Origin of the sequence: Alteromonas confluentis, from assembly GCF_001757105.1 — a bacterium.
In the GTDB taxonomy this organism is placed as follows: domain Bacteria; phylum Pseudomonadota; class Gammaproteobacteria; order Enterobacterales; family Alteromonadaceae; genus Alteromonas; species Alteromonas confluentis.
On sequence record NZ_MDHN01000025.1, the window covers coordinates 1 to 57,671 of the forward strand.

Annotated in this window: 51 protein-coding genes (1 of these 51 running past the window's edge); 26 read left to right on the forward strand and 25 right to left on the reverse strand. The window is 48.4% G+C overall.

All coding sequences use genetic code 11. The features are described 5' to 3' along the window. Positions 1-110 precede the first annotated feature (110 nt). From parE to nudF, 5 genes are all read right to left on the reverse strand, one after another. Positions 111-2,006, reverse strand: a complete 1,896-nt coding sequence (parE, locus tag BFC18_RS10475; protein ID WP_070125511.1) for a DNA topoisomerase IV subunit B — start codon at positions 2,004-2,006, stop codon at positions 111-113. Between the two features lie 112 nt (positions 2,007-2,118). After that, entirely contained in the window at positions 2,119-2,703 is a 585-nt protein-coding gene (locus tag BFC18_RS10480; protein ID WP_083273018.1) for a YqiA/YcfP family alpha/beta fold hydrolase, read from the reverse strand. Further along, positions 2,700-3,437 (reverse strand): metallophosphoesterase, encoded by a 738-nt coding sequence (locus tag BFC18_RS10485; RefSeq protein ID WP_070125513.1) that lies wholly within the window; start codon positions 3,435-3,437, stop codon positions 2,700-2,702. The genes BFC18_RS10480 and BFC18_RS10485 overlap by 4 nt, the downstream gene beginning before the upstream one ends. Next, a complete protein-coding gene (locus BFC18_RS10490; protein WP_070125514.1) occupies positions 3,437-3,832 on the reverse strand; it encodes a DUF1249 domain-containing protein in 396 nt (131 codons plus the stop codon). Before BFC18_RS10490 ends, BFC18_RS10485 begins: the two co-directional genes overlap by 1 nt. 38 nt (positions 3,833-3,870) lie before the next feature. After that, the gene (gene nudF / locus BFC18_RS10495) at positions 3,871-4,497 is read right to left on the reverse strand and encodes an ADP-ribose diphosphatase (RefSeq protein WP_070125515.1); all 627 of its coding nucleotides are present in this window, start codon (positions 4,495-4,497) and stop codon (positions 3,871-3,873) included. A 246-nt stretch (positions 4,498-4,743) separates the two neighbouring features. Between nudF and tolC the strand changes: the two genes are divergently transcribed. Continuing rightward, entirely contained in the window at positions 4,744-6,120 is a 1,377-nt protein-coding gene (tolC, locus tag BFC18_RS10500) for an outer membrane channel protein TolC (protein WP_070125516.1), read from the forward strand. Between the two features lie 80 nt (positions 6,121-6,200). Here the strand turns inward: tolC and BFC18_RS21710 are convergent, their stop codons facing one another. Continuing rightward, positions 6,201-6,365: a hypothetical protein gene (locus BFC18_RS21710; RefSeq protein WP_170826591.1), complete on the reverse strand. Its 165-nt coding sequence runs from the start codon at positions 6,363-6,365 to the stop codon at positions 6,201-6,203. Between the two features lie 113 nt (positions 6,366-6,478). On the opposite strand from BFC18_RS21710, the gene BFC18_RS10505 reads away from it, so the two are divergent. Continuing rightward, entirely contained in the window at positions 6,479-7,285 is an 807-nt protein-coding gene (locus BFC18_RS10505; RefSeq protein ID WP_070125517.1) for an ion transporter, read from the forward strand. Positions 7,286-7,395: 110 nt separating this feature from the next. Here BFC18_RS10505 and prsT read toward each other — a convergent pair whose 3' ends face one another. Beyond that, positions 7,396-10,176, reverse strand: a complete 2,781-nt coding sequence (gene prsT, locus BFC18_RS10510) for an XrtA/PEP-CTERM system TPR-repeat protein PrsT (protein ID WP_070125518.1) — start codon at positions 10,174-10,176, stop codon at positions 7,396-7,398. A gap of 184 nt (positions 10,177-10,360) precedes the next feature. Between prsT and BFC18_RS10515 the strand changes: the two genes are divergently transcribed. From BFC18_RS10515 to BFC18_RS10525, 3 genes are all read left to right on the forward strand, one after another. Beyond that, a complete protein-coding gene (locus BFC18_RS10515; RefSeq protein WP_070125519.1) occupies positions 10,361-12,097 on the forward strand; it encodes a DEAD/DEAH box helicase in 1,737 nt (578 codons plus the stop codon). A 152-nt stretch (positions 12,098-12,249) separates the two neighbouring features. Continuing rightward, positions 12,250-13,638, forward strand: coding sequence for a siroheme synthase CysG (gene cysG / locus BFC18_RS10520; RefSeq protein WP_070125520.1), 1,389 nt, complete (start codon positions 12,250-12,252; stop codon positions 13,636-13,638). A 58-nt stretch (positions 13,639-13,696) separates the two neighbouring features. Next, a complete protein-coding gene (locus tag BFC18_RS10525; protein WP_070125521.1) occupies positions 13,697-14,644 on the forward strand; it encodes a hypothetical protein in 948 nt (315 codons plus the stop codon). A 43-nt stretch (positions 14,645-14,687) separates the two neighbouring features. Here the strand turns inward: BFC18_RS10525 and BFC18_RS10530 are convergent, their stop codons facing one another. The 3 genes from BFC18_RS10530 to BFC18_RS10540 all read right to left on the reverse strand — a co-directional run bounded on the left by BFC18_RS10530 (position 14,688) and on the right by BFC18_RS10540 (position 17,337). After that, entirely contained in the window at positions 14,688-16,085 is a 1,398-nt protein-coding gene (locus BFC18_RS10530; protein WP_070125522.1) for a PhoH family protein, read from the reverse strand. A gap of 227 nt (positions 16,086-16,312) precedes the next feature. Next, positions 16,313-16,894: an ATPase gene (locus BFC18_RS10535; protein WP_245680372.1), complete on the reverse strand. Its 582-nt coding sequence runs from the start codon at positions 16,892-16,894 to the stop codon at positions 16,313-16,315. Next, positions 16,891-17,337 (reverse strand): TA system antitoxin ParD family protein, encoded by a 447-nt coding sequence (locus BFC18_RS10540; RefSeq protein ID WP_070125524.1) that lies wholly within the window; start codon positions 17,335-17,337, stop codon positions 16,891-16,893. Before BFC18_RS10540 ends, BFC18_RS10535 begins: the two co-directional genes overlap by 4 nt. Positions 17,338-17,562: 225 nt before the next feature. On the opposite strand from BFC18_RS10540, the gene rapA reads away from it, so the two are divergent. The 6 genes from rapA to BFC18_RS10570 all read left to right on the forward strand — a co-directional run bounded on the left by rapA (position 17,563) and on the right by BFC18_RS10570 (position 26,200). Further along, positions 17,563-20,388 (forward strand): RNA polymerase-associated protein RapA, encoded by a 2,826-nt coding sequence (gene rapA / locus BFC18_RS10545; RefSeq protein ID WP_070125525.1) that lies wholly within the window; start codon positions 17,563-17,565, stop codon positions 20,386-20,388. Continuing rightward, positions 20,385-21,095: a pseudouridine synthase gene (locus BFC18_RS10550; protein ID WP_070125526.1), complete on the forward strand. Its 711-nt coding sequence runs from the start codon at positions 20,385-20,387 to the stop codon at positions 21,093-21,095. Before rapA ends, BFC18_RS10550 begins: the two co-directional genes overlap by 4 nt. Before the next feature lie 100 nt (positions 21,096-21,195). Continuing rightward, the gene (locus tag BFC18_RS10555; RefSeq protein WP_139138994.1) at positions 21,196-22,080 is read left to right on the forward strand and encodes a DUF3530 family protein; all 885 of its coding nucleotides are present in this window, start codon (positions 21,196-21,198) and stop codon (positions 22,078-22,080) included. 81 nt (positions 22,081-22,161) lie between these two features. Then, the gene (locus BFC18_RS10560) at positions 22,162-22,524 is read left to right on the forward strand and encodes a hypothetical protein (RefSeq protein WP_342670040.1); all 363 of its coding nucleotides are present in this window, start codon (positions 22,162-22,164) and stop codon (positions 22,522-22,524) included. 85 nt (positions 22,525-22,609) lie between these two features. Beyond that, on the forward strand, positions 22,610-23,950 hold the full coding sequence (locus BFC18_RS10565; protein WP_070125528.1) for an AmpG family muropeptide MFS transporter: 1,341 nt from the start codon (positions 22,610-22,612) through the stop codon (positions 23,948-23,950). Positions 23,951-24,016: 66 nt separating this feature from the next. Beyond that, positions 24,017-26,200 carry a response regulator gene (locus tag BFC18_RS10570; protein ID WP_083273020.1) on the forward strand — a complete coding sequence of 728 codons (2,184 nt, stop codon included), beginning with the start codon at positions 24,017-24,019 and terminating at the stop codon, positions 26,198-26,200. Here BFC18_RS10570 and BFC18_RS10575 read toward each other — a convergent pair. The 7 genes from BFC18_RS10575 to rppH all read right to left on the reverse strand — a co-directional run bounded on the left by BFC18_RS10575 (position 26,175) and on the right by rppH (position 33,619). Then, positions 26,175-27,170 (reverse strand): GGDEF domain-containing protein, encoded by a 996-nt coding sequence (locus BFC18_RS10575; RefSeq protein WP_070125530.1) that lies wholly within the window; start codon positions 27,168-27,170, stop codon positions 26,175-26,177. The two genes, BFC18_RS10570 and BFC18_RS10575, sit on opposite strands and share 26 nt — an antisense overlap. Further along, positions 27,167-28,189: a response regulator gene (locus BFC18_RS10580; RefSeq protein ID WP_070125531.1), complete on the reverse strand. Its 1,023-nt coding sequence runs from the start codon at positions 28,187-28,189 to the stop codon at positions 27,167-27,169. The genes BFC18_RS10575 and BFC18_RS10580 overlap by 4 nt, the downstream gene beginning before the upstream one ends. A 12-nt stretch (positions 28,190-28,201) precedes the next feature. After that, a complete protein-coding gene (locus BFC18_RS10585; RefSeq protein WP_070125532.1) occupies positions 28,202-29,035 on the reverse strand; it encodes a thymidylate synthase in 834 nt (277 codons plus the stop codon). Next, on the reverse strand, positions 29,032-29,859 hold the full coding sequence (gene lgt / locus BFC18_RS10590) for a prolipoprotein diacylglyceryl transferase (protein WP_070125533.1): 828 nt from the start codon (positions 29,857-29,859) through the stop codon (positions 29,032-29,034). Before lgt ends, BFC18_RS10585 begins: the two co-directional genes overlap by 4 nt. 2 nt (positions 29,860-29,861) lie before the next feature. After that, a complete protein-coding gene (locus BFC18_RS10595) occupies positions 29,862-30,668 on the reverse strand; it encodes a sulfite exporter TauE/SafE family protein (protein WP_070125534.1) in 807 nt (268 codons plus the stop codon). A gap of 88 nt (positions 30,669-30,756) precedes the next feature. Beyond that, positions 30,757-33,048 (reverse strand): phosphoenolpyruvate--protein phosphotransferase, encoded by a 2,292-nt coding sequence (ptsP, locus tag BFC18_RS10600; protein ID WP_070125568.1) that lies wholly within the window; start codon positions 33,046-33,048, stop codon positions 30,757-30,759. 34 nt (positions 33,049-33,082) lie between these two features. Beyond that, positions 33,083-33,619: an RNA pyrophosphohydrolase gene (gene rppH, locus BFC18_RS10605; RefSeq protein ID WP_070125535.1), complete on the reverse strand. Its 537-nt coding sequence runs from the start codon at positions 33,617-33,619 to the stop codon at positions 33,083-33,085. A gap of 106 nt (positions 33,620-33,725) precedes the next feature. Between rppH and mutH the strand changes: the two genes are divergently transcribed. Then, the gene (mutH, locus tag BFC18_RS10610; protein ID WP_070125536.1) at positions 33,726-34,400 is read left to right on the forward strand and encodes a DNA mismatch repair endonuclease MutH; all 675 of its coding nucleotides are present in this window, start codon (positions 33,726-33,728) and stop codon (positions 34,398-34,400) included. 50 nt (positions 34,401-34,450) lie between these two features. Here mutH and BFC18_RS10615 read toward each other — a convergent pair whose 3' ends face one another. Further along, positions 34,451-35,515, reverse strand: coding sequence for a hypothetical protein (locus BFC18_RS10615; RefSeq protein ID WP_070125537.1), 1,065 nt, complete (start codon positions 35,513-35,515; stop codon positions 34,451-34,453). Between the two features lie 35 nt (positions 35,516-35,550). Next, positions 35,551-37,056 (reverse strand): CYTH domain-containing protein, encoded by a 1,506-nt coding sequence (locus BFC18_RS10620; protein WP_070125538.1) that lies wholly within the window; start codon positions 37,054-37,056, stop codon positions 35,551-35,553. 221 nt (positions 37,057-37,277) lie between these two features. Between BFC18_RS10620 and BFC18_RS10625 the strand changes: the two genes are divergently transcribed. After that, a complete protein-coding gene (locus BFC18_RS10625; RefSeq protein WP_070125539.1) occupies positions 37,278-37,895 on the forward strand; it encodes a TIGR04211 family SH3 domain-containing protein in 618 nt (205 codons plus the stop codon). Positions 37,896-37,987: 92 nt separating this feature from the next. Here the strand turns inward: BFC18_RS10625 and putA are convergent, their stop codons facing one another. Continuing rightward, the gene (gene putA / locus BFC18_RS10630; protein WP_070125540.1) at positions 37,988-41,785 is read right to left on the reverse strand and encodes a bifunctional proline dehydrogenase/L-glutamate gamma-semialdehyde dehydrogenase PutA; all 3,798 of its coding nucleotides are present in this window, start codon (positions 41,783-41,785) and stop codon (positions 37,988-37,990) included. A 333-nt stretch (positions 41,786-42,118) separates the two neighbouring features. Between putA and BFC18_RS10635 the strand changes: the two genes are divergently transcribed. The 11 genes from BFC18_RS10635 (at position 42,119) to rpoS (ending at position 52,146) form a co-directional block, all read left to right on the forward strand. Next, positions 42,119-43,750: a methyl-accepting chemotaxis protein gene (locus BFC18_RS10635; protein ID WP_070125541.1), complete on the forward strand. Its 1,632-nt coding sequence runs from the start codon at positions 42,119-42,121 to the stop codon at positions 43,748-43,750. A 141-nt stretch (positions 43,751-43,891) separates the two neighbouring features. Continuing rightward, entirely contained in the window at positions 43,892-45,586 is a 1,695-nt protein-coding gene (locus BFC18_RS10640; RefSeq protein ID WP_070125542.1) for a TIGR03545 family protein, read from the forward strand. A 55-nt stretch (positions 45,587-45,641) separates the two neighbouring features. Continuing rightward, on the forward strand, positions 45,642-45,929 hold the full coding sequence (gene ftsB, locus BFC18_RS10645) for a cell division protein FtsB (RefSeq protein WP_070125543.1): 288 nt from the start codon (positions 45,642-45,644) through the stop codon (positions 45,927-45,929). A 6-nt stretch (positions 45,930-45,935) separates the two neighbouring features. Then, positions 45,936-46,640: a 2-C-methyl-D-erythritol 4-phosphate cytidylyltransferase gene (ispD, locus tag BFC18_RS10650; RefSeq protein WP_070125544.1), complete on the forward strand. Its 705-nt coding sequence runs from the start codon at positions 45,936-45,938 to the stop codon at positions 46,638-46,640. A 9-nt stretch (positions 46,641-46,649) separates the two neighbouring features. Continuing rightward, positions 46,650-47,126 (forward strand): 2-C-methyl-D-erythritol 2,4-cyclodiphosphate synthase, encoded by a 477-nt coding sequence (gene ispF / locus BFC18_RS10655; RefSeq protein ID WP_070125545.1) that lies wholly within the window; start codon positions 46,650-46,652, stop codon positions 47,124-47,126. After that, complete coding sequence (gene truD / locus BFC18_RS10660) at positions 47,123-48,190, forward strand: tRNA pseudouridine(13) synthase TruD (RefSeq protein WP_070125546.1); 1,068 nt, start codon at positions 47,123-47,125, stop codon at positions 48,188-48,190. The genes ispF and truD overlap by 4 nt, the downstream gene beginning before the upstream one ends. Positions 48,191-48,215: 25 nt before the next feature. Beyond that, entirely contained in the window at positions 48,216-48,965 is a 750-nt protein-coding gene (surE, locus tag BFC18_RS10665; RefSeq protein ID WP_070125547.1) for a 5'/3'-nucleotidase SurE, read from the forward strand. Between the two features lie 31 nt (positions 48,966-48,996). Next, positions 48,997-49,632, forward strand: coding sequence for a protein-L-isoaspartate(D-aspartate) O-methyltransferase (locus BFC18_RS10670; protein ID WP_070125548.1), 636 nt, complete (start codon positions 48,997-48,999; stop codon positions 49,630-49,632). Beyond that, the gene (locus BFC18_RS10675; RefSeq protein WP_070125549.1) at positions 49,629-50,207 is read left to right on the forward strand and encodes a YqaA family protein; all 579 of its coding nucleotides are present in this window, start codon (positions 49,629-49,631) and stop codon (positions 50,205-50,207) included. Before BFC18_RS10670 ends, BFC18_RS10675 begins: the two co-directional genes overlap by 4 nt. A gap of 8 nt (positions 50,208-50,215) precedes the next feature. Beyond that, on the forward strand, positions 50,216-51,076 hold the full coding sequence (locus BFC18_RS10680; protein ID WP_070125550.1) for a peptidoglycan DD-metalloendopeptidase family protein: 861 nt from the start codon (positions 50,216-50,218) through the stop codon (positions 51,074-51,076). Between the two features lie 71 nt (positions 51,077-51,147). Further along, complete coding sequence (gene rpoS / locus BFC18_RS10685) at positions 51,148-52,146, forward strand: RNA polymerase sigma factor RpoS (RefSeq protein ID WP_083273021.1); 999 nt, start codon at positions 51,148-51,150, stop codon at positions 52,144-52,146. 85 nt (positions 52,147-52,231) lie between these two features. Here the strand turns inward: rpoS and folA are convergent, their stop codons facing one another. The 4 genes from folA to rplU all read right to left on the reverse strand — a co-directional run bounded on the left by folA (position 52,232) and on the right by rplU (position 54,685). Beyond that, positions 52,232-52,738 (reverse strand): type 3 dihydrofolate reductase, encoded by a 507-nt coding sequence (folA, locus tag BFC18_RS10690; protein ID WP_070125551.1) that lies wholly within the window; start codon positions 52,736-52,738, stop codon positions 52,232-52,234. Between the two features lie 20 nt (positions 52,739-52,758). After that, positions 52,759-53,919, reverse strand: a complete 1,161-nt coding sequence (cgtA, locus tag BFC18_RS10695) for an Obg family GTPase CgtA (RefSeq protein ID WP_070125552.1) — start codon at positions 53,917-53,919, stop codon at positions 52,759-52,761. Between the two features lie 181 nt (positions 53,920-54,100). Then, complete coding sequence (gene rpmA, locus BFC18_RS10700) at positions 54,101-54,358, reverse strand: 50S ribosomal protein L27 (protein WP_070125553.1); 258 nt, start codon at positions 54,356-54,358, stop codon at positions 54,101-54,103. Positions 54,359-54,373: 15 nt separating this feature from the next. After that, positions 54,374-54,685: a 50S ribosomal protein L21 gene (gene rplU, locus BFC18_RS10705; protein WP_070125554.1), complete on the reverse strand. Its 312-nt coding sequence runs from the start codon at positions 54,683-54,685 to the stop codon at positions 54,374-54,376. A 465-nt stretch (positions 54,686-55,150) separates the two neighbouring features. Between rplU and ispB the strand changes: the two genes are divergently transcribed. Together ispB and BFC18_RS10715 are read left to right on the forward strand one after the other, a co-directional pair. Then, complete coding sequence (ispB, locus tag BFC18_RS10710; RefSeq protein ID WP_070125570.1) at positions 55,151-56,125, forward strand: octaprenyl diphosphate synthase; 975 nt, start codon at positions 55,151-55,153, stop codon at positions 56,123-56,125. Positions 56,126-56,293: 168 nt separating this feature from the next. Then, on the forward strand, positions 56,294-56,902 hold the full coding sequence (locus tag BFC18_RS10715; RefSeq protein WP_070125555.1) for a PEP-CTERM sorting domain-containing protein: 609 nt from the start codon (positions 56,294-56,296) through the stop codon (positions 56,900-56,902). 105 nt (positions 56,903-57,007) lie between these two features. On the opposite strand, the gene pepQ is transcribed toward BFC18_RS10715, so the two are convergent. Beyond that, positions 57,008-57,671 carry the 3' portion of a Xaa-Pro dipeptidase gene (gene pepQ, locus BFC18_RS10720; protein ID WP_070125556.1) on the reverse strand. It continues 656 nt past the right edge of the window, so the window shows 664 of its 1,320 coding nt (coding positions 657-1,320); the start codon falls outside the window, past its right edge — the gene reads right to left on this strand; it ends in the stop codon at positions 57,008-57,010.

A 57,671-nucleotide genomic window follows, 5' to 3' on the forward strand; every position in this document is an offset into this window, starting at 1 on the left:
AGGGTGATTCAGGTTTCTTTCAACCTGACGGGTTTGCCAGCTTCGCTGGGCAAACAAAAAACCCGGTGATTAAACCGGGTTTTAAAAGATACCTGTAATGAATATTCGTTTTACGACACCACTTCTGCCATGTTGCCTTTGCTTTCCAGCCAGGTTTTACGATCACCGGAGCGCTTCTTAGCAAGTAACATATCCATCATTTCCAGCATGGACGTGTCATCGTCTATGGTAAGTTGCACTAAACGGCGTGTGTTAGGGTCCATCGTAGTTTCACGCAGTTGGAGTGGGTTCATCTCACCCAAACCTTTAAAGCGCTGAACATTCACCTTACCGCGTTTTTTCTCTGCTTCAATGCGGTCCAGAATGCCCTGCTTTTCGCTTTCATCCAACGCGTAATACACCTCTTTACCTATGTCGATACGAAATAACGGCGGCATGGCAACATATACGTGACCTGCATTAACAAGGGCACGGAAATGGCGCACAAACAGCGCACACAGCAGCGTAGCGATGTGTAGTCCGTCTGAGTCGGCATCAGCAAGAATACAAATTTTACCGTAACGTAAACCGGATAAATCGGAAGAGTCGGGATCGATACCCAGAGCAACGGAAATATCGTGGATTTCCTGCGAACCAAGTACTTGTGAGGAATCCACTTCCCAGCTATTCAGGATTTTACCCCGTAGCGGCATAATGGCCTGAAACTCACGGTCGCGGGCTTGCTTGGCAGAACCACCGGCTGAATCCCCTTCCACCAAAAAGAGTTCTGACTGGGAGATATCTTGCGACGAGCAATCGGTAAGTTTGCCTGGCAGCGCGGGCCCCTGTGTTACCTTTTTGCGGGCAACTTTCTTATTCTGGCGCAAACGACGCTGAGCATTACTGATACACATTTCAGCCAGCGCTTCGGCGATATCAGTATGCTGGTTCAGCCACAGACTAAACGCATCTTTTACCACACCGGAAACAAAGGCAGAGGCCTGACGGCTGGAAAGTCGCTCTTTTGTCTGACCGGCAAACTGCGGGTCCTGCATTTTGGTCGACAGTATGTAGGCACAGCGATCCCAAATATCGTCAGGAGACAGCTTAACGCCCCGAGGCATTAGGTTGCGGAATTCACAGAACTCGCGCATAGACTCCAACAAGCCCTGACGTAAACCATTAACGTGGGTCCCGCCTTGCGCGGTAGGAATAAGGTTTACATAGCTTTCCGTAACCAGTTCACCCCCTTCCGGCAGCCAAATTACTGCCCAGTCAGCCGCTTCCGTACTACTGGAAAACGCGCCAACAAACGGCGAATCTGCGGGTAAGGTTTCAAACTCCTGTACCGATTGATACAGGTAATCTTTCAGTCCATCTTCAAAGTGCCATTCGGTACTTTCGCCGCTTATCTTGTTATCGAAGCGAATGCGCAAGCCGGGGCATAATACCGCTTTCGCACGAAGGTTGTGCACCAGACGTGATACCGAGAATTTTGCCGAATCGAAATATTGCGGATCGGGCCAGAATCGCACCCGTGTACCGGTATTGCGGCGACCACAGGTATCGATAACACGCAATTCTTCAACTTTGTCACCATTGGCGAAGTCTATCTGATACACGTTGCTGTCGCGGCGGATAACCACTTCCACACGGGTAGACAAGGCGTTTACCACCGAAATACCTACACCGTGCAAACCACCAGAGAACGCGTAGTTTTTATTGGAAAATTTACCGCCCGCATGCAGTTTGGACATGATCAGTTCCACACCGGAAATTTTCTCTTCCGGGTGAATATCCACCGGCATACCTCGACCGTCGTCAATAACTTCCAGTGACTGGTCTTCATGCAGAATAACTTTAATATTAGTAGCATGCCCGGCCAGTGCTTCATCCACACTGTTATCAATCACTTCCTGACCTAAGTGGTTAGGACGCATGGTGTCGGTATACATGCCGGGACGGCGTTTCACCGGCTCCAGCCCATTAAGGACTTCAATCGCTTCGGAATTATACTGGTTCGACATAAGACTGCTTTTTAAAGAAAGACGCTAATTATTATAGACACTGGCGTGTCACGATTTTTATTCGATGTTAGCAGGCATCAAGGAGCCGGGCAATTCCTCAACGCGCACTGTTTTAGTGGCCGTCGAGAAATTCAAAGATGGCAGGCAGATGTTTGTCGTAGTCCACAAAGCTGTGGTCACCACCGTGTTCAATTACCAGACTACTGCGCGCATATCTTGCTCTTGCCTGACGGTAATCGAGTGTTTCATCACCGGTTTGCAATAACACCAGGTAGTTTTCCGGGTGCGCCAGCTGTTCATGCTCCAGCGCTTTCAGCACTGCCATGTCTTCTTTTACAATTGAAAACGGCTCGCGGGTATACGGATTAACGTGTTCACCAACAAAATCGATTAGCAACTCATAAGGACGCACTGCCGGATTGACCAATACCGCTTTACCGCCAAACTGTTCCACCAGCCAACTGGAAAGATAACCGCCCATGGAGCTACCAATGGCCCGTAAACCACCTTCTAATAACTGTGGATGATTCTTCAAATACGCTTTTAATTGCTCGCCCACTTCCGACGGGTAGTTCGATAGCTGAGGAATGTGCAACGTAATATCCGGGCGGTGTTCAGTACACCAAGCCAGCGTTTGCTGCGCTTTGACGGATTTTGGGGAACTTAAAAAACCATGCAGGTACAACACGTGGCTCACTGATCGACTCTCCTGATTGTTGATGTCCATTTGCCGTCGGGCGACAAGCTAATTTCTCTGAAACCTGGCGCCGCATCGTCAACAGCAAACTCGGGCGCTAAATCCCATTGCCAACAGGTAGACGGTACCGATACCACCGGCACACCCGCAAATGTAGTTTCAGTTTCGGCATGAATGTGGCCATGGATAATACCGGCAATTTGCGGGTAGTTCGACAGCCAGGCTTTCAGGGCATCGGCATTTTCCAGCAAATGCTTGTCCATCCAACTGTGAGTGATTACTGGGTTATGGTGTAGCGCCAGTAAATGACTGGCCTTCTGATGAGCAACAATATCATTACCCACCGCAGCTAACTCCTCGCTTTGCACTTTGCCTCTGGCGTCGACGAAACGGGTATCGAGGCCGTGAATACGCCACTCGCCTAACGCCCAGCTACTTCCCGCCTCTAGCACATTACCACTAAACGATGGCAGGAATTGGGCATTACTGTCGTGATTTCCCGCGATCACACGCCACGGACAAGCAGGTAAATAGCGGGTTATTAATGCAATAAAGTGCCCATAACTTTCGGCACTGTCATCACCACTAATATCGCCGGTTGCAATGAGTGCATTGGGTGGGTTTTCGGCTATCAGCGACAGCACCAGCTCCAGACTGTCATAAGGATTGATGTCGTAAAGCGCTTGGTGTTTGTCGGCCAGTAAATGGCAATCGGATATTTGAACGAGGCGCATTACACCGGCGCTGACACAGTCGGCTTATTTTTCATGCAGAATTGTAGCCACTCAGCGAGAAAGATATTAATCATCAGCTTTTCGTTGCGCTGACGCATTTTGTTGTTCGGGTATTCGTAAGACGGTGCAAAGGCCCCGGTATTTTGACTGGTGATCACTTCCGCCATACGCGCATCGTGATACAAACGCACCGACATCGATGGTTTCATATAATCCGGTGCGCCCGCGTTATTTTGTTCGATGGTGAGTGTAGAGGTGTATCTCGCAGACTCATCAATGCGGATCTGGTAGGTGAAGCGGTCGGCAATAGTAAATTGATAAACAAGCGTTTCGGTATCACAATCCGGCAGCAGCTTCATTAGACGGCTGTAATTCAGCTCGCACAATGCCTGCATGCTTGGTAAATGTGGTACGTATTTTCGCGTTGTCTGACTCAAACCTGACTCCAGTCTTTCAATAGCTTTTGTTTATGCATGAAGAACCATTGTAGCGCAATTATGGTTGCTGCGTTGTCAATGCGGCCATTTTCCAGCCATTCAAGGGCATCTTCTTCCGCAACACGATGTACGCGAATGTCTTCACCTTCATAATCCAGGCCGTGAATTCCGCTGGCTGTTATTGAATCAGCTGTGGCCATAAAAATATGAATACGCTCTGTGGTACCGCCTGGGCTGGCCAGATAACTCATTGCACGGGTCACGTTTTGCAAGGTAATACCAGCTTCTTCCTCGGCTTCACGACAGCAAACGTCGTGGATAGTCTCACCCTCATCGATCACTCCGGCAATTACTTCAATGAGCCAGGGATTATCGCTGGTTGCCAGCGCACCTATGCGAATTTGCTCAATAAGCACAAATTCTTTGGTGACAGGATCGTAGGGTAATACTGCAACCGCATGGCCGCGCTCAAAGATTTCTCGTTTAACGATATCACTCCAGCCTCCGGCAAAAAGTCGGTGCCGGAAGTCGTAACGCACCATCTTAAAGAACCCCTGATAAAGTGGGGTTTTTGCTTCAATCTGTATATCGTTTGAGTTAAATGTCTCGATTTTTTTGTTCATTTACATTCACTCTCGCATGTAAAAGACATATTATACTGTCCGAACTAATTTTAATCAGGCAGGCAATATTGAGGTTGTCTGGCAAATTCCACACTTTAGCTTATTAGCGGAAAGTGGTGGTAACATATTCTGTTACAGTTAAACATGCCCTGTTACCAGAACAGACTACCGGTTTACGAAGTGATTTCATACACTTCATTACATTATGAAAACGTAGGCCGTCAATAATTACAGGAAGGCACATTAATGAAACGAACACTCATCTCGTTGGTGGTTGGATTAGGTATCACCGCGGGTGTACCAGCAACGGCATTTGCAGACGACCTTTTACAAGTTTATCAACAAGCATTGGCAAACGATCCGGTGGTTAACCAAGCGAAAGCACAGCGTGACGCTGCATTTTCCGGCATCACCATCAGCCGTGCAAACCTGCTGCCGCAGATTTCAGGTACCGTTGGTTATACAACGTCATCATCTGAACGTGCACAATTCCTCGGCGAAGGTATCACCATGATCGATTCAGACAGTGACAACACCAGTTTTGGGTTGAATCTGTCTATGTCGCTGTATGATCACGCGAACTGGGTTGGTTTAGACCGCGCTGAAAAAGTGGCAGAGCAAAGCGATGCGCAACTGGCGTCTGCCATGCAGGAATTGATTGTTCGTGTTACTACTGCATACTTCGATGTTTTGCGTGCCAAAGACAATCTGGAATTCGTGAAATCCCAGAAAAGCGCCATTGGCCGTCAGCTGGAACAAACCAAACAGCGTTTCGAAGTGGGCCTGACTGCCATTACTGACGTGCATGAAGCACAAGCCAATTACGATTTAACCGAGGCCGATGAAATTCAGGCCAGCAACGCGGTTGAACTTGCTCTTGAAGCACTGCGCGTAATTTCGGGTAAATATCACGACAAGTTGTTTGAACTGAATACCGAAAAATTCTCTGCCACCATGCCACAGCCGGCCTCTCCAGAAGAGTGGCTTGACACCGCTGAAGAGAAAAACCTGGCAATGCTGGTGAATCGTTTAGCGATGGATATTGCTAAAGAAGACATCGCTTCAGCTCGCGCGGGGCATTTGCCAACGCTGGATCTGAGTGCATCTGCAGGTAAAGACAAAACGCACAGTACTACGTCAGTAGGTACTGAAGTCATCGACAACACCACGCCGTATCTCGACAGCTACAGCGTTGGCGTTCAGTTGAATGTGCCTATCTTCCAGGGTCTGCGTGTATCTGGTCAAACAGAACAAGCGAAGTTTAACTACATCTCTGCGAGTCAGGATTTAGAACTGACCTATCGCCAAACCGTGCAGTCTATCCGCAGTTCGTTTAACGATGTGAAAGCGGCAATGTCGACTATCCGCGCTTTAGAGCAAGCGGTTGTGTCTGCGCAAAGTGCACTGGAAGCAACGGAAGCCGGGTTTGACGTAGGTACACGTACTATTGTTGACGTACTCGACAGCACCCAAAACCTGTTTGATGCCCGTCGTAACCTGTCTGGCGCGCGTTATGACTTTATTCAGGCAGTAGTGAGCTTGAAACAAGCTGCCGGTACGCTAACCGCAATGGACATTGAAACCATTAATAAAGGTTTGCAGCCACAACAGTCCGAAGGCTGATACGAATTGAATTGAAAAAGCCGCTTAACGAACAATTTCGGCAAGCGGCTTTTTTATATGAGTTTCTCAGCGTGCTTAGCCTAAACGGCCTCACGCTGGCGGCCGGGAAGATTTTCCAGCAATTTGAGTAACTCACTCAATTCATTTTTCAGTGTGGCGGCTTGCTCTTTGCTGCGATTATAGTTTTCCAGTTTTTCACTGGTGTCTTTTAATTTTCCTTGCAAGCGTGCCAGAGAGTCATCCATTATACATTCCTCAAACAGTGTACTACTGCGTTCATTGTAGGAAATCACACCGCTTTTTTGAAACACTCTTGATTCTTAATTTTTATACCTTAGTAGTAATTTAGCCAACAAACATGAAAGCTTCTGAATTGCAAAACCGGTTTGAACGCATTCGTTCAAACAAAACTTTTGAAATATTTGTTATCTCCGTCATCGTCGTATCTGCACTACTTGTAGGTGCGAAAACCTACGACATGCCGCGGGGCTTTGCCTCTGTCACCCTGATCCTCGACTGGTTTATCAGTGCTTTTTTCCTCACTGAGATCACTATTCGTTTTCTGGCTGAGCGCCGCAAACTGGATTTCTTCAAAAGCTTCTGGAACTGGTTCGATACCATTATTGTTATTGTAAGCCTCATTCCTGCCGAAAGTACGGATTTGGCGCTGATTGGCCGACTTGTCCGGGTTTTCCGGGTACTGCGGATGATATCGATTATTCCGGAACTGCGAATTCTGCTGGTTTCATTGGTAAAAGCCCTGCCCCAGCTGGGTTACGTTATGTTACTGATGTTTATCATCTTCTACATTTACGGTGCCATTGGCAGCACCTTATTTGCACAAATCAATGAGGATTTGTGGGGCGATATCACCATCTCCATGCTCACCTTATTCCGTATCATGACGTTCGAAGATTGGACCGATGTGATGTACGAGACCATGGAAGTGTATTCACTCAGTTGGATTTACTATCTAACCTTTATCTTCTTATCAGCCTTTGCATTCCTGAATATGGTTATTGGTATTGTGGTAGGCGTAATGGAACAGGAAAATGCGGCGGCCAGACGAGAGGCCGCGGCTGAGAATAACGAACCCACTTTAGAAGACGTGATGGCTGAACTAAAGTCACTTCGCCAAACGGTAGATGAGATAAAGCAAAAGTAGGAATTCGCAACTTTCTAACTATACGCCTTTTTTATCTACACGCTTGAAAAACAAAAGCCCGCTAATACAGCGGGCTTTGTTATTTATGGTACGAGTTATGGTGGCTAGCGTTACAAGCTGTAGCGTACGCGCATACGTTCAGCTCGCTTTTTGCCGACGGCAGAAGTAAATTCCTGATTTTGAATTTTACGGCGGGCTACCTCTTTTCTTCCCATATCCAGCAACACCTGCACATAGTTGAGATAAACAGTATCCGACACCTGCTGATCGTTCACCACAGTCTCATAAAGCGACAGTGACTCTTCGTACTTATCTTGCTGCAATAGAATTTGTGCAAGGGTATCTAACGAATCGGCATTTTTAGGCTGCAGGCCTACAGCTTTGCGCGCCAACGGCAGAGCTTTATCTATCTCGCCGTCTTCGAAGTACAAATAAGCTAAGTTATTCAGCACCACGAAATTCTCAGGCGTTTGTTGCAAGATTTTCTCGTAGGTATCCTTGGCCGCGGCTTTATCTGTACCAATCTGCCTTTCAGCCTTCATCATCGCGGTGCGCACATCTTCAGGGTGCGCTTGTAAATGCTGCTCAAGGAATGCCGCCGCTTCATCATTTTTCCCAGATGCTTCTAATACCGCCATCATCAACATGGTATTCGGTGCATTAGGTTTCTCATTGTAAGCCGCGCGGGCATCTTCAAGCCCTTCGGCACCACGCCCTTCCAGCATAGCAATGCGCGCACTGATGCCGCGGACGAACGGGATAGCTCGCACATTATCTGGCATTTCCTGCAAAATCGCTTTTGCAGGTTTAGGCTGGCGTGTCATTGCCAAAAAGTGGGCCTTCAACAAACGAATTTGGCTATCAGGCTGCTTGGCCAAAAACGCATTTGCCAGGCTGAGGCCGTGGTTAAATTGCTGCAAAGAATCATCTAACAGCAATTTACCCAACACCGCGGTTTTATCTTGTGGATAGAGCTTTAACCACGCATCGTAATGTTCCACTGCGCCAACCACGTCATTCAGACGGATCAATGTCTGACCTTTCAGGTTCCAGTAAACGCGCGGTGTAGCGGTATTTTCCTCAACAGAAGAAAGCAGATTAATGACTTTCTTATAATCGTTTTGAGAAAACGCGATGCGGCCGGCAAGAATGCGTAAATCTAAGTTATCAGCATGTTTACCAATTTCACTGTATACCCGCTGCGCCACTTGCGCTTCGTCTGCTGCGTCCGTTTGCGTAGCCACGGTGTAAAGTACGGTCAGTGCTTTTGCATCATCGGCGTTGCCAGCCAAGATTTCATTGAGTACGACCACGGCCTCGTCAAATTTCTCTTCAGCCAAGAGGAATCGGGCCTCTACCAATTCAATTTCGGCAGAATCAGGGTTCAGTGACTTGGCTTTTTCTATCTGCGCCTGTGCAGTTTCTTTGTCGCCTTGCTTAAAAGCAATTTCTGCAAGAAACAAGTAAGGTGCATAGTCGTCAGGTACATTTTCCAACCACTGTTGGGTAGCGGCTTTTGCTTTATCAAGCTTGTTAGTACTGATATAGGCAGCAATAAGCGTACGTTGCGTCACTTTGTTGTCAGGCGCTTTTTGTAACGCAGATTCCAGATTCACAAGACCATCAATGTCATTAACCGAAAGCTGGAGAACACCGAGGCGAGCCAGATCATCTGCAGTTTCACTCATTTCTGACGACTTCTCGATCATGGCTTTTGCATCAACAACATTGCCTTGCTTAAGCAACTGATAACCAGCTTTAGAAAATAAAGACGCGCCAGCAGGCCCTTCAACGTCGACACGATTCAGTATTTCAGTAGCACTTTCACTTTCACCGACCTGCAGCAAACTGTCAGCTAACATGCTCAACGCAGGATGATCGGGCGGTAAATCGGGTGCCACTTCGGTGAGATAGTTATTCGCAGTAACAAAATCCTGCATCTGATAAGCAACATAACCGGCAAGCAGACGTAAAGCTGGATTGTTGTTGCCGTTTTGCATCGCCACCTGAAGATGGGTGGCTGCGGCTTCATAATCGCCATCGTTGGCTTCGATTACACCTTTATACTGGTTGAGTAGAGGATGTTGCGGATTAGCGTTCAGCAACTCATCAACCATTGGCCCCGCAGTTTGCGTGTCTCCTGCTTCAACCAGCAAAGTGATGTAAGCAAATTTAGTGGTAATGTCTTGAGGGTTATCTTTAACGTAATCACCGAAGGCGTCTGTCGCTAACGCTTTGTCGCCTTCAGCTAGGGCTAATTTGCCTAATTGCTGTAGTACATCTTTGTTGTTAGGGGACTGTTCTCGCAGAGCTTTAAAAGACGCCAGGGCAGCACTTAAATTCTGATTTATGATATCGCGGTAGGCGAGTGCCAGCCCTCGGTAAACCGAAGAGGTATCTAAAGTCTCCAAGTCATCAATAATGGCCAGTGCTTCTTCGCTTTTCTCTAACTGCGCCAAGGCCTGCAATTTATAAAAGCCAACCTCGGCAGATTCCACCGCTGTCATGCCCTCCGCACGATAATCAACATCGGCCAGCGCATTTTCAGCGCCGGTTTTCTGATAAGCAACGGAAATATAAGGAAGCACTTCAGAGGGAGACTGGCCAAAGTCTAAAGCACGGTTGAGTTCTTTCTCTGCGCTCTCGTAGTCGCCAATTTGTAGGTAGTACTTACCCAGTTCAAAACGTGGTAGTGCCGCTTTAGGGTCTTTTTTGATGGCGTTTTTGAATTCGATCAGTGCAGCGTCTTGGTCGTTAGCGGCGACAAATTGTCGCGCTGCATCAAGGTGTTCTTCCGTGGTTTTCTTACTGCATCCGCTCAGGCCGACGGACAAACAAGCTGCCACAGCCAGAGGTACTAAAATGCGTTTTCCTGTTTTGTTGTGATTCATCCTTTATACCTTTACTTTCTTGTTTGGTATTCCATGCCTATCTGGAATATAATACCTCTTTAGTAACGCGCCCGCGCCGCCTCAAGATGCATGATTCAGAGAAGATACATGATTCAGAGGTACCTCGGGTATTCATGCCGGCGTGTGCCGCGCCCGCCTCATTCATTATCATTCAGGATCATTAATGACCAATACTGTCGAGCTGACATTTAAAGACCTCAACCTACCAGAAAGCATATTACAGGCTCTGGAGAAAGTTGGCTATGAAAAGCCATCCCCTATCCAAGCTGAAAGTATTCCGCTACTTCTTGAAGGCCATGACCTGTTAGGTCAGGCACAAACAGGAACTGGTAAGACTGCGGCCTTTGCACTTCCAATGCTCGCAAATATCGACCCGGAAGCGAAGTTACCGCAATTGCTGGTGCTTGCTCCAACCCGCGAACTCGCCATTCAGGTGGCCGAGGCTTTTCAGGTTTATGCCAGTTTTTCAAAGAAAATTAAGGTGCTACCTGTATACGGTGGTCAGTCTTACGATAACCAAATTCGTCAGCTTAAGCGTGGCGTTCAAGTTGTTGTGGGTACGCCAGGCCGTATTATCGACCACATTAACCGTAAAACATTAAACTTAAGTGAACTTAAATTCCTGGTTCTCGACGAAGCTGACGAAATGCTGCGCATGGGCTTCATCGACGATGTTGAAACTATTTTAAGTCACTCTCCGGAAGAAAAGCAGACTGCGCTGTTTTCAGCGACCATGCCTGGGCCAATCAAAAAGATTACCCAGCGTTATCTGAAAAATCCGAAGCACGTTAAAATTGAATCAAAAGTATCCACGGCGAGTACTATTCGTCAGCGTTACTGTCAGGTTGCGCCGCACCACAAGCTTGAAGCGCTTACCCGTATTATGGAAGTTGAGCCTTTCGACGGCATGATCATCTTCGTGCGCACGAAAACAGCCACCGTTGAGCTGTCAGACAAACTGTCTGCCCGTGGGTATGACGTTGAGCCGCTAAACGGTGATATTCCACAGAATGCCCGTGAGCGTACTGTTGAGAAACTCAAGCAAGGTGCCATCGACATTCTGGTTGCTACCGACGTAGTAGCTCGTGGTCTGGACGTTGAGCGCGTAAGCCATGTTGTCAACTTCGACATTCCTTACGATACTGAGTCTTACGTTCACCGTATCGGCCGTACCGGTCGTGCCGGACGTAAGGGTGATGCGATCTTGTTTATCTCTCAGCGCGAAAAGCGTCTGTTGTTCGCTATTGAGAAAACCACCCGTCAGCCAATCGAGCAGATGGATATTCCTTCAATCAGTGAACTGAACCAGACTCGTCTGAGCAAGTTCAAGCAGGCGGTAGGTGAAGCGACGCAGGATGATTCTCTGGAATCACTGATGCCAATCGTAGAATCGCTGCAGCAGGAAACCGAAGCGTCTCCTGAAGTGCTGATTGCCGCATTGATCAAGCTCGCTCAGGGCAACGAGCCGCTGTTACTAAAAGAGTCAGACCGTCCGGATCTGCACAGTAAGCCGTCTCGTGAAGATCGCGGTCCTCGTGGTGACAGAGGCGATCGTGGTCCTCGTGATCGTGGCGACAGAGGTGATCGCGGAGACCGTCGTCAGCGTCGTGGTTCTAGCAAGCCAGAGTCTGGTATGCAGCGCTACCGCATCGACGTAGGCCATACTCATGGCGCCAAGCCGGGTAATATCGTTGGAGCAATTGCTAACGAAGGTAACATCAACAGTAAAAACATTGGTGCTATCGAAATCTACGACAAGTTCAGTACGGTAGACCTGCCGGAAGGCATGCCACATGAAACAAAAGAACTGTTGCAGAACACCCGAGTTGCTGGCCAGCGCTTATCGTTGCGCGAATGGTCAGACACGCCGCCGAAGCGTCGTCAACCTCGTAAAAACTAAGTATCAAAGGCAAGCGTAACGCTTGCCTTTTTTATATGCCTTTTAGAAATATAAATTCGCAAAACAGATTTTTTAATTTATAAAAACCACGTCAAAATAGCAGCCACGATAACCTGAACCGTTCAGGTCTGATTTCTGAGGATTTTCATATCATGCGTTACTTCCCGCTCTTTTTAGATACCAAAGACACGCACTGCCTGATTGTGGGTGCGGGAGAAGTAGCTGCACGCAAACTTGAGCTGATTTTAAAATCAGAAACTCAGGTCACTGTTATTGCGCCGTGGATGTGCGATACCGTAAAAGCCTATGCGCATGATCCTCGTGTTACCTTGGTTGAACGCGAATTTGCCGACAGCGACCTTGTTAACCAACAAATGGTATTTGTCGCCACCAGCGAATCTGACGTGAATCAGCATGTGCATGACATTGCCCGGGAAAAAGGGATTCTGGTTAATGTGGTAGATAACACGCCACTCTGTCAGTTCATTACGCCATCAATCATCGACCGCTCACCTATTGTGATAGCCATGAGCAGCGGCGGTGTTGCGCCGGTGTTGTTACGCTATTTGCGCCAGAAGCTGGAATCCGTGATCCCTGCGAATATCTCCCGTTTGGGCGCTTTTTCCGAAAAATTCCGTGAGAAGGTGAAAACCTCATTGAAGGGTGTGACCGCACGACGCTATTTCTGGGAAGATGTGTTAGACGGTGATATCGCTGAACTGGTTGAAAAAGGCCAGGATGAAAAAGCCGACGCCAAATTTCTGGAAGCACTGGCGGCAGCGCAAACCGAACAAAAGATTGAAGGCCAGGTTTACCTGGTGGGCGCAGGGCCGGGTGATCCAGACTTACTCACATTCCGCGCATTACGTTTGATGCAAAAGGCCGATGTGGTGGTATACGACCGCCTGGTTTCCCCTGCCATTCTGGAATTAGTACGCCGTGATGCCGAGAAAATCTATGTCGGCAAGGCTAAGAGTAATCATACCCTTCCCCAAAACGAAATTAACGAACTGATGGTACGTGAAGCGAAAAAAGGCAATCGCGTCGTGCGTTTAAAAGGCGGTGACCCGTTTATATTTGGCCGTGGTGGTGAAGAAATTCAGGAGCTCATCGAGCACGGTATCGAGTTCCAGGTTGTGCCAGGCATTACAGCAGCAAGCGGTGCCAGTACCTACGCCGGCATTCCGCTTACCCACCGCGACCACGCCCAGTCGGTGACTTTCGCTACGGGCCACCTGAAAGACGGGACAATCGACTTAAACTGGCCAGCCCTTGCTCATCAAAATCAAACCATTGTGTTTTATATGGGCCTGACTGGCCTGCCGGTGATTTGCGAAAAACTGATCAATAACGGGCTTAACGCAGATACCCCTATCGCGCTTATTGAGAAAGCCACCCGGGACGAACAAAAGGTGATCACCGGTACGCTTGCCGACATCACTGCCCATCCTCGACTGGAAGAAATGAAGCCACCAACACTTATTATTGTTGGCACCGTCGTGTCTTTACACAAGCAGCTAGACTGGTTTACGACACACTAGCTTTGTTAACCGCCCGTTTTATTCCATACTGTTATTGTTGAAGAAACGGGCCAAACACATGTATATACGCTTCCTGCTGAGTCTCGCGCTTTTTTTAATTGTTAACGCTGCCGTCGCAGAACAACTGAACTTCAAAAAAAGTCGCTTGGATGAAGGCCAACGTTTTGAATACAAGTGGCTAGACAGCGAAGGAACCTCCCGGCATATCGCCTTCACCCTCGACAATAGTAAATTGAGCACTGCGCCTACCGAGCAGAAAAACTATCGGCCAGAATTAGCCATGCGCTATGTTACCGTAGAGCTGTTGAAAGTAGCCCGTCAGTTTGATCCTCGAGATGCTAATGTAAAAATCCGCCAGCAGGGCGATACTGTTCTAACCAATGTAAAAGCCCGTAGTGAAGAAAAACTAAAAGTCATTCAAGGGCAGTTAGCCCTGGCCAAGGATCAGGCCTACGACGACTATCTCGATAAACACTATTTTACTCGCTATCGTACGTTTTTTAATGAAGAAGCCATAAAGCCCGACCATGTGCGTTACATGAAAGAGATGACAGAGTCGCTCATTCCTCTCTCTCAGGCATTTTATGAGCAAGTGAATACCCAGGCCGACGCCCGTGAATATTTTAATCTGTTACTGAGCTGGGTGCAGAGTATTCCATACGATGCGCTTGATAACCGCGCGCAGAGTAACGGTTCTGGCTTTGCGCCGCCCATTCAGTTACTGAATGAAAACCGCGGCGACTGCGACAGCAAATCAGTGTTAATTGCTTCGATTGCTCGTGCTTTTCTTCCCGATACGGCCATGGTGTTGGTGCTGCTACCTGAACATGCGCTATTGGGCATTGCACTGACGCCGAAGAAAGGCGAAGCAACATTGAAAGCAGATGGCAAAACCTATGTGTTGATAGAGCCCACCGGCCCGGCGCTGTTTAAATTTGGCGAAATAGCAGAGTCGTCCGCAAAAGAAATTGCGAAGGGGTTGTATACACTCGAGGAGATTCAATGAACGATGCCCGATGCAACGAGGTACAACCGGGCATCTAATTTAACTACAATTCCTGCTCAGCAAATTCCGCCAGTCTTGAACGAACAACCCCGTCAAGATTGATGGTGGAACTACCGGAGAAGTTTTTAAACCGCTCTACCAGATAGGTGAGACCGGACGTGACCGCCGACAGGTAATTACTGTCGATCTGCGCGAGGTTACCGGAACAAATCAGCTTGGTGCCTTCACCACAGCGTGTAATGATCGTTTTAAGCTGCGCCGCTGTTAAGTTCTGCGATTCATCCAAAATAACAATAGAGTTCTGAATGCTGCGACCACGCATGAAGTTAACAGACTTAAACTGAATATTGGCTTTCTCCATGATGTAGTTCATGGAGCTCTTGGCGTTTTCATCGTGCTTATGCAACACTTCCAGCGAGTCGGTAATTGCCGCCAGCCACGGCGCCATTTTCTCTTCTTCGGTGCCTGGCAGGAAGCCAATGGATTCTGCAATTTCCGGTGTTGAACGGGTAACGATAATTTTATCGTACATGTTTTTCTCGACCACCATTTCAAGCGCAGCAGCCAGAGCCAGCAGCGTTTTACCGCTACCCGCCGGGCCGGTAAGAATACACAAGTCAATATGTGGGTCGAGCAACGAGTGCAGCGCCATGGCCTGACCGATATTTTTGGGCGTGATACCCCAGGCATGACGGCTCATCAAACGCTCGTAACCGAGATCCAGTACTTCCAACGTGTCGGAAGTAATACCTTCGATAATACCGGCAAAATGCTTGGAGTCATCCAGCAGGAATTCGTTGATGTAGGGATCTTCCATGATGTTCCGCGGCAGGGTGTGAATCGTGTCCCGCCCTTCAGAGCGGCTCTCTACAGATTTCACTTTCTCCCAGAAGTTACCTTCAAATTTATGAAAGCCTTTAGAAAGGTACTTAATATCAGTGATGAGCTGATCGGTGCGGTAATCCTCAACATGCGCTAGTCCGGCACCTTTGGCTTTAAGGCGCATGTTAAGATCTTTGGTTACCAGCACCACCTGTTGTGGCGCATAGGTTTTCTGTAAATGCAGGGCAACATTAATGATGCGGTTATCGTTCTCGTTGCTGGTAAATACCTGCTGAGATTCCACCATGTTCAGATCGGCGAATATGGATAGCGACCCGGTAGGTTTGTTCTCACCCGCGCCCAACCCTTCCATAGAAACACCGGCAAGCATGTCTTCGGGGGTGGCGTTGTGAAGTAAATCTTCCATCGAACGAATGGACACCCTGGCATCGCGGGCAACGTCTTTCTTACTGTCTTTGATGTAGTCCAGTTCTTCAAGAACTGTCATTGGTACGACAACGTCGTTTTCTTTGAATGAGAGAAATGCTAGAGGTTCGTGTAGCAGAATATTGGTATCTAAAACGTAGATCTTTGTTTCTGTAGATTTTTTTCTTGGCATCCTTCGCTCCGACAAGAGTATAACCGGCCCGCCTAATTGCTGACGTGCAATCAAGAGTCTCGCGCAGGAGAAGATGTCGCTGTCGAACTGACGCTCTACTCCGTGTCGCGTCGACTTTCAATTCCACCATAATCCAGTTTTCAGGATTTAGCACTTATTTTTGCGATTTTTTTAGTGCTGTATTGGATTCACATCACCTTTGAAAACGATTAAAGAGCGATATTGCGTTAACGAGCCAGAAGCTGATTTACCCAATTTTTGGGCTGATGACAGGCGGGGTGAGGACGAAAAGAACCGTTGGCATAAACGCCCTGAGGAGAAAATGGCTCGCTGATCAGTGTGTTGTCATAAAAGGAAACCGACGTACACAAATCAAGCGCTAACTGAATATGCGCAAGGGTTCTCGGTATTCTCGCGGCCACTTTATCTTCAGGCACACCATGTCCACCGCGACGCTTTCGATCTGCGACCCTTGCCATATTGACCTCGGGCTCGCTGGCAATGTGAATCACGATGAGGTGGACGTTGAATCCCTTGGCCCGTGCTTTGGCAATAAAATCGACTTTGGAGGGGTGAGAAAATACGGTTTCGAAACAGAAACTAAGGCCAAGATTAAGGTGAAGGTTTCGCTCCTGCTCTATAACTTTTGCGGCCTCGTAACTGTGCGCTTCTGGCGCATCTGGCCAACGTTTAGCCGCATACACATCAGCATTCAGAAACGGGATTTGCCGTTTGCTCAGGTAGCGCTCGTAGAAGGTACTCTTACCCGCGCCATTACCACCTACCAGAATAATGACTTCTTTTGTCACGATGTAATCTTACGCTTTTTGAATTTTCCGTTCTTAAACGAGCCTATTTCGGTATCGCCATTTGGATAGACAGCCCTGAGTAACCCCGGCACGCCTGCAGGCTCATAAAGTACATGTTGACGTTGCTTTAACACTTCAACCAACTCACCTGATGGCGAATCCTCTGCAACGGTATTCATCAGCGCGAGTGGATCGAATTCAGTGTCAGATTTCTGATATGCCACTTCCGTTGAAATTGACTGATTACTTACCACTGCCACAGCCGCTTTTTCTGCCAGGAGCAAAGCAATATCTGACGCAGAGAGCGAAGTCTCAACTAATTGGCCTATGTGCGCCCAATACTCGATTTGCTCGTTGGTTGAGCGGTGAGAAATAGCCGACATAACCTTAGCATCATCAACCAGTGATTCGCTTAGTCGCAAAGGGGTAGCATGTTTACTCATACATTTTTCTTTGTTGTTCCTCGTGGTAGAACACATCAATAATTGTAGCTATTCGCTACAATAAAAACAAGGTGATTATTTCGCCTCGTATTTACTGGCGATAACACAGTAATCTCTCCCCTTCATCTGATAATCAGGAATTCTTCTATACTCAATAGCCCAATTGCCTTTATTCATCACAGTACGTTAAGTACAATACCGGCCGCTAAAATTAAGGGTGAGTTTATGAGTTCTGTTAGTACGTTTTCTGTAGGTCAACGCTGGTTAAGCAATACCGAGTCTGAATTAGGTCTTGGCGCGGTATTAAGTGTTGATTTTCGCGCCGTGGAAATTCTGTTTCCGGCATCCGGCGAAAGTCGAACCTACACGAAGGATAACGCGCCCCTCACCCGCCTGACATTCACAGAAGGCGATGTGGTGCCCAGCGAAGAAGGCTGGAAGCTGCAAATTCAGGAAGTCGAAGAGAATAACGGCGTTCTGATTTATCACGGCCTGCGGGAAGACACCAAAGAAACCGCTAAGCTGGCAGAAACCTTTCTGGATCATCAAATCCGTCTGAACCAGCCGGAACAGCGTTTGTTCAGCATGCAGACCGATGTGCCTAAGTGGTTTGAACTACGCAAAGAAGCGCTGGAACATCAGCATGCTTATATGCAATCCAGCACCATTGGTTTGGCGGGTGCACGTATTGAGCTTATTCCTCACCAGTTGCATATTGCATCGGAAGTAGGTAACCGTCACGCTCCGCGTGTATTGCTGGCCGATGAAGTAGGTTTGGGCAAAACCATCGAAGCGGCGTTGGTGATTCACCGTCAGTTAAAAACCGGCCGTGCTCAGCGTGTACTGATCGTTGTGCCAGATTCACTGGTGCATCAGTGGCTGGTTGAAATGCTGCGGCGAGTGAACCTGGCTTTCGCAATCTATGATGAGAGCCGCTGTGATGCGCTGGATGAATCCGGCGGTAACCCGTTTGAAAACGATCAACTGGTGCTGTGTAGCATTAGCTTCTTAACCGAGAATCCGAAACGCCATCAACAGGCACTGGATGCAGGCTGGGATTTACTGGTTGTTGATGAAGCCCACCACCTTGCCTGGTCCAGCGACGCGCCATCAGAAGAATACCAACGCATTGAAGCACTGGCCGGTATTACGGCCGGCGTATTGTTGCTTACCGCAACACCCGATCAACTGGGACACGAAAGTCACTTTGCTCGCTTGCGTCTGCTCGACGCCGCCCGCTTCCACAGTTACGAGCAATTCCTGAAAGAAGAAAGTGAATATAGCAAATTGGCCGATGCAGTTGCGCCACTGCTCGACGACGCGCCGTTAAATGCAGACGCTAAATCTCAGCTAACAGCATTAGCACCGGATATTCTTGCCCGTTATAGTGATATTGATGAACCCAGCACACGCCAGGCCATCTTGAGCCAGCTAATTGATACCCACGGCACGGGCCGTATTTTGTTCCGTAATCGCCGCGCGGGTATCGAAGGCTTCCCAGTACGTATGCTTAACAGCTATCCGTTGGCACTACCGGAAATGTACGACAGTGCCGTTTGTGGTGGCGAACTGTTTGATGCCCTGTACCCAGAGCGTCAAAGCAGTCTGGTTAACAGTTGGTTCGATGCAGACCCGCGGGTAGATTGGCTTCTGGATTTTCTGCCAACGGTACGCCCTGCCAAAGTACTGCTGATCTGTGCCGATAAAATCACCGCCCAACAGCTGGGTGAAGTGATTCGTTCGCGCAGCGGTATTCGCCACAGTGTTTTCCATGAAGGCATGAGTATTGTTGAGCGTGATAAAGCGGCGCACTATTTCTCCGACCCGGAAGAAGGTGCGCAAATTTTGCTGTGTAGTGAAATCGGTAGTGAAGGGCGTAACTTCCAGTTCGCTCACCACTTGGTGCTGTTCGATTTGCCGCTAACGCCGGATCTGCTGGAGCAGCGTATTGGTCGTCTTGACCGTATAGGCCAAACCAAAGATATTCAGATCCATGTGCCCTATCTGGAAGGCACCGCCCAGGAAGTGCTGTTGAAATGGTACCGCGATGGCCTGGAAGCGTTCACTCACACCTGCCCTACGGGTTCGGGCGTATTTGCAGAAGTACAAACCCAGCTCGTTGGCGCTTGTCTTGACCCAGAAGATGAATCGCAAGTTGATGCGCTGGTTAGTGCCAGTAAAACTCTCAACGATGAGCTCAAGGCTCAGCTCGATGCGGGCCGCGACCGCTTGCTTGAACTAAACGCTTCTGGTGAAGGCCGGGTTGAAGGTTTAATTGAAGATATCGAAGAGCTGGATGACGACCCAATTCTGCCTTACTTCATGGGCCGACTGCTGAACTCGCTAGGTGTAAACCAGGAAGACAAAGGCGACGACTGCTATATTCTCACGCCATCGGAGTCTATGGTGAATCACCTGCCAGGTTTAGACCCTGAAGGCATGACAGTCACGTATGACCGCCACGTCGCCACGACCCTTGAACACGTGCACTTCTTGAGTTGGGATCACCCATTGGTGCATAACGCCATTGATATGATCTTAACCGACGTGATGGGTAAAGCGAGTGTTGGCTTTATTGCCGACAGAGAACTACCCAAAGGCGCCTACTGGCTGGAAGCCCTGTTTGTATTGCAAGCCAATGCTGATCGTACATTGCAGCCAGGCCGCTTTATGCCTGCCACGCCATTCCTGATTTGCCTTGACGGCCACGGCAAACCGGTAGAACTGGATTTTGGTTATCCACGTAAAGCGGGCAGAAAGATCTCCCAACAGTTGATTCAGGCGTTGCAGCAACAGCTTACGCTGCACATTGAAAAAGCGACCACTTTGGCGCAGCAAAAAGCGAATCAGATCCAACACGATGCCATTGAAAGCATGCAATCCACATTGACTGGCGAGGCGCAGCGTTTGAAAGATCTACAAGCGCAAAACCCGGCTGTTCGCGACAGCGAAATTGCGTTTATCGAGCATCAACGAGATGCGCTCACCCAAGCGTTGCAGTCGGCCACGGTGCAACTGGAAGGTCTGCGTATAGTGGTAAACAACCCATGAATATGCCGCCAGGCAAAAAGCCGTTTATCTATAACCCACCGATGAAGCCGTATCTGTCGCTGGTGCATTACGACAACGACATCGTAGTGGCCAACAAACAGAGCGGCTTGCTGAGTGTCACGGGTATTCAACCCGCGCATAAAGATGCGCTGATTAGTCGGGTACAAAAGGTGTTACCTACCGCCACGGTGGTGCACCGATTAGATATGGCAACGTCTGGCATTATGGTGATGGCGCTAAACAAAGAAGCCCATCGCCAAATTTCCCGGCAGTTTCAGGACCGCCTCACGAAGAAGCGATATTATGCCCGCGTCGACGGTATTGTTGCCGAAGACGAGGGCGAAGTGACGTTACCTCTGATTGTTGACTGGCCTAACCGCCCTAAGCAGAAGGTCGATCATGAGAATGGTAAGCCCTCACTAACGTATTACCGCGTGATCCGTCGATTGGAAAATGAAACCTGGGTGGAACTATTACCGGTGACGGGGCGTTCTCATCAACTCAGAGTACACATGCTGTCGATTGGGCATCCTATTCTGGGTGACAGACTTTACGCCCACGACGAAGCACGTGACCGTGCTCCCCGTTTGCAACTGCATGCAGAAACGTTAATTTTGCAGCATCCAGCCTCTGGCCAATGGCAACGATTTACCGCCCATGTTCCATTCATGGACTACCGGCCTGAACCACTTGCACTACCAGAGTAGATTTTTACTTCTCTCATTTTAGCAATAAGAAACACTTTAGATTTCGCCAGCCCCGGCCGATACGCATTAGAGCGTGAGTAATTTTTTACCCGGAGTAAATGTGCGTCGTTTTCTGATTTGTCTGTCCTGCTTACTGGCACTGCCTCTACAGAGCGCGATGTTGGCTGACGACATCCGGAATCAATATCTGCCAGGCGAGTATCAAACCATCTTGGTTGGCGATGAAGATATGCCGGTTTTCAGTGGTGAACCAACAACGTCGTTAAGTCGCGGTGTGGCACTCATTTTTACAGATACTGGCTATCAAGGACTTACCCTGAATAATGCTCGCGCCCTCGCAGTTAAATTGAATCACCGGGGATGGCACACGTTGGTGGTACCAGCAGCAACGCTTGGAGTTGACGTAAGCGCACCGGTTTCACAGACAACGGAACCTTCTCAACCGGGTGAAATCAATGAGGTCGCGCCTGCAATTATTGAGGCGTCTGGGGCAACGAGTATGCACCCACGGGCAATAGCAAGAGAGGCCATGATCGATCCCGCCAGTAACCGTTCAGTAGTCGCGCTGTTGGCAAACGCCGTTTTTCAGCACATAGAGACAATCCCAGGCTTCAGACTCGTGATCAGTCAGGGCATGAGCGCCGCCCAACTGATTGCATTAACATCTGCGGACATTTTACCGCCTCCAGATGGCATGGTTGTGATCAGTCCATATTGGCCGCAATCTGAAGCAAACGGCGCAATTCCAGCACAGCTGGCTGCTACAGAATTCCCAATCCTGGATTTACAGTTCCCCATCAACACCCAATGGACAGCAAATAGCGCAGCCAAACAAAAGCTGGCTGCGACACAGGCGCTAAAACTGCATTATCGCAATAAAGCGCTCACCACTCCGCTCTTCCAAGCTACCAATTCCAGCGACACTATTTTTAGCCGCACCTTAAGCAAAGAGATTTACGGATGGGTAAATCATCTGGGGTGGTAACGGTTTCTAACCCACTTTTTTCTGATTATTTTCATAAACCTGTTTCTTTTTGCCTAGATTTTACACAAAATGGAATTTTTTTTGACTATACTGTCAGGCGAATCAGTTAACAGGCTAAATATTATGTTGTTGTCTTTTGTCGACGCCAAAGCCAACCAACTATGCTTTTATCTTCGGGGCTTTTGGCAAAGTATCATACCGCATTCCGAGTTAGACATTTTCTTCTGGGACACGCTCGAAGAGTGGAGTCTGGTGAACTACGATCTCGATCAGCCTTATACAGAACGAGAGCGGGTGTTCTGGCACACACTTAACCAACTTCACTTTTGGACAGAAGAAAAACTCAAATCTGATCCCCTGCTTATTGAAGAGTTAGATCGTTGTTTGGCATTCCTTGAAGGTAAAGGAATTTGTCCCTTAGATTGCGCAGGTGTTCGCCCGTAAACTAATTTTTGCGTTTGGTTGTTTTACATTGTTATCCGTGATCAAATAGTCCTCTTACCTATCCCATCGGACGGACTCTTTCATCATGCAATTTCTTCAGTCCTTTCTGGACAAACGTCTTTTCAGTATTTTTGTATTTGGCATCGCCAGTGGTTTTCCGTGGGTAATGATAGGCTCAGTCATGACCGCTTGGTTAAAAGACGAAGGGTTGTCGCGCACCGATATCAGCTTGTTTGGTAGCATATTCGCGGTTTACGCCATTAATTTTCTTTGGTCTCCACTTTTAGATCGCTTGAAGGTGCCATTGCTTGGTCAGCGCCGGGGTTGGATTCTTGCCATGCAGCTCTGCATCATTGGCAGTTGTTTACTGATGAGTACACTACACGCCACCTCGTCACTGTTTCATGTTGCCTTATTCGGACTGGTTATTGCCCTGTGTTCAGCAACGCAGGATATCGCCATAGATGCCTACAGAATCGACATAATCGAAAACAATGAACGGGAAAAGTTGGCAGCAGGCTCGTCTATGGCCACTGCAGGATGGTGGACAGGTTATGGTGGATTAGGTGCACTGCCCTTTTTCATCGCCGACTGGACAGGTTGGGCATGGAACGATATTTACTTGCTGTTGGCGGCTATCATGTCTGGCATCACGTTATTTACCTTCGTTGCCAAAGAACCGATTGTCGATCGCACAGCGCAACTTTCACAAGCAACGGCCTATTACGAAAAAGTACTTGGCGCCAAAGGCGCATCCCCAACAGGCATGCAAAAAATAGGTGCCTGGTTATTTGTCACAATCGCTGAGCCTTTCCGCGAGTTCTTTCAACGAAATGGTGTCCGCCTGGCGCTTTCACTGCTGTTATTCATTTTTCTGTTTAAAATTGGCGAAGCCTTCCTCGGCAGAATGAGCCTGCAGTTTTACATAGAGCTGGGTTTTAGCAAGAGTGAGATCGGCGGCTACTCTAAGCTACTTAACTGGTGGGTGACGATTGTGTTCTCCATTCTGGGCGGCATAATGACCATGCGCTATGGTATTTACCGCGGCTTAATGATTGCGGGTATAGCGATGGCCTCGAGCAATCTGATGTTCGCGTTAATGGCCCATGTCGGTCCTGATAAAACGCTATTTGCCCTCACCATCATTGTCGACGGCTTTACTGCCGCCTGGGGTACGGTGGCTATGGTCGCTTTCATATCGGTTATGTGTAATCGCACGTTTTCGGCGTCTCAGTATGCGCTGATGGCCTCGTTAAGCGTGGCGGGTAAAAATCTGCTTGCCTCAGGAAGCGGGTATCTGGTTGATAAACTAAATGGCGACTGGTCAACATTCTTTATTATTACCGCTTTGATGGTGATTCCCAGCCTGTTGTTTTTACGTGGAATAAAAAAGTACATTATTCGCGCTGAGCAGCAGGCAGGCTAGTCAGCTGACCTAGCAGTTTTCTATCCCTGAGCTAAGCTTTTATAACTCCTCTTTGCTTTTAGACTTATGCTGACCAGAGACTCGATAAAAGAGAAAATACGCCGAACCTACATGCTGGCAGCTTGCGCAATCACGCTGCTTATGACCGGGTATTTTGTCTGGACCCAGTCGTACCTTGACGCAACTCAAATTCAGCCGAAAATTATTAATATTGCCGGTTATCAACGCATGCTGTCTCAACGCATTGCCTTTCTGCAAACACTACTCACCGACGAAAGCAAAGAAGTTGAACAAAAACGACTAAGAAATGAGCTAATTGCCAGAACATCTGAGTTTCTTCGCAACCACGAAATACTGGTTGGCAGGCAGCCACTTGAAGGCGTTTTTACGCCATTATCAGAAGAACTGGAGCAACTATACTTTAGTGATGAGGGCGCCCTCGACAAGAAAGCATTGCAATACGGCGAGAATGCTTTGTACCTGGCAAGTGCATCGGCTGCTCGCGGCTCAAACCTAAAACCTGTAACACTCGCTGCTGCCACGGCCATGTTGAGAAATTTAGACAGAGCCGTTCAGCTGTTTGAAATGCAGCTTTCCAGAGACATCAAATTTAACCAAATGATGCTGTTAGCGGTGTGGTTCATCACAACGTGTCTGGCCTTATTAATTATCCTTCTGCTTTTCAGACCATTAAAGAATTTGGTTCTTGCTCAGTTCGCCATGGTGCAGGAAACCCGCAACGACATCTTAAATGAGCGCGAGCAAACCAACCGGATGATGTCATCCACTGAAGAGTTTATTAAGGCAATGAGCAGAGAGTTCAGATCGCCCATTGCCGTTATCATTGGTGCGCTGGAGCTCTTACCTAATGCAAAGAACCGTCAGGCTGCCTTGCTACAGAAAGCGGAAAATGCCTGTTATACACTTTTATCGCTGAGCAGTAACCTGATGGAAAGCCTGTCTGGCGATACCTCTGTCACAGCGAAAGCGGAAGACTTCATACTTGTAAGAGCACTCGACGATGCTTACAGTGAATTCTTGTACAACTGTCAGAAGAAAAATCTAAATCACCAGATAGTCAACGACAGTAGTCTACCTTATCTCGTTCATGGCTATCCTGAGCTGTTAGTCAAAGCGCTTAAAAGCGTTTTAGACAATGCCATTAAATTTACGCCCCACGGCATGGTGTCGGTATACAATCGGATGGCAATCGTCGACGGCGCTCGCGTTATCATCATTCGTGTTGTCGATACCGGGATCGGGATTCATGAAGACGAGTTGGAACGCATATTCGAACGGTTTACTACCAGCTATGATCCTGCCTATTCCTTTAGCGGAGCAGGTACCGGCCTCTATACAGCGAGAAAGTTATTAGCGAAGGCGGGCGGAAGCATAACCGTATCGAGTGCATTGCAAAGCGGCTCTGAGTTTACTTTAACGGTGCCTTTAGAATCAGCTAAGCATCAACCAGAAGCACTCACCAATGATCAATTTTCTAATCGTTTTGCGGTGGTGGATGATCAGGAAATAACCCGCATCTACATACAAAGCATGATTGAAGCAGAAGGGTTTGCCGTTGATACCTACAAATCTGGCGCCGATTTATTGGCAAATCAGGAGAAGGTAAAAAGTTACAGCGGCATCATTACAGACTATTTCATGCCGGGTATAAATGGCGTAGAACTCATCACATACCTACAAGCCATTATGGGCAAGAATATGCCTCCGGTAATGATGGTATCGGCCTCTCCGCACATCGCCAATGTGATCGCCAATTCTGATGCCACGGCCTGGCAGGTATTTGTGAAGCCCATCGACAAAAATCGCTTTACCGATGCGATCAAAGCGCTCGCTTCTAATAAGTCGTTACATGCCCCCCCCTCCGGTGATTTCTCGGTGCTGGTTGTTGAAGATGAGTCCATTAATGCTGAGATCTTGTGCGATATGCTGGAAAACATGGGGTACGATGTAAGCATCGCGGCCGATGGTGAAACGGCACTGCATAAAGCGATAGAGAAAAATTACGATGCGATACTGCTAGACCTGCATTTGCCTGATATCTCAGGCTTCGAAGTGGCAACGCTATTGAAAGAGCGAGGGTGTCAATCAAAGCTGGTTTCGGTGACCGCCAGTGCCTACCCGGCTGATGCGCAAAGAGCGTTTGCCGCAGGCATACGTTATCACCTGGTTAAGCCAGTTGCCTACCAAGAACTCAAAAGTATGCTCAGGCTTTTGCTTGTTCAGGATTAGGCGCAGAATCTGCCCCCACCATATCCCAGGTGCTGACACAATTTCGGCCGCTGTGCTTTGACAAATACAGCGCCTGATCGGCCTGTTCAAGCCACGCCATATTACTTTTTATGTCTGGGCGATACTCACTCAGGCCAACACTTACAGTAAATTTAATTTGCTGGCCTTCATGTTCTACCATCATGGCTTCTGCCAGCCTGCGAATGCGATCTGCCACTTTTGCCGCATTTTGCTGATTTGAATCCACCAGAATAATAGCGAACTCCTCACCGCCATAACGCCCTGCGAGATCAGTTTCACGCACACTTTTCTGAATCACGCGCGCGAGGGTTTTAATCACCTCATCGCCAGCCTGGTGACCATAGGTGTCATTAATATTCTTAAAGTGATCAATATCCAGCATCATAGCAGTCGACGTATTGTCTCTGCGACGCTGTAATTTGAAGTGACTGTCAAAGCGCTCTTGCCAGTAGCGACGGTTATATAAGCCAGTGAGCCCATCAACACAACTCATCTGCTGCAATTCGTCGTTCAGCCTTTCAACGCGTAACTTGCCCAGTGCCTGGTCGGTTACATCATAAACCAACATACAAAGCTTATTGATTTCTCCAGTGGGCGACGAGAGCGGAAACATGGTGACGTTCTGAAACATATAGGTAGCATCGGACGTAATGGGTCGATTAGTGCCAAACTGAAATAGATAGGGCCGCTGCTCCCAAATGATAAAAACCGGCGTGCGCAGATTAAATACCGGCTCGGCTTTACCTCGCAGCCAGCTTTCTTCGATTTCGGGAAACAAAGAAAACAGCGATTTACCAATGACTTCACTAGGGCGAAGGTCTGCGTGGTTTTCCATAAACTGATTCCACACTTCAACGTTGAAGTGCTTGTCCATCACCACAATGCCAACTTCGATAGAACTAAGCAGATCATGTTGCCAATGCATTTGCATTATATCGTCATTGATCATGCTACAAATTCCTCTTCCACCAGGCGGGTATAAATCTTATTCATGGATTGTTCGGGGAACAACAGCAATAAATCGAAACTGATATCGCGTGTCTTAATGGCATAAGCAATTTCAATGGCCATGAGCTTGCCCCATCGACTGGCGTGATTATTTAAAATTGTCGTCACGCCACTATGCTGACCCAGAAGAATAGGATGGCTATGACTAAAAGAAACATTTAGCTGATCAGACAAGGCGTTCAGGCATGCGCCGGTGAGAATGTTAGACACATCCATCAATGCTTCAAGCTGATAATCCTCATTGCTGGCGTGCTCACCGTAGTTTAACAGCTTAACAATGTTTTCCATTTTAGTGTCACTGAATATGACCAGCGCTTCACCTTTAATGCCTGCGCTGGTGAAGCCTTTCGACACAGCCGATACACGATTGTTTTGATGGGCTTCGGCGATTGCCATGTGTAGCTCGGTGGCTTCAATAACATTGACGTTTGGAATAGGTAAGTCGATAAACTCGCCCAGTAACCTGGCTAAGTTTTCTCCTGCCCGCCCCATCGCCACATTCACCAGCTCGCGGTATGCGTCGAGTTGTTCGTCAGCCGTGTTGCGCGTTGTTTTCTCTACCGCAGCAATACGCCCAGCCGCCGACGCTTCGCCAGAATATAAGCCATACTGGGTTAACAGTGTCATTAGCTTGGCGTTATCCATGGGCTTACGAATAAATTCAATCGCCCCTAACGCCATCATCCGTTCCCGGGCTTCTTCTTGCACATCACCCGATACCACAATAACCAGACAAGGCAGATCCTGTTCACGAATCACTTTCATGGTTTCGTAGCCATCCATTATCGGCATATTGAGGTCAAGGAACATGACGTCGGCTTTGCCAGCACGAATAGCTTCAATAGCCTCCTTGCCATTAGCGGCAAATGACAGCTCCACATCCCATCCATCGGGAATAGAGCGGGCCATCTGCTTGCGGGCAAAAGATGAATCGTCACAGATCAGTACTGGCGTGGTCATGTGCAGCTCCTGCTATATCGCTACCGGCGCTTTAATATGCGGGTGAGACTGGTAATTTTGCAGCTCGAAATCTTCAAAAGTGAAAGCAAACAAGTCTTTCACTTCAGAATTAATACGCATTGTTGGGCTAGGGAAAGGCTCGCGAGCAAGTTGCGTTTCGGTTTGCTCCAGATGATTGGAGTACAAATGGGCATCGCCAAGGGTATGAATAAATTCACCAGGCTCAAGGTCACAAACCTGCGCGACCATCAAAGTAAGCAACGCATAGCTGGCAATATTAAACGGCACGCCTAAAAATACATCGCCACTGCGCTGATAGAGCTGACAGGAAAGTTTTCCGTTTAATACATAAAACTGGAACATGGTGTGGCAAGGCGGCAGCGCCTGACGGCCATTCGCAGCATTTTCTTTTGGTGACACGGTAGTGTCTGGCAAGACCGCTGGATTCCAGGCACTAACGATAAGGCGGCGTGAATCAGGGTTGGTTTTAATTTGCTCAACCACATCTTTGATTTGATCGATGGTGGTGCCGTCACCGGCATCCCAGCTTCGCCATTGGTGGCCGTAAACCGGACCAAGTTCACCTTCATCGGTAGCCCACTCGTCCCAAATTGATACACCGTTTTCTTTCAGGTAGCGAATGTTTGTTTCGCCTTTCAAAAACCACAGCAACTCATGAATGATGGATTTCAGATGACATTTTTTGGTTGTAACTAATGGAAAGCCTTTCGCCAGATCGAAACGCATTTGATAGCCAAATACACTCAGGGTGCCTGTACCTGTGCGGTCTTCCTTTTTAACGCCTTCGTCTCTTACGTGGCGCATGAGTTTTAAATATTCTTTCATGCCGATTTCTTATCACTGTTTTTTATTGTTGGTTCGGGTGATTTACGTAGATATGCCCACACCATGAGGCCAGCGCCTAGCATGATCATGGGTATACAGAGTAATTGCCCCTGGCTCAAGCCAACGGAGTAGAGCCCGATATGCTGGTCGGGTTCGCGGAAATATTCAACAATGAAACGGAAACATCCGTAACCGAGTAAAAACAACCCGCCGACGGCGCCGGTAGGTCTTGGTCTGGCTGAATATAACCACAAGATAATAAACAACAATACACCTTCCAGCGCAAACTCGTAAAGCTGAGAAGGATGGCGAGGATGCTCACCGGCACCAGGGAAAATGATGGCCCAGGGCACATCTGTGGTTCGGCCCCACAATTCGGCATTCAGAAAGTTACCAATACGCCCCGCACCTAAGCCAATAGGAACAAGCGGCGCGACAAAGTCGCCAATTTGCAGGAAGGTGGCGTTCATACGTTTGGCCTGCCAGGCTAAGGCCACTAGCACACCTAACAAACCGCCGTGGAAAGACATCCCACCGGTCCATATCCGGAACAAATAGGTGGGATCTTCAATGAACATATTAAACTGGTAGAACAGCACGTAACCTATGCGGCCGCCAAGGATCACACCCACGAAGCCCCAAAATAACAAATCGCTGAGCTGTTCACGGGTCCAGGTAGTCTGTGACAAGCGTTTCTGCGCTAACATATAAGCGGCGATGAAGCCGACAAGGTACATCATGCCGTACCAGCGCACACTGAGCGGCCCGATACTAAAAATAATCGGGTCTATATTTGGAAAGACAAAATAACTGCTTTCTGCCATGCTTATTCAATTCCTACAATCATTCTGATACTCACCAGTACAAGCAGTCCTGCGAGGATCTTTTTCAATAACTGAGTGTTCATCCGCTGTCCCAGGCGGGCGCCGAGGTTCGCGGTGAATACCGATGTACACACAATGCCTAAGGTTGCCGGCCAGTACACGTAACCAATGGCTTTTTCTGGTAAGCCAGGAACTTCAGCACCCGTGAATATAAAGCTTGCGGTGCCAAATAACGCCACCACTAATCCACTGAATGCAGCGCAACCAATGGCTTGTCGCACGCCCACACGAAACCAAACCAATGCGGGCACTAACAGCGCGCCGCCACCAATGCCCATTAGCGCACTAATGCCGCCCACTCCAGACCCAACAGCAATCAGCGTGGGTTTAGAAGCTTCATGGCGGGAGGCTTCCCGTTTACCGAAAATCATCTGCGCAGCCACCAGCATTACCAGCACAGCAAAAATGTTTTTCAGTAAATGGCCTGAAATGGCACTGGCAACGAAAGCGCCAGCTACCGCGCCAAAAGCAATACCAATTCCACTGTAGACCACAATATGGCGATCTAAATTCCCTAGCTTTTTATGCGCCATAACCGACGATAAACCGGTGAAAATAATAGTCGACAACGAGGTTGCTACCGCCATTGGCATCACTATGTCAGTGCTTATCCCTAGAAAATGCACCATCAGATACGACAAACAAGGCACAATGATCAGGCCGCCGCCTATGCCGAGCATTCCTGCTAGCAAACCAACAAGTAGCCCCAGCGCCAGGCAACACATAAAAATAATTAAAAAGGGGTCCATGAATACGTCCATTTACGTGAGGCGCGTAGCGTATCATAGAATACACCGGAAAGGGGTTACAGGTATGAAGCGAAAACGACAAACAACATTATGATCCGGCGCGCACCAGGCCGCCAAGTCCCCGATGTTCCAGATAATGATTGATATGACTGAAGACTTCTTCATGAGTGTGGGCAGTGAGCGCTTTCATCAGCAGTTGTCGCGACTCTTCCAGCGATACATTACGAATCACCCAGTTAATTTTGCGCAGATTGTGGGCATTCATACTGAGCTTGCGGTAACCCATTCCCATGAGCAAAATTGCGCCACCGGGCTCGCCGGCGATCTCGCCGCACACCGTTACCGGAACATGGTTCGCATCCGCTTGCTTAACGATATCAAACAATGCACTTAACACCGCTGGGTGATAGCTGTTATACAGTGAAGCAACACGGGTGTTGTTTCTGTCTACCGCCAGAAGATATTGGGTTAAATCGTTACTGCCTACCGAGAAAAAATCGACCTGTTTCGCAAGCTGTGGCAGCTGATAAAGTACCGAAGGTACTTCAAGCATGATACCCAACCTGGGCTTTTCCAACAGCACGTCCATGTCTTTCACTTCGTCTTTTATTTCAAAGAAAGCCTGATCGATAAGACGCTTGGCTTCTTTAACCTCTGTCACCGACGAAATCATGGGTAGCATTATTTGTAAATTAGTCAGGCCAATACTTGCCCGCAACATCGCCCGTACCTGCACCAGAAAAATTTCCGGATGATCCAGGGTAAGACGAATGCCACGCCAACCTAAGAAGGGGTTTTCCTCGTTAATTGGAAAGTACGGTAGCGGCTTATCGCCGCCAACATCGAGTGTACGCATGGTGATGGGTTGTTCAGGCGACGCGAGCAGGATTTGACGATACAGTTCCACCTGTTCCTGCTCTGACGGAAAACGCTCACGCAACATGAAAGGGATCTCTGTGCGATAAAGTCCGATGCCATCTGCATTCACAAACTGGGTCGCTTCAATTTCTGCCGATAGCCCCGCATTCACGTAAAGTGCCATGCGACATTTATCATGGGTTAAGCACTCTTGATCGGCTTCGGCATCGATACGCTGCGAGAGGGTTTTCTCTTCTTCAATAAGTTGAACAAACTCGTTGCGGATACTCTTTTCGGGCGAAATGATCACTTCACCAGAATACCCATCGAGAAGAATTTCTTTGCCATTCAGCAGCGCAGGCGACACGTTCTGACAACCCATGACGGCGGGTACGCCCATCGCGCGGGCAAGAATAGCTGCGTGAGAGTTGTTCGACCCCCGAATAGAGATAATGCCATTCAGGTAAGCCCGTGGAAACTCGGCCAGCATGGTTGCGCTAACTTCTTCTGCTACCAGAATACTGTCGGCTTTGATGTCAGCGGCAGAAGGCCCCTTGCCTTTGTTATCGTAAAGAATATTGAGCAAGATACGGTTAGACAAATCGATGATATCGATGGCCCGCTCTTGCATGTACGGATCTTCCATACTTTGAAAGCGCGCAGCGTAATCTTCAACAACCATTTTTAATGATGAAGCCGCGTCCCACCCTTCTCGAATTTTCGCTTCCACTTCCCGGCCTAAGCTGTTGGCGTCGAGCAAATGGTGGTACAACTGAAAAATCGATTTCACGTCATCAGGTATGCCTTCATCGAGTCGCCCCGATAAGTCATCGACATGTTTACGGGTTAATTCAACGCCCCGGCGATACAAACGGATCTCAAGTTCTTGATCGTTGCAGCGTTTTACCACCCAGTTTCGCAGTGAAATACTGCTGTCGGTAGAATACCCTGTACCAATGGCCAAACCGGTGGAACCTGCGATACCCCTTACGTTTTTCTGACGCGGCATCGATTCCTGATTCGATGAATAGCTAAGTGCACCGCGGATATCAGCGTTGGTGATTTCCAATGCAAGTTGCGTAGCCAAGGTAACCAGAAACGCTTCTTCGTCTTCACTGAATCGACGCATCGCTTTCTGCTGCATGGTAATAACACCCAGCACTTTGCGCTGATGGATAATAGGCGTACCAAGAAAAGCGTTATAGTTTTCTTCTTTTACTTCCGGGTAGTGTTTGAAACGGGGGTGTTTGTGGGCATTTTCGATGTTCAGCGGCTCTTCCCGCTGGCCCACTAAGCCGATAAGGCCTTCAGAGAAACCAATCCGCACCAGTTCAACGGCATCAGGGTGCAGACCATCTGTGGCCTTTAGAATAAAATCTTGTTGGTCGTAATCTGCCAAATAAATGGAACAGGAATCCACCGCCATGGTTTGCTTAACCCGGGACGCAAGGCGAAACAAAGCCTGATCCAGGTCTGGGATCTGGTTCATTTCCTGAACAATGCGCTTTAACGTGGTGAGTATGTTCCCGGTTCCAGCCACGAAGATGTTCTCCTGTTTAGCCGTTTCGCCTACGCTTACGATGTCGCTTATTTGAGGGGTTTTGTGCTGAACGCTGTACAACAGGCATCGCAACGCCAGCAAATTCTTTCATCACTTTCCGGTAAACATCACGTTTGAAAGACACCACATTGCGAATGGGATACCAGTAACTAACCCAACGCCAGTCGTCAAACTCGGGATGACCGGTTTTAAGTACGTTGACATCTTTTTCGTGACAATCCAGTTGCAGTAAAAACCACTTCTGTTTTTGTCCGATACATACAGGCGAGCTCCCTTGGCGAATTAAACGCTTCGGCAGTTTGTAGCGCAACCAGTTGCGGGTAACTCCTAAGATAGTGACATCTTTTTTTGTTAACCCTACTTCTTCGTGCAACTCCCTATACATAGCTTGCTCTGCAGTTTCCCCTTCATCAATTCCGCCTTGTGGAAACTGCCATGAATGCTGACCATAACGCCTTGCCCAAAACACCTGACCCATTTTGTTGCAAATCACTATGCCCACATTCGCACGGAATCCGTCGGCATCTATCACATAGACTCCCGGGCACGATAAACTTTTCTATTTACGCATTCTTCCATAAACTATAGCCCTTTCAAAGCATTAATCCATATTCATCGAATATTCCGAGGAGAGCGCCTTGCAACCGCCTGAAACCGCACCATCCAGCCCACAGGAATTACTGGACCGCAGTTATCAAATTGCCGGGGTGACGCTGGGCGAGTTGGCCGCCATGGCGCAGTTAGCGATTCCGGCGAACCTTCAGCGCCACAAGGGCTGGCCGGGTATGCTTATTGAAAAATGGCTCGGCGCAACAGCGGGCTCAAAGCCGCAACAGGACTTTCCTGAACTGGGCGTTGAACTAAAAACCATACCCATTGATCAACAGTTTAATCCGCTGGAAACAACGTACGTTTGCTATGCGCCTTTGTTAAGCAAGCCGGGCATTACCTGGCAAACATCGAATGTCCGCAATAAATTGCAGCAAGTGTTGTGGGTGCCGCTAGAAGGCGATCGCAGTATCCCGCTGGCTGACCGTCGCGTCGCCACGGCTTTTTTCTGGCAACCTAACGAACAGGAAGATGCTATTTTGCAACGTGATTGGGAAGAGTTAACTGAGATGATTGTGCTAGGTGATGTTGAAAAAATCACCGCGCGACTGGGGCAAGCGCTGCATATTCGCCCTAAAGCGGCTAGCGGCAATGTACTCACCGATGCCATGAACGCAGATGGAGAGCGCATTCGTACTCGCCCTCGGGGCTTTTACTTACGCACGTCGTTTACCGGCGCAGTACTACACCGTCATTTTGGTTAGTGCCCATCTGCCTGCGCGGTCAATACGAAAGAGCAACCTAACCTCTTTGTTCAACCCTGTTTGCGGATGTGATTCATCATTGCACCACTGAGAAATTGCTCGGAGTGAATACCAAGTCGTTTCGCTGTAGCCGCCAATTGGCTGTCTTGACTGAGCAACTCACTTTTCGCGTAAGCGAGGCGGTATTGATACACGAAACTTCTGAAGTCCCGCTTTTCCAGCAAGCGTAATGCAATAACCATGGTGGTTGGGTCTGCGTTGCACTGTTGTGCAAATGCTTTAAGTTGTAAGCCGGGCTTTTTATACGCTTCTACCGACGACATGGCTTGTTCAGCTTTAACTAAGGCTTCACGCATCACGCATTGTTGCGCCTTGAGTTCTGCCAGACGATGATAATCCAGTGGAGAGGGAGAGGTATGTTGCGGGCGGATAACTGCAATAAATGTCTGCAGCATGGCAATCGCAAACAGCAGATTAAACAAGGACTGCCAGAACGTAATATTAAAGAAGCCGAACGCACCGGCGGTTACCAGCAACACACAACAAAAGCCTAGCCCGACACTAATTCCCATAGCACCACCAAGCCAACGCACTTTGTATTCTCTTACATCAACCACTTGGCAGGATAAGTAACGATGGTAATTCTGAATCATTTCTGTGATCACGATGCCCATCACCAGCATGCCGAATCCGGTTACCATGTAGGCGAGATACAGCGCCCAGTTTTCGAGGGGATGCCCCACGGGAGAAGCCTGTAGCCACGTGGCTTTTTCACTGGTACTCACAAACCAAAGTGGTATCTGAGCAAGTACCGTAATCCCCACAGGCACCCATAACAAAGGTTTGGATGGACGAGGATTATCAATAACCAGCAATTTTACACTGCGATAAAGCAAAGTAAGACAGAGCAAAGGCACAAAAACCAGTAACGAGGACGCGGCCGCCAGCGGCAAGCCGAAGGCTCGAATAATTTCATCAACCAGAATGAGGGGCCACACGGCCATTGCTGCCGCTACCCAGTTTGCGCCAGCCACACGCTGTTTTTCACGGAAAAACTGGAACAGTAGTACCGCATAAAGCAGAAACAAAACCAAAAGGGTGTAGCGATGCAACATAGGTGTTTTCCCTCACGTCCTCTTCAGCAACTGGATTACCAGTAAATATCGCCTTGCATACCCGCTTGTCGGGTTCTTTCCATTACACTCATCAGACTGACAATCTTCTCATCAATCCAGGTGAATACGTCGGTCACATCGTCAAGCTCAGATTCCTGAGACATAGCTTTTAGCATCATTAGCGCTTTGAGTTCATCAATACCGGTTAAGATATCGAGCCACGGCGCACGGAAATGATGCCTGTCGTCATCGAACAAATCAGCCAACAGAAACCCGTTCCACAAAGTTTGTCTAAGTAGCACGCCAATTGCCAGATAATTTTCGGGAGTCATGGTACGCGCAGCAGGCATGGTTTGCTGCACCGTTTGCCAACCCTGTGCCAGCCACCCTTGGGCGTGTTCCATTACCGGTACATCGTAGGCTCTGGAATGGTCGCGCCAGGGCTTTTCGTGCAATATTTGCGAAAGCAGTAATTTAAGTCGGTTAGTCTGTTTGTTCAGTAACAATTCTTCAGGGTGATGCGCATGAATCAATCCTGCTTTTCTGCCTTGTAAGTAGCTAAGCAATGCCGGATAACGGCTTAGGCATTTATTAAACAAACTTTTCTTCGACAACAAATAGCGCAGGCTTTGTAGATCATCTTGCCACAACCAGCCTTGAACGTATCGTGTGAGTAATTGGTGAACCGACATCAGTTGCGGGCATTGCAGCACAGGAAGATAAAGGGTGACGGTTTGTAGCAGCAGACGAATACTCTTTACAATTTCACCCAGCATTTTTACTGAGCCCGTTTCATAGAACAAGTGCTCGTGCTTTTGCCAGTGCGACAGCGCCAGTTGAATGGCCTTACAGAACGCGTCTTCGGTAGAGGTGCCGTGATTGAGTGCAAGGTAGCCTTGCATAGGAGAAATCACTGGCGACAAGCCATTAAGGAGTTGATACCCCTGCGCGGCTTTCGACACATCACTCAAACGTACCGGCATGTTCTCAACGATAAGCTGACTCAGGGTGAACAAGTCTGCAACCTGGCCCTTTTTCAGTTCCAGTTCAATTTCTCGAATGGGCGAACTGTTTTTACCGGTAATGGCTTCCCCTTCGTCGACAACAATTTCAACCAGAGCATCCTGCCACGCCACATTGAACGTGGTTCTAACAAAGTTAGTACTGAATTGACGCTGTAAGTCTTGATTAACGGTTTCTACCTGCCAGTCATCAGGCCATACGTCTTTGGGGAAGAGGCGCAAATCAGGTTCAGCGGTTTCTAAATCAACGTTGTACTCGGCACGTTGGTGCAGCCCGCCGCTGATTTTGCCCTGAGTTTTCATGGTTTGTTCGAACTTATCGTCGAAGCCACGAACACGAAAACCCATTTTTGCAGTTTGGAAAATATGTTCCGCAGTATCGTAGTAATCGTTCTGTAAGCGCATTTCTGCTTCGCGGTTAACGGAATAACCAGCGCGTTCAAATACGGGCAGAACGTTGTCGATAAATGCAGGTAACGCGCTTTCGCGCGTCACAAATTTTATTTCTATTTCCGACATAAGAGATAAAGGCAGGTCGGTCGATGATTAGTAAGACACAATACCTTCGTATAGGTTTTTTCGCAATGTATGTTAGACCTAAGTCGTTCATTGCACACTCTTTGATGTCACGAAAAGTGAACTGTATGACGAGTTGCCGGTCCAAACAGGCGGTCAGGCTTGCCTTTCATAAGAACAGCCAATACCATCACAACGTTTCTAACAACCACTACGGACGCACTATGTTACGAAAATGGCTGACCATTGCTCTTATTGGTCTATCCTTTCAGGTTTTTGCACAACAGCAGGATCCTATTGAAGAATCTCTGCAGGAAGAAGCTTCTTCCTCAAATTACATCCGCGATGACCTGTTTGTCTTCCTGCATGCGGGTCCTGGTCGCAACTACCGTATTCTTGGTTCGGTAGGCGCAGGTACGCCAATCACCGTGCTCGATCGCAACAGTGAAGCCGAGTTTACTCAGATTAAAGACAACGAAGATCGCACAGGTTGGGTTGAAACCCGCTTTGTCAGTAATGAAATGTCGCAGGCAGAAAAGATTCCTCTGCTTACCCAACGCCTCGCTGACAGCGAAGGCAGCCTGCAAGGTTTACGTACTGAAAACGATCGCCTGAAGCAGCAACTCAGTGCGGTACGTCAGGAACTTTCCGCCCTGAAGTCTGAAACCGGCGATCAAACCACGGAAATTACGCGCTTAACCAACCAGCTTGAAGCACAAAGTAAAGACGAAATGATCAAGTGGTTTACCTGGGGCGGCATTGTCGCTGGCGGTGGTGTGCTACTCGGCGTCATTCTTACTTTCCTGCCGAAGAAGCGTCGTCGTAACGACGAGTGGATGTAACACGCATCCCGTAATTCTATTTGCACATTAACGAAAAAGGCGTGCTTCAAATGAAGCACGCCTTTTTTAGTTTCGTTGGATTGGAAGACCGATTATTCGTCGTCTTCCACCAGCGTCATCAGTGATGTGTTACCACCCGAAGCGGTGGTATCAATACTGATGGTTTTCTCTGTTAACAAACGCTGAATGAGGTTGTCGTTATATTCTGCGGTAATTACCGGCAGAATAGCCCCTTCACGAGACGATAACATGGCAGCAATTTGCGCAGTACGCTCGGTATGTGAATCGACAACCACACCCGATAAGTGCTCGTTCATCAGCAAATCGTTCAAGTGACTCAAACGGGCTACCTGGAACACACCTTCTGGCGCGCCGGTTTTCAGGAAGTGCTTTTGGAATTCCAGTGCTTCGTCGTAGAACAAGTCAGAGACAACAGACACAACCACGTTACCGGTGGCCAGTGCAGTAACAATCGACAATGTCCAGTACTCGAAACTTACGCCTTTATCCGCGAAACAAACCAGAACACCACGTGGTTCAAGATAGAGCTTATTCGACTCACCGGTTGGTCCGGGTAATTGCTTGGCCTTCGCCATGGTGCGCTCGATAGTGGTTAACTGCTGACGAGACGTGGCGAGTGTGCGGTTAAGGTCGTCGGCTAATTCATCAACGATATCCACTTTTGCCAGCTTAGCCAGCAACTGACGAACCATGGAAATACGGTCGTTCAGTGCAGTATGACGCCATTGTGTTTCAACATTCACCCCTTGCGTCATCAGGCGCACGGCGGCTTCTGCATCTTTCTTCTCGCCGCTTAATGCAGCATCGAGGTTTTCAATATCGTCAACCTGAGAAGGCTTAGGTGTAGCACGCTCTTGCATAAGACGGCGTAAGTAGTTCGGACCACCCGCTTTCGGGCCGGTACCAGAAAGACCGCGACCACCAAATGGCTGCACGCCCACAATGGCACCAATCATGTTTCGGTTCACGTACACGTTACCGGCACGGCTGCGAGCAGCCAGCTCGTTCGCGCGTTCTTCGATTCGAGAGTGAATGCCCATGGTCAGGCCGTAACCGGTGCTGTTGATCTTGTCGACAACGCTACCGATTTCCTTACCTTTAAAGCGCACAAGGTGAATAACCGGACCGAAAACTTCTTTTTCCAGCACATCAATACTGTCAATCTGATACAGCGTAGGTGGATAGAAGAAACCGTCGCCGCAGTTTTCAGGTAATTCACACTGATACAACAGCTTGCCTTTACCTTCCATGTAGCTTTCGTGATCTTTCAGGTTTTTAAACGCTTTCTCGTCTATCACCGGCCCCACATCTGTGCTTAACAATGCTGGATTGCCAATGCTCAGTTCTTTCATGGCTCCAATCAGCATGTCGGCGATATCGTCGGCGATGTCTTCCTGCACGTAAAGTACGCGCAGCGCAGAACAGCGCTGACCGGCACTCTGGAAGCCAGAATGCACCACATCATCAATAACCTGTTCAGGCAAGGCGGTGGAATCGACAATCATGCAGTTCTGACCACCAGTTTCGGCAATCAATGGTACCTGTTCGCCACCACGCTCTGCCAATAGCTGGGAGATCAGCGTGCCGGTTTGGGTTGAGCCGGTGAACATTACTGCTTTAATCCGCTCGTCGGGGAGCAGCGTGCTACCCACATCTTTACCAGGTGCAATGATCAGCTGCATGGCATCTTCAGGCAAACCAACGGTGTGCATAATTTCCAATGCGCGTTTCGCTACCATACTGGTTTGTTCAGCAGGTTTAGCCACCACGGTGTTTCCCGTTGCCAGCGCTGCCGCCACCTGACCTAAGAAAATGGCCAGCGGGAAGTTCCATGGGCTGATACAAAGTACAACACCACGGGCCACAAAGCGCTGATCGGCGTCAAGCTCACGGGCACGTACAGCGTAGTAACGCAGGAAGTCTACGGCTTCACGCACTTCATCGATGCTGTCCTGGGTCACTTTACCGGCTTCACGGATACAGATAGCGATCAGCTCGCCCATATGACGCTCTAAGGCAAAGGCGGTGCGCTCAAGAATATCAGCACGCTCTTCTACCGAACGCTTAGACCAGGCCGCAAAACCATTATGAGCATTATCCAGCGCGGTTTTCATCTGTTCGATGTCAGCATAATGGTGGAAGCCCACCACATCGTTTTGTGCTGCAGGGTTTAACACCGCCGTCGCGCCTTCAGGCAACTCGCCATGTACCGCATAGTGCTGTTCCCAGCGCGCTAATTCATGTTGCAACGCGTGCATAGCGTTCACGTCGGTGAGATCCAGACCACGGGAGTTCTCACGCTCCGGCGCGTATAAATCACGGGGCGCATTAATTTGTTTATTGTGACGGGTTTTAAGACGCTGGGTTTTCTCAACCGGATCTTCAAGCAGCGATTCCACTGGCTTTTCATCATCAACAATGGCGTTTACAAACGAGGAGTTCGCGCCGTTTTCCAGAAGACGACGAACCAGATAGGCCAGCAAGTCTTCGTGTTCGCCTACCGGTGCATAAACACGACACTGAATTTTCTCTTCGGTAACCACCTGATCGTAAAGGGTATCACCCATGCCGTGCAGACACTGGAATTCGAAGCCTTCTTTGTCGTCACCGGCCAGTTCAATGATCACCGATGCGGTGTACGCATTGTGCGTGGCAAACTGCGGATAGATAGAATCACGGTAGTCCAACAACTTGTTGGCACAGGCGTGATAGGAAACGTCGGTAGACGATTTTCGGGTAAATACCGGGAAGCCATCAACGCCAGCTTGCTGGGTCATCTTAATTTCGGTATCCCAGTAGGCGCCTTTCACCAGACGCACCATCATGCTACGGCCGACTTCCAGCGTAAGCTTACGTAGCCATTCAATAACATGAATTGAGCGCTTTTGATAAGCCTGAACCGCCAGGCCAAATCCTTCCCAGCCGTCGAGTTCCGGATCGCGGAATACGGCTTCAATGATATCTAATGAGATGTCTAAACGGTCGGCTTCTTCAGCATCTACCGTCAGGCCAATATCGAATTCTTTGGCCATTAAACACAACGCTTTCAGCTTCGGCGGAATTTCCGCCATTACGCGCTCAGCATGAAGGAATTCATAGCGGGGGTGAATAGCCGATAGCTTTACCGAAATGCCCGGTGAACGTTTTGGACCGCGACCCGCGGCCGCTTTACCAATAACCTTAATCGCATTTACGTAAGAGTTATAGTAGCGGTCGGCATCCTTCATGGTGCGGGCACCCTCGCCCAGCATGTCGTAAGAATACACGTACCCTTTGGTTTCTTTGTCTTTGGCGCGCTCAACGGCATCTTTAATGGTTTCACCCATCACGAACTGACGCCCCATTACCCGCATGGCAATGTTCATAGCACGGCGGATAACCGGTTCACCTAAACGACCCAGCGTTTTCTTCAGCAAACCAAACTGTTCGTTACGACGTTTGTCAGCATAGTTCACCATGTTACCGGTGAGTAGCAGGCCCCAGGCTGACGCGTTTACGAACATAGAGTCGGAATTACCAAGATGGGGAGTCCACTGCCCTTTTGATAATTTATCGCGGATGAGTTCATCCTGGGTTTCTTTATCTGGCACACGAAGCAGAGCTTCTGCCAGACACATTAATACAATCCCTTCAGCGGTAGACAGGGAGTATTCATTCAGCAGCGCATCTACGCCCCCATGCCCTTCCTGTTCGCGACGAATTCGCAATACCATCTTTCGTGCCCTTTCCCAGGCACGGCTTCTGGCACGCGGGTTAACTTCTGCAACCGGCAGAATTTGATCTATAGCAGTGGATTCATCAATCCGGTAATGGTCGCGAATACGCTGACGAATCGAAGTCAACGTGTTGAGATTGTCGTTAGTGAGCATTGAAACCCTTCTGTAAATATAATGTGGTTATCAGTCCTACTGATTAATTCTTGCACTCACGTTGCCCGAGGCACACCCAAATAGCAAGTTAAGTCGATCTATGATCTTTGTATGCCAACGACATGGTTAAGATCATGTCTGGCTGTCGCGGGCGCGATGCTATCATAAACCCAGGCTGCGTAAACGAAGCATTTGTCGTACCTTCGAGGCTGTCTAACGATAGCTGTAAATAAATCCTGCCGAACTTAGATTTAACGAAATAAAGCTGAATAAAATGGCGCAGAAGCCGATACCTTCCTACACTCATTAAAATTAAATTTTGCGAGAAATTTTATGAAGCTAAGAAACTTCAGCGTGGTACAACGACTCGCGTTTTTAGTGCTATTGGTTGCCAGCCTGGTAGTGGTAATGACCACGGTAGTTTTGCAACAGCACTACAAAGCACAAAAAGAAGACGCTTACGAATCAACGAAACACATCGTTGAAATCGCCTATTCCACGGTTCAACATTATGCTGAACTGGCGAATAAAGGCACTTTATCGCAAGCCGATGCCCAGTCTTTAGCGAAAGCCTCTATCTCCTCGATGCGTTATGACAACGGTAACTATTTGTGGATTCAAGACGACACGCCCGCCATGGTGATGCACCCGATCAAACCCGCATTGAATGGCCAGGATCTGACCACTTTTAAAGATGCAAATGGCGATACCTTTTTTGTCACCATGGCGAAACTGGTGAAATCTGAAAATGCCGGATTTGTGCCTTATGTGTGGCCGCTGCCAAATTCAGAAGAAGCTGTCGATAAAATTTCCTACGTAAAACGCTTTGCCGACTGGCAATGGACAATTGGTACGGGGATATACCTGACACGCCTGGATGCGGCATTCTCCACCATCCGCAATATCTTTATTGGGCTGGGGGTTATTTGTTTGGTACTGATTGCCTTATTCACCTGGTTAATCGGTAAAAGTATCACTACCCCGCTGCATGCGGCTGCAGACAGCATGAAAAACATTGCGCAAGGCGAAGGTGACCTTACACGAGAATTGCCCACCGATGGCAATGATGAAATTGCCCGACTGGCTCGCCATTACAACGCGTTTGTTGCCAAGGTGCGTGATTCACTGCAAGCCCTGAATAGTGCGATTGAACAAGTGTCGTCGCAAGGAAAGCAACTTGAGACGATTCGATGTTCAAGCGGAAGTCAGGCGGAAACACAGAGCCATAATGCCATTCAGGTAGCCGCGGCGATGGAACAAATTACCGTGCAAATTGGTGATGTAAGCCAGCATGCGGCAGCAGCAAACCAGTCAACGGAACAAGCAGAATCGAACGCACATCAGGGTATTACTGCGGTAGCGAAATCGGTTCAGGAAATTCAGTCGCTCAATCAAAGTATCGATTCGCTGGTCAATACAGTGAATCAGCTCGCGCAACAAAGTGATAAAATTGGTAGCGTGCTTGATGTAATTCGCGGGATCTCTGAACAAACCAACTTGCTGGCGTTGAATGCGGCCATTGAAGCTGCCCGCGCAGGTGAACAGGGCCGAGGCTTTGCGGTGGTCGCCGATGAAGTTCGCACGCTGGCAAGCAGAACCGGACAAAGCACGGATGAAATTCAGCAGATGATTCAGGAACTCCAAACTGGCTCGGCCGCTGCGGTGAGTGCAGTGAAAACCAGCCAGTCGACGGTAGACAGTACTGTGAGCAATGTGAATGAGGCCAACGACACGCTACACACCCTGCTCTCCATTGTGTCTGATATTGCCGGTAAGAATCGCCATATCGCAGAAGCTACGGACCAGCAGAATGAAGCGGCGCAGGAAGTGAACCTTAGAATCAATGAGCTTTCTGAATCTGCGAAGCATACCGTCGATAACGTGGAGCAGATGACCAAAACCAGTCAGGCTTTGGCGGATTATGTAGAAAAAGCCCGTCAAGCTATGAGTAAATTTCAGTTCTAAATGGTCTGTTAGGTGAGTGCGACGTGGTTGCACTCATCGCACTGTCATCCAATCTTCACACTCGCGAGTATTAAGGACAATGCTATGCTGACCCCCTAGCGGTGAAGTCAGCTTCTAAAAAAGTCTAGGCCTGGTGTAAAAATGAAAAAACGCTACATCCCCCTCGTCGTTTTACTTCTGGTAGCCGTTGGCTACTGGCTGTTTGCCAATACGATTATTAAATCCATCTTGGAAGACCAGCTTTCTCAGTCGTACGGGGCTGAAGTGAACATTGGCAGCTTTAATCATTCATTGTTTCCCACAACCGTGACCATTGAAGATATTCAACTGACCAACCCCACTGCGCCAATGCGAAATCAGGTGGTTGTTGGCAAAGCCTTTGGCGACGTGGCGTTAATGCCTCTTCTTTCAAAAGAAGTTATCGTAAACAAACTTCAGGTGCTGGATGTGGAATTCGATCAGCCAAGAAGTAGCGAAGGTAAGGTGCTTCGTCAACCTACTCAAAGCTTGACCTTCGATGAAATAAAACAGAAAGCGAAAGAAGCCATTCCTACTGTGGATGAACTGATTGAGCGCAACCCGCTCAAGACCACGGCGGCAGTAGCACAAGCAAAACAAACCTACGAAACGTATTCCGAAGAACTTAAAACGTCTTATCAAGCGTTACCTGACAAATCTCGCATCGAGGAATACAAAACCCAGGTAGAAGCCTTAAAAGAGATGGATTTCAAAAATCCTCAGGCGCTGGTTGAAGCGCAATCAAAGCTCAAAACGTTAAAAGAGCAAATATCAGCCGACCGGGCGCTGATCACAGATTTTACTGATAATGCGAAGAATGCCCGCACTGCCCTTTCCGACTCTCTACAACAATTGAAAGCGGCACCCAAACAAGATTATCAGCTGATGAAAGGCATTATTGCTGGTGATGAAGCCGCCATGCAGCAAGTTACCCAGTTGGTGTTCGGAGACAAGGCGGCGGAATACACGCAATATTTGATGTCTGCTGTGCAAATTGTATTACCGTTAATCCAAGGGGAACCACAAACCGACGATACGCCAGCTACCGAGCTCCCCGCCATTTTGGTAAAAGAAGCCGAAGTGGCGGTGAAATATAAAGATGAGACCATTGGTAGTGTTTGGAAAAACATCACTAATACGCACCCGGTATTTGGCGAACCCACTACCTTTACCATTTCTGCTGCGGGTGAACTGCTAAAACAATTCGAGTCTTCCGGACAATTCTGGATAGATGAAAAAGGCGTCGATGCTTCACAACAATGGTCGCTGGCCGGCGTTAACCTGGCGAATGTTCCCATGGTGAATAGCGAGAAACTCTCTGCCGCACTGGAAAAAGCCTTGGTAACCACATCGGGACAATTCTCGATTAATGACAATTTGCTTAACGGTAGCGGTGACATTGATTTAGCCAGCCTGGTTATTGAAGCGGCAGGCACCAACAAACTGACCACCGCCATTGCCAATGCGCTGAACCAGTTAAAAACCCTGGACATGAAACTTAACCTTTCCGGTACCCTCAGCAACCCGGATTTTGCGATATCTTCAGACCTCGATAACAAATTAGCGCAAGCCGCTATTTCAGAGCTAACAGCCAGTCAACAAGATAAACTGGATGAAGTAATGCTGCGACTCAATGGCATGGTTGGAGGCGTACAAACTGAGACTCAGGGCCAACTGGTTAACGTGGAAAGCATGTTAAGCGCAGCACAAGGCGACAGCAGTCAGTTAGAAAGTTTGCTAAAAACCCAACTGAACAGTGTGATCGACCAGCAGAAAAACAAACTGTTTGATAAACTGAAAAGCAAGCTCGGTCAGTAGACCGGGCTGGCCGTAGAAGGCATAATGAACCTTTAATCAGATAACAGGTGTTTCCGTGTGGCGGGATAATTGGGTTACTTTCGTACTTTTGGTGTTGCTGGGCTTGCTCCAGTATCGCTTGTGGTTCGGAAAAAACTCAGTGCCTGACTATTTGGCACTGAAGCAAGAAGTACAGCAACAATCCCAGCAAAACGATAACCTTGCCCAGCGTAACAACCTTCTTAAAGCCGATATTAGCGATTTGAAAATTGGCCTGGAATCTATTGAAGAGCGTGCCAGAAACGAACTGGGCCTGATAAAGCAGGGCGAAACCTTTTACCGGATCCTGCCGGCGGAAAACTAAGAATTCATGACACATTCCTCAGTCGTTGCCGTGGTACCGGCCGCAGGTGTTGGCAGCCGAATGCAGGCTGACCGCCCCAAACAGTATCTCCAGCTCGGTAACAAAACCATTCTCGAGCACACACTTCTTACACTTAATGCACACCCCGCTGTTAGTCGTGTTGTGGTAGCGTTAAGCTGCGACGATCCTTACTTTCCTAACCTCCCCATTGCGGATGCCTCCTGGCTTACCGTGGTTGATGGTGGTAAAGAACGGGCCGACTCAGTGTTAGCCGGTTTGCAGTTGCTTAACGACGATGAGTGGGCATTGGTGCACGATGCTGCGCGTCCTTGCGTGTCCCACGACGATATAGACACCTTGCTTGAAGTGAGAAACCGAAGTGATGTGGTTGGCGGTATTCTGGCTACACCGGTGCGAGACACCATGAAGCGGGAAAGCACAAGTACGCCGGGCGCCATTTCTCATACGGAAAGTAGGGATAGATTATGGCATGCGCTCACACCACAACTTTTTCCCGCGGGTTTGCTAACAGCCGCGTTAAAGCAGGGTGAACAAAAAAAAGTGGTGGTTACTGATGAAGCTTCAGCCATGGAAGCCGCGGGTTATCAGGTAGCGCTTATCGACAGCAACCCGGCGAATATTAAAATAACACGCCCAGCGGATATGCCGCTGGCCGCATTCTACTTACAACAGTCACAACAGAAAGGTTAAGAGGCAACTATGCGAATTGGTCACGGTTACGATGTTCACAAATTTGGTGGCGAAGGTCCCATTGTTATTGGTGGCGTCAGTATCGACTATGAACAGGGTTTACTTGCCCACTCTGACGGTGACGTGCTTATTCATGCGCTTTGCGATGCCATTCTTGGTGCTGCAGCCATGGGCGATATTGGCAAACACTTCCCAGACACCGACGACGAATGGTCTGGCGTGGATAGCCGCTATCTGCTGCGTCATGTCATAAGCCTGGTAAAAGACAAAGGTTACGGACTGAGCAACGCCGATATGACCATAATTGCTCAGGCCCCTAAAATGGCACCGCACATTCAAGACATGCGCGCGCTGCTTGCCACCGATTGTCAGTGCAGCATAGAAGACATCAACGTAAAAGCGACAACTACCGAAAAGTTGGGTTTTACCGGCCGTAAAGAAGGTATTTCCGCGCATGCCGTCGTTCTGCTGAAGGCGCTGCCATGAATCTGTCTACTGCTCACTGGCGCTACAGTAAGGAAGCACCGGCTTGCACTGCTACCTTGAAAGCCAAGCCTGAAGACTTTGTAGTAACCGAAGAGCTGGGTTACGACTTCAGTAACGACGGCGAGCATCAATTTATTTGGGTAGAGAAAACCTTGGCGAACACGGCGTGGGTAGCAGAGCAACTGGCCAAGTTTACGGGTTTGCCGCTGCGCAATGTGTCGTATGCGGGCCGCAAAGACAAATACGCCGTTACCCGTCAGTGGATTGGCTTGCACGCGCCGGGAAAGGCCGATTTTGACTTTTCGAAACTGGCGATTCCAGGCGTAAAAGTGTTGGCTCAACATCGCCACAATAAAAAGCTACGCACCGGCCAACTGAAAGGAAATCACTTTGCGATTACCTTGCGCAATGTGAGCGATGCAGACAAACTTATCGCCGAATTACAACGCGCTGCCGTGCAAGGTGTTCCCAACTACTTTGGCGATCAACGTTTTGGCAATGTTCGCATTGGAGAAACTGGCGAACGTTTGGAAGGTGGAAATCTTCAACTAGCGGCAAAAATGGTGGGCGGTGAAGCCATCCGAAACCGTAACAAGCGCAATATGGCAATTTCCGCATTACGCAGTTGGTTGTTTAACGAAGTGATCAGTACACGTATTGAAAACGGCGCATTAAATACGGTACTCCCCGGCGACGCTCTGATGCTGTCAGGCTCACACTCCTTCTTTATTAACGATGGTGAAGATTCCACCGTTCAACAGCGTTACGAACAGCAGGATTTATCACCAACAGCGCCATTATGGGGCAAGGGCGACTTGCCGTCGAAAACCATTGCCGCCGCACTGGAATTATCAGTGACAGAGCAATTTGAGCCAATCACCACATTTCTTGCCGCCGAAGGGTTAAAACAAGAACGTCGTCCGGTAAAAATCTGGCCGTCGCAACTTGAATGGCAACATAACGGTGATACAGTTGTTGTTTCTTTCAGTCTGCCTGCCGGCTGCTACGCCACTACGGTGCTCAGAGATTGTGTAGATTTAAGCACCGTTCAAAGCGCAGATTAAGTTTTCTACTATTTCCGGAGCATGCATGCGCATTTTATTAAGTAACGACGACAGTGTATTTGCCAAAGGCATTGCGATCTTATTTGAAACGCTGACTAGCCGACACGACGTTACCGTTATTGCCCCAGACCGAAACTGCAGCGGTGCCAGTAACGCGCTGTCCCTGCACAGCCCACTGCGTATTCAACAATTAGATAACGGCTTTTATTCGGTAAACGGCACGCCTTCCGACTGTGTGCACCTGGGTGTAAATTGCTTTTTGGAAGAAGATCCAGAGTTGGTTGTTTCGGGGATTAACCACGGTGCGAATCTCGGTGATGATGTTATTTACTCTGGCACTGTTGCAGCCGCAACCGAAGGTCGCTATATGGGTCTTCCTGCTATTGCGGTTTCCCTCACCAGTCATGAAGGCAAGCATTTCGACACCGCGGCTCGGGTAGTCCTGGATATCATCACCAAGTTAGAAAGCCATCCTTTGCCTGCTAATCAGATTTTGAATGTGAACGTACCGGATGTTCCTTACGATGAATTAAAAGGGATTAAAGTGACTCGCCAAGGCCGCCGACATCGCGCGGAAGCAATGGTAAAAGCGAAGGATGCTTTTGGCCGCGAGATCTACTGGTACGGTCCTGCCGGTGCGGAACAAGACGCCGGCGACGGTACCGATTTTCATGCAATAGCCAATGGGTATTGCTCCGTCACACCACTCAGCGTGGATATGACAGCCCACAGCAGCCTGGGTACCATGGAAGAATGGCTGAATAAAAAAATCTAATAACAATTCTAACAGGAACACATTTGTTGCAATGAGAACATTGAAAAAAGGTGAAATGCTGGCTGAACTTCTGTTCAGTGAAGGTGTGCGTGATCAGAAAGTGCTAACGGCTATCGCGGCCACGCCCAGAGAACTGTTTTTACCCGATGCCCTCAAACACAAGGCATACCAGAACACTGCCCTGCCCATTGGTCAAGGCCAGACCATATCGCAGCCTTATATCGTGGCAAAAATGACCGAGCTGCTACTCAAGGCGCAGAATAATCCACGTAAGATCCTTGAGATCGGCACGGGCTCTGGTTATCAAACAACAATTTTAGCTCAGCTTTTTGGTCACGTTTACACTGTGGAACGTATTAAGTCGTTGCAGTTCCAGGCAAAGCGCCGAATGAACCAGCTAGATTTGCACAATGTGTCTATGAAGCATGGTGATGGCTGGAAAGGCTGGCCAAGCAAAGGGCCTTACGATGCCATTCTGGTTACTGCAGCCGCGAGCAGCCTACCGCAGGACTTGTGTGAGCAACTTGAAGAAGGTGGCCGCTTAATTATTCCTGTAGGCAGTGAGCAGCAAAATCTACTCTGTGTTGACAGAATCGACGGTGAACTGAAAACAGAAACCATCGAGGCTGTTCGATTTGTACCACTGGTTGCAGGAGAGCTTCAGTGAAAATTTTTCAGCCATGCTATGATTTGGCGCTACGTTGGTCGCGACATCAGTTCGCCAGCAGATACCTCGCGTTGCTCAGCTTCGCAGAATCCATGTTCTTTCCCATTCCGCCTGATGTCATGCTTGCCCCTATGTCGATGTCTCGGCCCCAACGAGCCTGGACGTTTGCACTTATCACTACAGTAGCTTCTGTACTGGGTGGTATTGCAGGATATGCGCTGGGATATTTTACTTTTGAGGCCTGGATCGAGCCCCTCGTCATTTCCGCTGGTTATGAAGGTAAGCTTCAGACTGCGATGGATTGGTTTGAAACCTATGGCGTTTGGGTGGTTTTCCTCGCCGGGTTCTCCCCTATCCCCTATAAAGTGTTTACCATCAGTGCGGGTGTATTAAATATGGCATTCATTCCCTTCCTTATTGCTTCGGCAGTGGGACGAGGAGCCCGCTTCTTTTTAGTCGCTGGTCTAATGAAATTGGGTGGTGCTGCAATGGAAGAAAAGCTACGGGAATACGTCGAAATTCTTGGTTGGGCCACCATTGGTCTCGCCATTCTTGCTTATCTCATCCTTCACTGACACCGTTAATGCGAACCATTTACGTTCTTCTTGGTTGTTTTTCCGTCATTTTTTTGACGGCCTGCTCTAGCTCAACAGGCCCCGCGCCAGTGACTTTGCTCAATAGTCAGGTAGAAAAAAAACAATCGGGGTCAGAGATTCAAAGCTATGTAGTAAAAAAAGGTGACACGCTATTTGCGGTCGCCTGGTACACCGGAAATGACTACCGAGACATTGCAAAATACAACTCACTATCAGCACCTTACGATATCTACCCTGGTCAAAAACTGCGCTTAGCCCCCCCCTCTACGACATCGCTGACACGCAACACCCGCCCCAGAAAAGTGCAAGAAAAAACTGGTACGACCAGTAAAATATACAACAAAAGGGGTGTTGACCCTAAACCGGCACAGGCGTACAGTGAACGTGAAATTAATGTTAACGGACAAGAAGTTACCGCCGTCAAACCTTTGACTAAAACTGTCAATAACCCGTCCAGAAGAGACTTTCCGGATAAGGTGTCAAAATGGGTTTGGCCAAGCAATGGCAACATTACGTTAACATTCAGTAATACTGAATCCGGTAATAAAGGTTTAGACTTAAGCGCCCAAAGAGGTTCACCAGTTTTAGCCGCCGCCGATGGCAAAGTGGTATACGCCGGTAACGCATTACGTGGTTATGGTAATTTAATCATCATAAAACATACGAATGCATTATTGAGTGCTTATGCACACAACGCTAAGCTTTTAGTCGATGAACAGCAATGGGTAGCCGCAGGGCAACAAATTGCAACCATGGGCGACAGCGGAACAGATTCAGTGAAGCTACATTTCGAGGTCAGATATCGCGGGAAATCGTTAGATCCCCTGCGCTATTTGCCGAAACGATAATAATAACAATAAATAATAATAAAATTTGAGGAGAACATCGCAGGGTAACCAACAATGCAGGAGATGCTGTCGTGGGTCAGACAAAAGCCGCTGTAATCGAATCAAAGTCTCGTGATGAGTTAGACGAGATGGACATGCCAGTGAATATGAAAGCTGGTAACACTAACACTGCCGACATAGACGACGATACTGATGACTCAGTATTCGTTCAGGACGACTTACCAAAGAACCTGGATGCAACCCAGCTTTATTTGGGAGAGATCGGCTTCTCACCTCTATTAACTGCCGAAGAAGAAGTCTATTTTGCCAGACGCGCTCTGAAAGGCTGTGAAGCTTCCAGAAAGCGCATGATTGTATCCAACCTTCGCCTTGTCGTTAAAATAGCGCGCCGCTATAACAATCGCGGTCTTGCACTGCTCGACTTGATTGAAGAAGGTAACTTGGGTCTTATCCGCGCTGTTGAGAAATTCGATCCGGAGCGAGGCTTCCGTTTCTCAACTTACGCAACCTGGTGGATTAGACAAACCATCGAACGTGCCATCATGAACCAGACGAGAACCATTCGCCTGCCTATTCATGTTGTCAAAGAACTCAATGTTTATCTGCGTTGTGCCCGTGAGTTGTCGCAAAAGCTCGACCACGAACCCACTGCAGAAGAAATCGCTACCGAGCTCGATAAGCCTGTCGACGAAGTATCACGCATGCTGCGTTTGAACGAGCGTATCACCTCTGTAGACACCCCCATTGGCGGTGAGAACGATAAAGCCCTGTTAGACATACTTGCAGACCAGAATGAATTTGGTCCGGAAGAAGACCTGCAGGACAACGATATGAAAGCAAATATCGTGAAGTGGCTGGAAGAACTCAACGCAAAACAGCGTGAGGTACTGGCTCGTCGTTTTGGTCTGTTAGGGTATGAGCCATCCACTCTAGAAGATGTGGGTGCAGAAATCGGTCTCACACGGGAACGTGTACGTCAAATCCAGGTTGAAGCATTGCGCAGACTGCGGGATATGCTTAGCCATCAAGGATTGTCGTTAGAAAGTCTGTTTGATCAGATGGGCGAATAGCCCTCAGATAAGTGGAATTGGCTTAGGCAATACTGTGATATAGGCACATGGTGCTTACATCACAGTATCTGCCTGGCGATATGCTTTAGCGTTTGCGCTGAAGCGTGACAAAACGATAATTATGCGGGTTCGCCTCATCAGCAATATGCTGTTGGCTTTCCGCTTCATCCCATTCCGCATGTGCCAGATAATCAGGGAAACGGGTATCGCCCGCTACTTGCAAATCAATGTGGGTAAGATAAAGGGTTTCTGCCATGGGTAGAAACGTTTCATATATCTTACCACCACCAATAATCATAATTTCCTGTTCATCGCCCACAAGTGTTTGAGCGACTTCCAGCGCCTGCTCTGGCGAGCTGACTACGATAACCGACTCCGGGAAATCCGTAGTAGTTGACGATGTCACCACGATATTCGGACGGCCAGGTAACGGCCGGCCAATAGATTCGTAGGTTCGGCGCCCCATTACCACCGGCTTGCCTAGCGTAACGGCTTTAAAATGCTTCAGATCAGCGGGTAAGTGCCATGGCATATCATTATCGGCACCAATCACACGATCGTGGGCCATGGCTGCAATCATTGCTAACTTCATCACAACTCCCTGAAATACGATTAACGGCGGTATTCGACTTCTACATCGTAGTCGTCTTCATCCCAATCATCATCGTCATCCAGATCGTCTGACAGATCATCACCAGTCGCTTTCTGATAAGCATCCCACTGAAAATCAATTTCCTTAGCTTCATTTTCATCAACTACCTCAGCCGGTAACGTTTCAATGAAGTTCATGATTTCGTGGCAAAGTGCATTGGTATTCATTTTCTGAAATGCAGAAATTTGATATACCGGACCATCCCATTCGAGTTTTTCGGTGATCTCTTTACACAGCGCTTCGACTTCTTCTTCAAGCAGTAGATCGACTTTGTTAAACACTAACCAACGTGGCTTTGCTGCCAGTTTGGGGCTGTATTTTTCAAGTTCTTCAATGATCTTACGGGCGTTTTCAGCGGGATCGCTTTGATCAGCAGGCAGAAGATCAACCAGGTGCAGTAAGATCCGGCAACGTTCAAGGTGCTTTAAGAAACGAATTCCCAAACCAGCGCCGTCGGCTGCACCTTCGATAAGACCCGGAATGTCAGCAATAACAAAGCTGCGTTGAGAGTCTTGTCTCACCACACCCAGATTCGGTACCAGAGTAGTGAAAGGATAATCTGCAACTTTCGGCTTAGCGGCCGATACAGAGCGAATAAAAGTAGATTTACCGGCATTCGGCATACCCAGCAAGCCCACGTCAGCCAGCAGCATCAGCTCCAGGCGCAGGTTGCGGATTTCACCCGGCGTACCATTTGTTTTCTGACGTGGCGCTCGGTTAACACTGCTTTTGAAGCGCGCGTTACCTAAACCGTGAAAGCCGCCCTGCGCTACTTTAAGACGCTGGCCATGCTTAGTCAGGTCGCCCAGCACTTCCGCGGTTTCCACATCTGTAGCACGGGTACCTACTGGCACCATAACCGTGAGATCTTCACCTGCACGGCCAGTACAGTTGCCGCCTTGACCATTCTGGCCACGCTCTGCACGGTGGAAACGCTCGAAGCGATAATCAATGAGGGTGTTCAGGTTTTCGTCGGCCTGCAAATAAACAGAACCGCCATCGCCACCGTCACCGCCGTCAGGACCACCTTTCGGGATATATTTTTCACGTCTAAAGCCAACTGTGCCGTTACCGCCATCGCCGGCTTCAACACGAATTTCAGCTTCATCAACAAATTTCATTAGTTACTCCGAGTCGTTGTCGACTACCGTATTTGAAAACTAAGTTTACACCATTGTGACAATCACTACATCGCCAATCTGATGAAGGACACAGGGCCCTGTAAAAAATCTTGTTACTACAAACAAAAAACCCCGCTTACGCGGGGTTTTTTAAGCCTGTTCGGCGTAACGTCAATCGGGATTACTCGCCGATGATGCTCACGAATTTACGGTTGTTCTTGCCCTTAACGTCGAACTGAACTTTACCGTCTTTCAGAGCAAACAACGTGTGATCTTTACCGATACCTACGTTGTCGCCAGCGTGGAAACGAGTACCACGTTGTCTTACGATGATGTTACCAGCAAGAACTGATTCACCGCCAAAGCGCTTAACACCAAGGCGTTTACTTTCTGAATCACGACCGTTTTTGGTACTACCACCAGCTTTTTTGTGTGCCATGTGTTCGTGCTCCTATTATGCGTTGATACCAGTGATTTTCACTTCTGTGAACCACTGACGGTGACCCGCTTGTTTACGGTGATGTTTACGACGACGGAACTTAACGATAGTTACTTTATCGCCACGACCGTGTTGTACAACTTCAGCAGTCACTTTACCACCAGCAACTAAAGGTGTGCCGATCTTGATGTCGTCACCGTTGCTAACCATTAATACGTTATCGAATTCAACAGTCTCGCCTGGCGCGACTTCGATCTTCTCTAGACGAACGGTCTGGCCTTCAGCCACACGGTGCTGTTTACCGCCACTTTGGAAAACCGCGTACATATTCTACTCCGCTCTGCGTCTCTTTGACGCTTCATATTCAAAAAACAGGGCGCGAATTGTACGTGAAACATCCTGAGATCTCAACCCCGAAAAGCACAAAATTTGATTATTTTTCGCGCTTCGGTTCAATACGCACCCGGGGATGCCGAAAATCAACAATTGCCAGTAAAATTTCATCAAACTAAAAACACCAAGAAATTGATTCTATTGGTAATTTTTGTAACGCAACCAGACTATTTGTTCTTGTTGCCGTTAACTGAAATTCACAACAAAGTGATGTCGACACGGGTTTTGTGTGGAGGGTATTTTACGGATATATGACATAAATTAAATAATTAATATGCCTATTAGCTAAAATTTTTCTCACCATTTCAGTTTTTTAAGTTATCCGGGTGGATACCCCAACAGATTCAGGTACAATCACGGCTTCAAATGAATTCAGCAAAATTTACTCACGACATGCCAATGGACATCAATGCGATCCGCGAGCTAGCCGCAGCGGATATGAAAGCGGTAAACGCGCTTATACAGCAGCAAGTCGACTCCGATGTTGCCCTCATCAATCAGTTAGGCTTTTACATCGTCAACAGTGGCGGCAAACGTCTGCGCCCGTTGCTTTGTGTTTTGGCTGCACGATCCATGGGGATCACCAGCGATCAACACCACACTCTGGCCGCGATCATCGAGTTTATTCACACCTCCACGCTGCTTCACGACGATGTGGTAGACGAATCTACATTGCGCCGTGGTCAACAAACAGCAAACGCACTATTTGGTAATCAGGCCAGTGTTTTGGTGGGTGACTTCCTCTACTCTCGCTCATTTCAGATGATGGTAAGCCTGAAAAGCATGCGGGTGATGGAAATCCTCTCCGATGCCACTAATCGTATTGCCGAAGGAGAAGTGCTGCAACTGATGAACTGCAACGATCCTGATACCACAGAAGAACGCTATTTCGATGTGATCTACGGCAAAACTGCACGCTTGTTCGAAGCGGCAACGCAGCTTGCTGCCGTGCTTACTGAACAGCCTGCACCTATTGAATCTGCCATGCAGGATTACGGAAAGCATTTAGGTACCGCCTTCCAGTTGGCAGACGATATTATGGATTACGTGGCCGACAGTGAAGAAATGGGCAAGAATGCCGGTGATGATTTAGCAGAAGGGAAACCTACGTTGCCCTTATTGTATGCCATGTGGCATGCCAAAGATCCCGACGATCAGGCATTGATCAGAGAAGCGATCGAAAAAGCCAATGGCCTTCCTCATCTTGCACGCATTCAGCGCATCATGGATGAAACCGGTGCACTCGATTATACCAAACGCTGTGCAACTGAAGAGGCAGACAAGGCGGTAAAAGCCCTCGACCCTGTTCCAGAATCCGATTTCAAACAGGCTCTCATTGCGCTGGCACACATTTCTGTAGAGCGCACCAAATAGCGCTCAGTCGCCGTTTCAAAGGTACTCAGTCGTTAACGCTGGCTGAGTACTCTTCATTAATTCTTTAATTTCAGTCATTTTCTCTTGGAATCGGTCAAAATTCAGGCACAATAATCGCTTACCATTTCTTCGGTTTTTAATACGGATATTATTAAAGAGGTAAGGATTATGAAGAAATTGACCATTCTCTTCTGTTTGATTTGCAATTTCGCATTTGCAGACATCATCAATTTTAATACTAACTCAAACAACCTGTTTCCAAACGATCTGGTGATCGCCGACAACTTCGTGTTTACCGAAATGGGGCAATCCATGACTTTGGGTACAGCCATGAATGATATTCCCCTAGTCGCGAGCAATGGCACCGTTCATCTTATTGATTGGGCTGGCGCCGGTATGATGTCTTTTATGCGGATGAACGCTGTCGACCAATCGGCGTTTTCACTCAGCGCTTTCGATTTTTCCAGCGGTTATCTGGATGGCTCAAATATGGCGGGTGTACTGTTTGTTAGAGGGTTCGACGCCAATGGCGTGATGACGGGCATGGAACGCTTCAATGGTGCCGACTTCACCTTCAACGCCTTCACCACCTTAAGCTTAGGTGCGGCGTTTGAAAATGTGAGCTTTGTTACCTTCATGGCGCAGGGCCCGCAAAATCGTGTGGGCTACGATAACTTTGTAGTGAATCAGGTGGTCAGCGTATCAGAGCCCGCTAGTCTGGCAATCCTGCTCGCTGGCATGGCTGGCATAATGTTGAAGCGTCGTAAAACAACTTAATGCTCCGGCACAAATTTATTCACGCCAATAAAAAACCGGCTAGTGCGGCAAACATGCAATAGCCGGTGTCGTTTATAACGCAATGATCTGTTGCGATCATCGTTATTAGTTTAATCCGAGATCACGGGTCATATTCTCGTTTTTGTCACGATGAACAATGATATTGTCCTCAATACGTATGCCGCCAAACGGACGATACTGGTCTACTACATCCCAATTTATATATTTCGAATTCTCGCTAGATTTCAAATCTGCAAGCAAACTGTCGATGAAATACAATCCTGGCTCAATAGTGAACACCTGACGAGCTTCTACCAAGCGGGTACAACGTAAGAACGGATGCGCTTCTGGTGCCGGTTTGGGTGTGCCGCGATCGTCGGCCACTAAACCACCCACATCGTGTACTTGCAATCCGAGGAAGTGCCCAATACCATGCGGGAAAAACGGTGCAGTAATACCCGCATCCACTGCATCCTGCGGCTGCATGTTAATAATGCCTACGTCGTGAAGTACCTGAGCAATGCCATCGTGGGCAAGCAAATGAATATCGGTATAGGCCACGCCGGGCTTCAACGCATTTGCTAGTGTTACTGTGATGTGGTCGACGCGGCGGATCAAATCTTCAAAACGGGCATCAGAGCGACTGTACGTGCGGGTGATATCGGCAGCATAACCATGAAACGACGCACCCGCGTCAATTAAGAATGAACGAGAGTCTGTTGGGGCATCTAAATCGCAATGCATGTAATGCAATACCGAAGCGTGCTCG

Excerpts from the sequence above, each read along its gene's own strand:
- surE (WP_070125547.1), top strand. The coding sequence starts at position 48,216 with ATGCGCATTTTATTAAGTAACGACGACAGTGTATTTGCCAAAGGCATT.
- BFC18_RS10715 (WP_070125555.1), top strand. The coding sequence starts at position 56,294 with ATGAAGAAATTGACCATTCTCTTCTGTTTGATTTGCAATTTCGCATTT.
- BFC18_RS10505 (WP_070125517.1), top strand. The coding sequence starts at position 6,479 with ATGAAAGCTTCTGAATTGCAAAACCGGTTTGAACGCATTCGTTCAAAC.
- BFC18_RS10490 (WP_070125514.1), bottom strand. The coding sequence starts at position 3,832 with ATGCAGGCATTGTGCGAGCTGAATTACAGCCGTCTAATGAAGCTGCTG.
- rapA (WP_070125525.1), top strand. The coding sequence starts at position 17,563 with ATGAGTTCTGTTAGTACGTTTTCTGTAGGTCAACGCTGGTTAAGCAAT.
- BFC18_RS10615 (WP_070125537.1), bottom strand. The coding sequence starts at position 35,515 with ATGTTGCATCGCTACACCCTTTTGGTTTTGTTTCTGCTTTATGCGGTA.
- BFC18_RS10570 (WP_083273020.1), top strand. The coding sequence starts at position 24,017 with ATGCTGACCAGAGACTCGATAAAAGAGAAAATACGCCGAACCTACATG.
- BFC18_RS10530 (WP_070125522.1), bottom strand. The coding sequence starts at position 16,085 with ATGCCAAGAAAAAAATCTACAGAAACAAAGATCTACGTTTTAGATACC.
- BFC18_RS21710 (WP_170826591.1), bottom strand. The coding sequence starts at position 6,365 with ATGGATGACTCTCTGGCACGCTTGCAAGGAAAATTAAAAGACACCAGT.
- ispB (WP_070125570.1), top strand. The coding sequence starts at position 55,151 with ATGGACATCAATGCGATCCGCGAGCTAGCCGCAGCGGATATGAAAGCG.
- BFC18_RS10540 (WP_070125524.1), bottom strand. The coding sequence starts at position 17,337 with ATGAGTAAACATGCTACCCCTTTGCGACTAAGCGAATCACTGGTTGAT.
- BFC18_RS10620 (WP_070125538.1), bottom strand. The coding sequence starts at position 37,056 with ATGTCGGAAATAGAAATAAAATTTGTGACGCGCGAAAGCGCGTTACCT.
- nudF (WP_070125515.1), bottom strand. The coding sequence starts at position 4,497 with ATGAACAAAAAAATCGAGACATTTAACTCAAACGATATACAGATTGAA.
- tolC (WP_070125516.1), top strand. The coding sequence starts at position 4,744 with ATGAAACGAACACTCATCTCGTTGGTGGTTGGATTAGGTATCACCGCG.
- BFC18_RS10575 (WP_070125530.1), bottom strand. The coding sequence starts at position 27,170 with ATGATCAATGACGATATAATGCAAATGCATTGGCAACATGATCTGCTT.
- parE (WP_070125511.1), bottom strand. The coding sequence starts at position 2,006 with ATGTCGAACCAGTATAATTCCGAAGCGATTGAAGTCCTTAATGGGCTG.
- BFC18_RS10595 (WP_070125534.1), bottom strand. The coding sequence starts at position 30,668 with ATGGACCCCTTTTTAATTATTTTTATGTGTTGCCTGGCGCTGGGGCTA.
- BFC18_RS10585 (WP_070125532.1), bottom strand. The coding sequence starts at position 29,035 with ATGAAAGAATATTTAAAACTCATGCGCCACGTAAGAGACGAAGGCGTT.
- truD (WP_070125546.1), top strand. The coding sequence starts at position 47,123 with ATGAATCTGTCTACTGCTCACTGGCGCTACAGTAAGGAAGCACCGGCT.
- prsT (WP_070125518.1), bottom strand. The coding sequence starts at position 10,176 with ATGAATCACAACAAAACAGGAAAACGCATTTTAGTACCTCTGGCTGTG.
- BFC18_RS10580 (WP_070125531.1), bottom strand. The coding sequence starts at position 28,189 with ATGACCACGCCAGTACTGATCTGTGACGATTCATCTTTTGCCCGCAAG.
- BFC18_RS10680 (WP_070125550.1), top strand. The coding sequence starts at position 50,216 with ATGCGAACCATTTACGTTCTTCTTGGTTGTTTTTCCGTCATTTTTTTG.
- cgtA (WP_070125552.1), bottom strand. The coding sequence starts at position 53,919 with ATGAAATTTGTTGATGAAGCTGAAATTCGTGTTGAAGCCGGCGATGGC.
- ispF (WP_070125545.1), top strand. The coding sequence starts at position 46,650 with ATGCGAATTGGTCACGGTTACGATGTTCACAAATTTGGTGGCGAAGGT.
- BFC18_RS10670 (WP_070125548.1), top strand. The coding sequence starts at position 48,997 with ATGAGAACATTGAAAAAAGGTGAAATGCTGGCTGAACTTCTGTTCAGT.
- cysG (WP_070125520.1), top strand. The coding sequence starts at position 12,250 with ATGCGTTACTTCCCGCTCTTTTTAGATACCAAAGACACGCACTGCCTG.
- rplU (WP_070125554.1), bottom strand. The coding sequence starts at position 54,685 with ATGTACGCGGTTTTCCAAAGTGGCGGTAAACAGCACCGTGTGGCTGAA.
- BFC18_RS10640 (WP_070125542.1), top strand. The coding sequence starts at position 43,892 with ATGAAAAAACGCTACATCCCCCTCGTCGTTTTACTTCTGGTAGCCGTT.
- rpmA (WP_070125553.1), bottom strand. The coding sequence starts at position 54,358 with ATGGCACACAAAAAAGCTGGTGGTAGTACCAAAAACGGTCGTGATTCA.
- folA (WP_070125551.1), bottom strand. The coding sequence starts at position 52,738 with ATGAAGTTAGCAATGATTGCAGCCATGGCCCACGATCGTGTGATTGGT.
- putA (WP_070125540.1), bottom strand. The coding sequence starts at position 41,785 with ATGCTCACTAACGACAATCTCAACACGTTGACTTCGATTCGTCAGCGT.
- BFC18_RS10485 (WP_070125513.1), bottom strand. The coding sequence starts at position 3,437 with ATGCGCCTCGTTCAAATATCCGATTGCCATTTACTGGCCGACAAACAC.
- BFC18_RS10565 (WP_070125528.1), top strand. The coding sequence starts at position 22,610 with ATGCAATTTCTTCAGTCCTTTCTGGACAAACGTCTTTTCAGTATTTTT.
- BFC18_RS10625 (WP_070125539.1), top strand. The coding sequence starts at position 37,278 with ATGTTACGAAAATGGCTGACCATTGCTCTTATTGGTCTATCCTTTCAG.
- BFC18_RS10550 (WP_070125526.1), top strand. The coding sequence starts at position 20,385 with ATGAATATGCCGCCAGGCAAAAAGCCGTTTATCTATAACCCACCGATG.
- lgt (WP_070125533.1), bottom strand. The coding sequence starts at position 29,859 with ATGGCAGAAAGCAGTTATTTTGTCTTTCCAAATATAGACCCGATTATT.
- BFC18_RS10635 (WP_070125541.1), top strand. The coding sequence starts at position 42,119 with ATGAAGCTAAGAAACTTCAGCGTGGTACAACGACTCGCGTTTTTAGTG.
- ispD (WP_070125544.1), top strand. The coding sequence starts at position 45,936 with ATGACACATTCCTCAGTCGTTGCCGTGGTACCGGCCGCAGGTGTTGGC.
- BFC18_RS10515 (WP_070125519.1), top strand. The coding sequence starts at position 10,361 with ATGACCAATACTGTCGAGCTGACATTTAAAGACCTCAACCTACCAGAA.
- BFC18_RS10525 (WP_070125521.1), top strand. The coding sequence starts at position 13,697 with ATGTATATACGCTTCCTGCTGAGTCTCGCGCTTTTTTTAATTGTTAAC.